This is a genomic window from Acinetobacter sp. ANC_7553, assembly GCF_056779895.1.
Genome location: NZ_JBWYIV010000005.1, coordinates 115,343 through 172,302, shown reverse-complemented (window position 1 = coordinate 172,302; position 56,960 = coordinate 115,343). Strand labels below are relative to the sequence as shown.

General features: G+C 37.0%; 56 protein-coding genes and 2 pseudogenes. 38 read left to right on the top strand and 20 right to left on the bottom strand.

All coding sequences use genetic code 11. The annotated features are described in order from the left end of the window. From AC1M9I_RS05980 to AC1M9I_RS05945, 8 genes and pseudogenes are all read left to right on the top strand, one after another. Nucleotides 1-746, top strand: a pseudogene (locus AC1M9I_RS05980) (hypothetical protein); the annotation flags it as partial. An 11-nt stretch (nucleotides 747-757) separates the two neighbouring features. Continuing rightward, entirely contained in the window at nucleotides 758-1,870 is a 1,113-nt protein-coding gene (locus AC1M9I_RS05975) for an Imm72 family immunity protein (protein WP_481594737.1), read from the top strand. Beyond that, the gene (locus AC1M9I_RS05970) at nucleotides 1,870-2,058 is read left to right on the top strand and encodes a hypothetical protein (RefSeq protein ID WP_481594736.1); all 189 of its coding nucleotides are present in this window, start codon (nucleotides 1,870-1,872) and stop codon (nucleotides 2,056-2,058) included. Before AC1M9I_RS05975 ends, AC1M9I_RS05970 begins: the two co-directional genes overlap by 1 nt. Before the next feature lie 7 nt (nucleotides 2,059-2,065). Next, a complete protein-coding gene (locus AC1M9I_RS05965) occupies nucleotides 2,066-2,998 on the top strand; it encodes an IS5 family transposase (RefSeq protein WP_481610818.1) in 933 nt (310 codons plus the stop codon). A gap of 39 nt (nucleotides 2,999-3,037) precedes the next feature. Next, complete coding sequence (locus AC1M9I_RS05960) at nucleotides 3,038-3,757, top strand: hypothetical protein (RefSeq protein WP_481610817.1); 720 nt, start codon at nucleotides 3,038-3,040, stop codon at nucleotides 3,755-3,757. A 1-nt stretch (nucleotide 3,758) separates the two neighbouring features. Beyond that, complete coding sequence (locus AC1M9I_RS05955; RefSeq protein WP_481610816.1) at nucleotides 3,759-4,172, top strand: hypothetical protein; 414 nt, start codon at nucleotides 3,759-3,761, stop codon at nucleotides 4,170-4,172. A gap of 266 nt (nucleotides 4,173-4,438) precedes the next feature. After that, complete coding sequence (locus AC1M9I_RS05950) at nucleotides 4,439-4,849, top strand: transposase family protein (RefSeq protein WP_481610815.1); 411 nt, start codon at nucleotides 4,439-4,441, stop codon at nucleotides 4,847-4,849. Further along, entirely contained in the window at nucleotides 4,797-5,267 is a 471-nt protein-coding gene (locus tag AC1M9I_RS05945) for a transposase (RefSeq protein WP_481610814.1), read from the top strand. Before AC1M9I_RS05950 ends, AC1M9I_RS05945 begins: the two co-directional genes overlap by 53 nt. A 238-nt stretch (nucleotides 5,268-5,505) precedes the next feature. Here AC1M9I_RS05945 and AC1M9I_RS05940 read toward each other — a convergent pair whose 3' ends face one another. Further along, a complete protein-coding gene (locus AC1M9I_RS05940; protein ID WP_035267346.1) occupies nucleotides 5,506-6,285 on the bottom strand; it encodes a ferredoxin--NADP reductase in 780 nt (259 codons plus the stop codon). Nucleotides 6,286-6,390: 105 nt separating this feature from the next. Between AC1M9I_RS05940 and tsaA the strand changes: the two genes are divergently transcribed. From tsaA to AC1M9I_RS05915, 5 genes are all read left to right on the top strand, one after another. Continuing rightward, nucleotides 6,391-7,110, top strand: a complete 720-nt coding sequence (gene tsaA / locus AC1M9I_RS05935) for a tRNA (N6-threonylcarbamoyladenosine(37)-N6)-methyltransferase TrmO (RefSeq protein ID WP_481594733.1) — start codon at nucleotides 6,391-6,393, stop codon at nucleotides 7,108-7,110. A gap of 128 nt (nucleotides 7,111-7,238) precedes the next feature. Continuing rightward, a complete protein-coding gene (gene tfpB / locus AC1M9I_RS05930) occupies nucleotides 7,239-8,996 on the top strand; it encodes a type IV pilus assembly ATPase TfpB (protein WP_035267342.1) in 1,758 nt (585 codons plus the stop codon). 108 nt (nucleotides 8,997-9,104) lie between these two features. Further along, on the top strand, nucleotides 9,105-9,476 hold the full coding sequence (locus tag AC1M9I_RS05925; protein ID WP_373683345.1) for a NirD/YgiW/YdeI family stress tolerance protein: 372 nt from the start codon (nucleotides 9,105-9,107) through the stop codon (nucleotides 9,474-9,476). 146 nt (nucleotides 9,477-9,622) lie between these two features. Next, nucleotides 9,623-10,288: a response regulator transcription factor gene (locus AC1M9I_RS05920; protein WP_481590258.1), complete on the top strand. Its 666-nt coding sequence runs from the start codon at nucleotides 9,623-9,625 to the stop codon at nucleotides 10,286-10,288. A 9-nt stretch (nucleotides 10,289-10,297) separates the two neighbouring features. Beyond that, nucleotides 10,298-11,632, top strand: a complete 1,335-nt coding sequence (locus AC1M9I_RS05915) for a sensor histidine kinase (protein WP_481610813.1) — start codon at nucleotides 10,298-10,300, stop codon at nucleotides 11,630-11,632. A 100-nt stretch (nucleotides 11,633-11,732) separates the two neighbouring features. On the opposite strand, the gene hemP is transcribed toward AC1M9I_RS05915, so the two are convergent. Continuing rightward, nucleotides 11,733-11,903: a hemin uptake protein HemP gene (gene hemP / locus AC1M9I_RS05910; RefSeq protein ID WP_035267337.1), complete on the bottom strand. Its 171-nt coding sequence runs from the start codon at nucleotides 11,901-11,903 to the stop codon at nucleotides 11,733-11,735. 136 nt (nucleotides 11,904-12,039) lie between these two features. Between hemP and AC1M9I_RS05905 the strand changes: the two genes are divergently transcribed. Continuing rightward, on the top strand, nucleotides 12,040-12,942 hold the full coding sequence (locus AC1M9I_RS05905; RefSeq protein WP_481610812.1) for a thiamine phosphate synthase: 903 nt from the start codon (nucleotides 12,040-12,042) through the stop codon (nucleotides 12,940-12,942). A 31-nt stretch (nucleotides 12,943-12,973) separates the two neighbouring features. Here AC1M9I_RS05905 and AC1M9I_RS05900 read toward each other — a convergent pair whose 3' ends face one another. After that, a complete protein-coding gene (locus AC1M9I_RS05900) occupies nucleotides 12,974-13,543 on the bottom strand; it encodes a tetratricopeptide repeat protein (RefSeq protein WP_481610811.1) in 570 nt (189 codons plus the stop codon). A 26-nt stretch (nucleotides 13,544-13,569) separates the two neighbouring features. Then, entirely contained in the window at nucleotides 13,570-15,966 is a 2,397-nt protein-coding gene (gene mrcB / locus AC1M9I_RS05895) for a penicillin-binding protein 1B (RefSeq protein ID WP_481610810.1), read from the bottom strand. 205 nt (nucleotides 15,967-16,171) lie between these two features. On the opposite strand from mrcB, the gene AC1M9I_RS05890 reads away from it, so the two are divergent. Together AC1M9I_RS05890 and AC1M9I_RS05885 are read left to right on the top strand one after the other, a co-directional pair. Continuing rightward, the gene (locus AC1M9I_RS05890) at nucleotides 16,172-17,113 is read left to right on the top strand and encodes an NAD(+) kinase (protein ID WP_092767167.1); all 942 of its coding nucleotides are present in this window, start codon (nucleotides 16,172-16,174) and stop codon (nucleotides 17,111-17,113) included. Between the two features lie 2 nt (nucleotides 17,114-17,115). Then, the gene (locus tag AC1M9I_RS05885) at nucleotides 17,116-17,382 is read left to right on the top strand and encodes a YeaC family protein (RefSeq protein ID WP_035267325.1); all 267 of its coding nucleotides are present in this window, start codon (nucleotides 17,116-17,118) and stop codon (nucleotides 17,380-17,382) included. 49 nt (nucleotides 17,383-17,431) lie between these two features. On the opposite strand, the gene AC1M9I_RS05880 is transcribed toward AC1M9I_RS05885, so the two are convergent. Next, on the bottom strand, nucleotides 17,432-18,433 hold the full coding sequence (locus AC1M9I_RS05880; RefSeq protein ID WP_481610809.1) for a glycosyl transferase family protein: 1,002 nt from the start codon (nucleotides 18,431-18,433) through the stop codon (nucleotides 17,432-17,434). 211 nt (nucleotides 18,434-18,644) lie between these two features. Here AC1M9I_RS05880 and AC1M9I_RS05875 point away from each other — a divergent pair, with 211 nt between their 5' ends. From AC1M9I_RS05875 to AC1M9I_RS05860, 4 genes are all read left to right on the top strand, one after another. Beyond that, nucleotides 18,645-19,787, top strand: coding sequence for an acyl-CoA dehydrogenase family protein (locus AC1M9I_RS05875; protein WP_035267322.1), 1,143 nt, complete (start codon nucleotides 18,645-18,647; stop codon nucleotides 19,785-19,787). Between the two features lie 281 nt (nucleotides 19,788-20,068). After that, complete coding sequence (pheA, locus tag AC1M9I_RS05870) at nucleotides 20,069-21,178, top strand: prephenate dehydratase (protein ID WP_035267321.1); 1,110 nt, start codon at nucleotides 20,069-20,071, stop codon at nucleotides 21,176-21,178. A gap of 19 nt (nucleotides 21,179-21,197) precedes the next feature. Continuing rightward, entirely contained in the window at nucleotides 21,198-23,444 is a 2,247-nt protein-coding gene (locus AC1M9I_RS05865; protein ID WP_481610808.1) for a bifunctional prephenate dehydrogenase/3-phosphoshikimate 1-carboxyvinyltransferase, read from the top strand. A gap of 111 nt (nucleotides 23,445-23,555) precedes the next feature. Further along, complete coding sequence (locus AC1M9I_RS05860) at nucleotides 23,556-23,930, top strand: hypothetical protein (protein ID WP_481610807.1); 375 nt, start codon at nucleotides 23,556-23,558, stop codon at nucleotides 23,928-23,930. A 67-nt stretch (nucleotides 23,931-23,997) separates the two neighbouring features. On the opposite strand, the gene AC1M9I_RS05855 is transcribed toward AC1M9I_RS05860, so the two are convergent. After that, nucleotides 23,998-24,627, bottom strand: coding sequence for an alpha/beta hydrolase (locus AC1M9I_RS05855; RefSeq protein WP_035267316.1), 630 nt, complete (start codon nucleotides 24,625-24,627; stop codon nucleotides 23,998-24,000). Between the two features lie 123 nt (nucleotides 24,628-24,750). Between AC1M9I_RS05855 and yaaA the strand changes: the two genes are divergently transcribed. Together yaaA and AC1M9I_RS05845 are read left to right on the top strand one after the other, a co-directional pair. Next, nucleotides 24,751-25,530, top strand: a complete 780-nt coding sequence (yaaA, locus tag AC1M9I_RS05850) for a peroxide stress protein YaaA (RefSeq protein WP_481610806.1) — start codon at nucleotides 24,751-24,753, stop codon at nucleotides 25,528-25,530. Between the two features lie 33 nt (nucleotides 25,531-25,563). Next, a complete protein-coding gene (locus AC1M9I_RS05845) occupies nucleotides 25,564-26,193 on the top strand; it encodes an HD domain-containing protein (protein ID WP_481610805.1) in 630 nt (209 codons plus the stop codon). Here the strand turns inward: AC1M9I_RS05845 and AC1M9I_RS05840 are convergent. The 4 genes from AC1M9I_RS05840 to AC1M9I_RS05825 form a co-directional block, all read right to left on the bottom strand. After that, the gene (locus tag AC1M9I_RS05840) at nucleotides 26,182-27,597 is read right to left on the bottom strand and encodes a cryptochrome/photolyase family protein (RefSeq protein ID WP_481594729.1); all 1,416 of its coding nucleotides are present in this window, start codon (nucleotides 27,595-27,597) and stop codon (nucleotides 26,182-26,184) included. The two genes, AC1M9I_RS05845 and AC1M9I_RS05840, sit on opposite strands and share 12 nt — an antisense overlap. Nucleotides 27,598-27,728: 131 nt before the next feature. Beyond that, the gene (locus AC1M9I_RS05835) at nucleotides 27,729-28,211 is read right to left on the bottom strand and encodes an FKBP-type peptidyl-prolyl cis-trans isomerase (protein WP_092767151.1); all 483 of its coding nucleotides are present in this window, start codon (nucleotides 28,209-28,211) and stop codon (nucleotides 27,729-27,731) included. 135 nt (nucleotides 28,212-28,346) lie between these two features. Continuing rightward, the gene (locus AC1M9I_RS05830) at nucleotides 28,347-29,633 is read right to left on the bottom strand and encodes an NAD(P)/FAD-dependent oxidoreductase (RefSeq protein ID WP_035267310.1); all 1,287 of its coding nucleotides are present in this window, start codon (nucleotides 29,631-29,633) and stop codon (nucleotides 28,347-28,349) included. 122 nt (nucleotides 29,634-29,755) lie between these two features. After that, nucleotides 29,756-31,066: a D-alanyl-D-alanine carboxypeptidase family protein gene (locus AC1M9I_RS05825; protein ID WP_481594728.1), complete on the bottom strand. Its 1,311-nt coding sequence runs from the start codon at nucleotides 31,064-31,066 to the stop codon at nucleotides 29,756-29,758. Between the two features lie 179 nt (nucleotides 31,067-31,245). On the opposite strand from AC1M9I_RS05825, the gene AC1M9I_RS05820 reads away from it, so the two are divergent. After that, on the top strand, nucleotides 31,246-32,949 hold the full coding sequence (locus AC1M9I_RS05820) for a M61 family metallopeptidase (RefSeq protein WP_481594727.1): 1,704 nt from the start codon (nucleotides 31,246-31,248) through the stop codon (nucleotides 32,947-32,949). A gap of 40 nt (nucleotides 32,950-32,989) precedes the next feature. Here AC1M9I_RS05820 and AC1M9I_RS05815 read toward each other — a convergent pair whose 3' ends face one another. From AC1M9I_RS05815 to AC1M9I_RS05805, 3 genes are all read right to left on the bottom strand, one after another. Further along, nucleotides 32,990-33,700 carry a hypothetical protein gene (locus AC1M9I_RS05815; RefSeq protein ID WP_481594726.1) on the bottom strand — a complete coding sequence of 237 codons (711 nt, stop codon included), beginning with the start codon at nucleotides 33,698-33,700 and terminating at the stop codon, nucleotides 32,990-32,992. A gap of 115 nt (nucleotides 33,701-33,815) precedes the next feature. Next, nucleotides 33,816-34,211, bottom strand: a complete 396-nt coding sequence (gene uraH / locus AC1M9I_RS05810; protein ID WP_481594725.1) for a hydroxyisourate hydrolase — start codon at nucleotides 34,209-34,211, stop codon at nucleotides 33,816-33,818. Nucleotides 34,212-34,339: 128 nt separating this feature from the next. Beyond that, nucleotides 34,340-35,122, bottom strand: coding sequence for an rRNA large subunit pseudouridine synthase E (locus AC1M9I_RS05805; protein ID WP_035268720.1), 783 nt, complete (start codon nucleotides 35,120-35,122; stop codon nucleotides 34,340-34,342). A 304-nt stretch (nucleotides 35,123-35,426) separates the two neighbouring features. Here AC1M9I_RS05805 and AC1M9I_RS05800 point away from each other — a divergent pair, with 304 nt between their 5' ends. The 5 genes from AC1M9I_RS05800 to AC1M9I_RS05780 all read left to right on the top strand — a co-directional run bounded on the left by AC1M9I_RS05800 (nucleotide 35,427) and on the right by AC1M9I_RS05780 (nucleotide 40,497). After that, nucleotides 35,427-35,978, top strand: coding sequence for a M23 family metallopeptidase (locus AC1M9I_RS05800; RefSeq protein ID WP_481594724.1), 552 nt, complete (start codon nucleotides 35,427-35,429; stop codon nucleotides 35,976-35,978). A gap of 235 nt (nucleotides 35,979-36,213) precedes the next feature. Next, nucleotides 36,214-36,405, top strand: a complete 192-nt coding sequence (locus AC1M9I_RS05795; protein ID WP_035268717.1) for a hypothetical protein — start codon at nucleotides 36,214-36,216, stop codon at nucleotides 36,403-36,405. A gap of 104 nt (nucleotides 36,406-36,509) precedes the next feature. Beyond that, entirely contained in the window at nucleotides 36,510-36,635 is a 126-nt protein-coding gene (locus AC1M9I_RS05790; RefSeq protein ID WP_257219857.1) for a hypothetical protein, read from the top strand. Between the two features lie 172 nt (nucleotides 36,636-36,807). Beyond that, nucleotides 36,808-37,635, top strand: a complete 828-nt coding sequence (locus AC1M9I_RS05785; protein WP_481594723.1) for a PhzF family phenazine biosynthesis protein — start codon at nucleotides 36,808-36,810, stop codon at nucleotides 37,633-37,635. A 72-nt stretch (nucleotides 37,636-37,707) separates the two neighbouring features. After that, entirely contained in the window at nucleotides 37,708-40,497 is a 2,790-nt protein-coding gene (locus tag AC1M9I_RS05780) for a M16 family metallopeptidase (RefSeq protein ID WP_481594722.1), read from the top strand. 53 nt (nucleotides 40,498-40,550) lie between these two features. On the opposite strand, the gene AC1M9I_RS05775 is transcribed toward AC1M9I_RS05780, so the two are convergent. After that, nucleotides 40,551-41,615 carry an amidohydrolase family protein gene (locus AC1M9I_RS05775; protein ID WP_481594721.1) on the bottom strand — a complete coding sequence of 355 codons (1,065 nt, stop codon included), beginning with the start codon at nucleotides 41,613-41,615 and terminating at the stop codon, nucleotides 40,551-40,553. Nucleotides 41,616-41,756: 141 nt separating this feature from the next. After that, entirely contained in the window at nucleotides 41,757-42,146 is a 390-nt protein-coding gene (locus AC1M9I_RS05770; RefSeq protein ID WP_481586410.1) for a DUF3144 domain-containing protein, read from the bottom strand. A 113-nt stretch (nucleotides 42,147-42,259) separates the two neighbouring features. Here AC1M9I_RS05770 and AC1M9I_RS05765 point away from each other — a divergent pair, with 113 nt between their 5' ends. Both AC1M9I_RS05765 and AC1M9I_RS05760 read left to right on the top strand, forming a co-directional pair. Continuing rightward, entirely contained in the window at nucleotides 42,260-42,892 is a 633-nt protein-coding gene (locus AC1M9I_RS05765; RefSeq protein ID WP_481610804.1) for a hypothetical protein, read from the top strand. A 144-nt stretch (nucleotides 42,893-43,036) separates the two neighbouring features. Continuing rightward, entirely contained in the window at nucleotides 43,037-44,746 is a 1,710-nt protein-coding gene (locus AC1M9I_RS05760; protein WP_481594720.1) for an ATP-binding cassette domain-containing protein, read from the top strand. Nucleotides 44,747-44,914: 168 nt separating this feature from the next. Here AC1M9I_RS05760 and AC1M9I_RS05755 read toward each other — a convergent pair whose 3' ends face one another. The 3 genes from AC1M9I_RS05755 to AC1M9I_RS05745 form a co-directional block, all read right to left on the bottom strand. Beyond that, nucleotides 44,915-45,604 (bottom strand): aspartate/glutamate racemase family protein, encoded by a 690-nt coding sequence (locus tag AC1M9I_RS05755; RefSeq protein ID WP_481610803.1) that lies wholly within the window; start codon nucleotides 45,602-45,604, stop codon nucleotides 44,915-44,917. Between the two features lie 383 nt (nucleotides 45,605-45,987). Continuing rightward, nucleotides 45,988-46,212, bottom strand: a complete 225-nt coding sequence (locus tag AC1M9I_RS05750; RefSeq protein ID WP_481610802.1) for a hypothetical protein — start codon at nucleotides 46,210-46,212, stop codon at nucleotides 45,988-45,990. 366 nt (nucleotides 46,213-46,578) lie between these two features. Continuing rightward, nucleotides 46,579-47,817 (bottom strand): MFS transporter, encoded by a 1,239-nt coding sequence (locus AC1M9I_RS05745; RefSeq protein ID WP_481610801.1) that lies wholly within the window; start codon nucleotides 47,815-47,817, stop codon nucleotides 46,579-46,581. A 117-nt stretch (nucleotides 47,818-47,934) separates the two neighbouring features. On the opposite strand from AC1M9I_RS05745, the gene AC1M9I_RS05740 reads away from it, so the two are divergent. Then, nucleotides 47,935-48,582, top strand: coding sequence for a TetR/AcrR family transcriptional regulator (locus AC1M9I_RS05740; RefSeq protein WP_481594717.1), 648 nt, complete (start codon nucleotides 47,935-47,937; stop codon nucleotides 48,580-48,582). A gap of 39 nt (nucleotides 48,583-48,621) precedes the next feature. Here the strand turns inward: AC1M9I_RS05740 and AC1M9I_RS05735 are convergent, their stop codons facing one another. Beyond that, nucleotides 48,622-50,088 (bottom strand): CYTH domain-containing protein, encoded by a 1,467-nt coding sequence (locus AC1M9I_RS05735; protein WP_481594716.1) that lies wholly within the window; start codon nucleotides 50,086-50,088, stop codon nucleotides 48,622-48,624. Between the two features lie 214 nt (nucleotides 50,089-50,302). On the opposite strand from AC1M9I_RS05735, the gene AC1M9I_RS05730 reads away from it, so the two are divergent. Both AC1M9I_RS05730 and AC1M9I_RS05725 read left to right on the top strand, forming a co-directional pair. After that, nucleotides 50,303-50,683, top strand: coding sequence for an Mpo1-like protein (locus AC1M9I_RS05730; protein ID WP_180028595.1), 381 nt, complete (start codon nucleotides 50,303-50,305; stop codon nucleotides 50,681-50,683). A gap of 320 nt (nucleotides 50,684-51,003) precedes the next feature. Further along, nucleotides 51,004-51,653: pseudogene (locus AC1M9I_RS05725) on the top strand (HAD family hydrolase). 100 nt (nucleotides 51,654-51,753) lie between these two features. On the opposite strand, the gene AC1M9I_RS05720 reads toward AC1M9I_RS05725, so the two are convergent. Further along, nucleotides 51,754-51,951: a hypothetical protein gene (locus AC1M9I_RS05720; protein ID WP_481588997.1), complete on the bottom strand. Its 198-nt coding sequence runs from the start codon at nucleotides 51,949-51,951 to the stop codon at nucleotides 51,754-51,756. Between the two features lie 843 nt (nucleotides 51,952-52,794). On the opposite strand from AC1M9I_RS05720, the gene thiE reads away from it, so the two are divergent. The 5 genes from thiE to AC1M9I_RS05695 all read left to right on the top strand — a co-directional run bounded on the left by thiE (nucleotide 52,795) and on the right by AC1M9I_RS05695 (nucleotide 56,774). Continuing rightward, complete coding sequence (gene thiE, locus AC1M9I_RS05715; RefSeq protein ID WP_481586403.1) at nucleotides 52,795-53,415, top strand: thiamine phosphate synthase; 621 nt, start codon at nucleotides 52,795-52,797, stop codon at nucleotides 53,413-53,415. Between the two features lie 31 nt (nucleotides 53,416-53,446). Continuing rightward, nucleotides 53,447-54,745: a glutamate-1-semialdehyde 2,1-aminomutase gene (gene hemL / locus AC1M9I_RS05710; protein ID WP_481586402.1), complete on the top strand. Its 1,299-nt coding sequence runs from the start codon at nucleotides 53,447-53,449 to the stop codon at nucleotides 54,743-54,745. A gap of 89 nt (nucleotides 54,746-54,834) precedes the next feature. Further along, nucleotides 54,835-55,251 carry a GlcG/HbpS family heme-binding protein gene (locus AC1M9I_RS05705; RefSeq protein ID WP_035267160.1) on the top strand — a complete coding sequence of 139 codons (417 nt, stop codon included), beginning with the start codon at nucleotides 54,835-54,837 and terminating at the stop codon, nucleotides 55,249-55,251. A gap of 7 nt (nucleotides 55,252-55,258) precedes the next feature. After that, nucleotides 55,259-55,969, top strand: coding sequence for an acyl carrier protein (locus AC1M9I_RS05700; protein WP_481610800.1), 711 nt, complete (start codon nucleotides 55,259-55,261; stop codon nucleotides 55,967-55,969). Between the two features lie 160 nt (nucleotides 55,970-56,129). Continuing rightward, on the top strand, nucleotides 56,130-56,774 hold the full coding sequence (locus tag AC1M9I_RS05695) for an RluA family pseudouridine synthase (protein WP_481610799.1): 645 nt from the start codon (nucleotides 56,130-56,132) through the stop codon (nucleotides 56,772-56,774). The last annotated feature ends 186 nt before the right edge of the window (nucleotides 56,775-56,960 follow it).

The window sequence follows — 56,960 nt, the reverse complement described above, 5'->3', positions numbered from 1 at the left end:
TAGCTTCTACTGCTAGAAAAACGATTCCAAGTAAAGGACATAAACCAGCATCTTTAAGTCATTATATTCATAAAGAGGGATGGCCGGATTTAGCTAAGAAGAAAAATGATTCTGCGACAAATGATGTTTTAAAATATTATGTAATAGCCTCATTTAGTCAGAAAGCTAATATTGAAGCAAAGTTATATAAACCTGGTGCTAGAGTTGGCTGGAAACGAATCATTGATCAAAAAAAACCATATAAATCTGGTGCGTATTGGGCGGATAAAATGCCAATTAATGGCACAGCATGGCGTTTTGATTATGCTGTAAAAAGTGACTGGTCTAAAAATGGTATATTTGTGGCCCTAGACCGTATACCTACCATAGCTGAGTTAGAAAAATTAAATATTGTTGTACCTAAAAATTGGCAAGGCTTAAAAGTATGGGAAGGTCAGGTTGCAGAGCAACTTGATTTAGAAAAAATGCAAGGCAGTGGATTGTTGTTAGCTGGTGGTGAAAAACAGTTATATATAGATTTTGGCCACCCAGACAATCAGCCGATCAGGCAATATATTGAAAACATGGTTAAAATTCAAAAAACCAATTGGAATGATGCCATTCTTCCAAAAAAATTAGAAGATACGGTTGCGTATTTGGCGGCAAGAGAAAAAGCACAGAAAACTGTTCAACAGGGTCAGGTAGCTCGTGGTGTGTCTGCGACAGGTCGAGCAAATACTAAGCATGAGCAAAGTAAGGCGAATTAAGGGAATTTATGATGTATATCATTGATCAGAAAGCGAGAGACCAAACTTTTTATCTCATGAAAAAATATACCAGTTATCGGTATTTATATGTTGCATATGAACTGGAGAAAGAATTTGTAGACGCATTTGAGCAACAATTAAGGCATCCTCCTCTAAACTTATTAAATGAACCTGAAGGCTTTAAGGAGAGTCATGAAGAAGAATTATTATATTATTTGAGTGATCTAAGTGATACAGAAAAAGGTTTAACAGAACTGAGAAAAAGCAAATTCAAAAAAGAAGCATATGATCTTTATTTTGAAGGGAATATTCAGGGGAGGATTTTTGGTCGCTATGGTGATGAACATGGCTTGCTATATGATGTTTTTTATCAAAACCTAGGCATAGGTCAAGAGCCAAATGGAAATATTTTTATTGAACATGACCACACACGATATATTTTAAAATTATTGATAGCAAGAGCTATGGAGGGTATCACAGTTAATACTTTGTATAACGTTTCATATGATGTACCAAATAATAATCGAATTTATTATAAGAAATGGAGCTATGAATCTTTATTTAGTAAACTAAACTGGCCACCATGTAAGCAAATCGTTGAACCGATCATCCCTTGCCCAAATTATAATGAAAGCTCAAAAGGTCAAATTCATTCAGGTGAAGAAATCCAAATTTCAGGCATTTATGAACCATGGTTCGAAAAACCTGTCTATCAAAAATTAACCAATGATTCTGACTATAATATTTATGTTGGATGTCCAAACTACTTTTTAGAAGGGACAGAAGCAACCCAATATAAATTGGAAGGCACTGACGATTGGTATGATGTTAAATGGCGTTTAATTTGGGAAGACAATCGCTATATAGATGGAACCATACCCGAAGAAGAAAAGAATTATATTTTTGATATAGAAAATATAGGAAAACAAGCCAATCAACCCGAAATTGAATCAACTGAAAAACTAAATATGGCGGCTGGGCGGGTTTGTCCTAAAGCTGGATATTGGTATACAACAGCGAAATCAAATTCACGGCAATATTTTAAACAGGGTGAGATCTTTCCAAATTATGAAAGTGATTGGGGGGAAACAATTTGGTATTTGGAAGTGACGAATAAGAAATAATGTCTAAGTTTAAGATTCATCCTCAAGAAATCTATTTATTAGAACGCTACAGCTCAGCAGAGTATTTTAAAGAACTAGTCGATGCTTTTGAGCAGATGCTCACCGCTGCTGAGCGTGCACTTGAACTTTTTATGTCAGACCGGCTTTGTTGCAGAAAGCTATTCTTAAGGGCTTCTTCAGCCATATAATTTTCAAATGAAGAAGCCTACACACAAAATCTACCGCACAACCAATTGGCCCGCATATAACCGAGCACTCATTAATCGCGGAAATATTGCCATTTGGTTTGATCCTACTACGCAATGGTATGCTCTATCAAAAGGCAAACAAGGACGAAATAAAACCTACTCCGACGCAGCCATCCAATGCTGCTTAATGATTAAATCCTTATTTCGTCTGTCTTTACGTATGGTCACTGGCTTTGTGCAAAGTCTGATTAAACTTTGCGGATTAAATTGGACAGCGCCAGATTACAGTACGCTTTGTAGAAGACAAAAGTATATTGATATTGCAATCAGCTACCAAAAAAGTAACTATGGGCTGCATCTACTCATGGACTCTACAGGCTTGAAGTTTCTAGGTGAGGGTGAATGGAAACGCAAGAAACATGGACCTGAATATCGTCGCCAATGGCGTAAGCTACATATTGCTATAGATGCCAAAACCCTACAAATACGCGCTATTCAGCTCACAACCAATAATGTCAGTGATTCACAGGTGCTTGGTGATTTACTTAATCAGATTCCACAAGATGAGCAGATTGACTCTGTTTATACCGATGGAGCTTATGACACCAAGCAATGCCGTCAGGTCATTGCAGATCGGCAAGCACATGCGGTGATTCCACCTAGAAAAAATGCGAAACCATGGAAAGATACAAAGAGTTGCTCGCTAGAGCGAAATGAATTACTTCGAACAGTTAAACGTTTAGGCAGGACATTATGGAAAAAATGGTCAGGCTATCATCGCCGCAGTTTGGTGGAAACCAAGATGCATTGCATCAAATTATTAGGCGATAAATTAATGGCAAGAAGCTTTCCTAGTCAGGTGAATGAAATTCATGCACGTGTAGCAGTCCTCAACAGATTTACGGAATTAGGTCGACCACTTACCCAAGTTACGCCTTAAATTTGGCTCAATTAGGGGCGCTTTGCATTTCAAATCTTTGTGCAACAAAGCCGTATGATTGGCTCAATCTATACAACTGCAAAAAACGTTGTGGATGGCTCAATACTTTTCGTTGAAGAAGCTAAAAATAAAACTTTAGGTTCATACTCTCAAATTGTGAAGAATTATGTAGCTGAACATGAAAAAAAATCACGTCTATCAAATGATAAACATTTTGCAAAATTTCAAGCTGACAACGCACCACTTTTTAAAGACTTTGAAAATAGGATTTCAAAAAATATATTTCAATGGGACACAGGAATTAAGACCAATAACTTACGACGCCAATTAAAAAATACAGCTTTTGTTAAAGGGGCTAACTATCAAGGGGGCATACCTGGATATTTGAAAAATATGAATGAGGTAGGTCGCATCAGTAAAAATCTGAGGTGGGGCGGTAATTTGATGATTGGTATGAGTATTGGTGAAGGTGGCTATAATATTTACAAATCCGCAGAAACAGGAGATGCTAAGCAAATTAGAAAAGCTGTATTGGTTGAGCCTTTGAAAGTAGGAGGAAGTATATATGGAGGAACAAAAGGAGCTGCTATCGGTGGTGCTGCTGCTTTAGTAATTGGCGTAGGGACTGGTGGTATTGGACTAGTTGTTATAGGGGCTTGTGCTGTTTTAGGTGGATTAGGAGGAGGTATTATTGGCGGTAAAATCGGTGAAACTATAGGAAATGGTGCTGATCGTAGTATAAATTGGATGATAGATTAAAATGTTTGAAAAAACTTTGGAGATAATATTTGCTCTTACAGGTGCTCTTTGGCTTTCAATCTCATTGATAACAAGTTTCAAAAGCTATGCATACGTTAAAAAAAATCTAGGTTCTATCTCAGAATTATTGTTTGGCAATCCTAAGTATTTTAAAAAATTAGATTTAACTAATTTTTTTTTGATAGAGACAACAACAGCAATTATTGCAGCTGCTAGGTTTAGAGAATTAAAAATATTAAAACGAGACATTGTTTTCTCAAAAGGGCTATTTCCTTTAGCTCCTAATCTTAATGATAAAAATCTTAACTTATTATTAAAAAAACATGGGCAATGGTATAATTCTGTCGTAAAGAATATAATTATTTCAGCATTTTGTTTACTTCTATTAGGAACTATATTATTAATTTTAAAGTAAATAGGTAATAGCTTGAATGTTCTAATTTTTTCTGTAAAGCGAACAAGGTTTAGAAAGTATAATTAAATTTTCTATTTAAAAATGGTTTTGTTGCATAAATATGTAAGCATCTGATTTAAATAAATTTAATTTTGGATCAAAAGATAATCAAAACCTTTAAAATCATATAGTTATGAAGTCTTTGTGCAACAAATCCGATCTCTTTCATAAATCAAAAAAAGATCTATCCCTTGCTGACTATTTGTACCGAATAATTTTAAATATTCATGCATAATTTGCGAACGAAATACATCGACTCAAAGAAGCTCTCTGAAACACAGTTTAAGCGATATACAGGCATCTCATGGTCAACCTTTGATTTAATGGCTAAACAGCTAAAAATGCTTGTACCTGCTAAAGGTAGACCATCTAAGTTAAGTGTAGAAGATCAAATCCTTCTGTGCTTAAGTTATTGGCGTGAATATCGAACATTGTTTCATGTCGCAACGAGTTATGGTGTGTCAGAGCCTACTGCTTCAAGAATCGTCCGCCACGTAGAGGATTGCCTGATCAAGTCCAATCTATTTAACTTACCCAAGAGTTTGCCTGAAGGTGAAGGTATCGACTGGAATGTGGTGATCGTAGATGCCACAGAAATTCCAATACAAAGACCTAAAAAAACAGAAGAAAAGCTATAGTGGTAAGAAGAAAGCTCATATTTTCAAAGTACAAGCCATCATCCACTCTAAGACTCAGCAAATTCTGAGTTTATGTACGAGTCGTGGTGCAGTACATGATTTCGAGCTCTTCAAACGCAACCTGAATCAAATTCCTAAAGGGTCTTTTATCCTTGCAGATAAAGGCTATCAAAGGATTTATACGGTGTATCCAAATAGTCTATTGCCATTAAAAGCAAAAAAGCACTGTAAACTAGAACCTGAGCTAAAAGTTTACAATCAAGAAATCAATAAAAGAAGAATTGGGATTGAGCATGTATTTGGGACTTTGAAGACCTTTAGAATCCTTGCTGAGCGATACCGTAATCGAGGCAAAAGATTGGGATTAAGATTCAGTTTAATCGCAGGGATTTATAATTTAGAACTGAGTAAAAAATGATTTATGAAAGAACCCTATTGTTTACTAGTATTAAAGTTAATACATTAGAAACTAAGTGTTAGTGATTACTGTGAATGTTGAATATTTGAAATGACGATATTGCTTCTAGTTCAACATTGCTGAATAAAGTTGCTACAGAGTTAAATCAAGATAAAATCGATTTAAATAATAGGGTAAATATAACACTCAATAAAAAAAAACCGAGCAAAAAAGCTCGGTTTTTTTATTGTACGTAATTTTATTTTTCAACAAAAGCACGTTCAATCACATAATCACCAAGAACACCCATACGTGGAGATTCTTTTAAGCCATGTTGATCAAGAAGTGCAGCTACATCGTCAAGGAATGCAGGAGAACCACATAACATTGCACGGTCAGTTTCAGGATTAAAACGAGGTAAGCCGATTTTCTCGAAAAGAGCACCAGTTTCAATCGCAGTTGTAACACGACCTTGAGTATGGAAGTCTTCGCGTGTAACTGTTGGGTAATAAATTAACTTTTCTTTCGCACCAAGTTCCCCAAAGAACTCATGGTTTGGAATTTCATTTTGAATAAGGTCTTGATACGCCAACTCTGAGATATAACGTGTACCGTGTACAACGATGATTTTCTCGAAACGCTCATAAGTTTCTGGATCACGGATAGTCGAAAGGAAAGGAGCTAAACCAGTACCTGATGATAAAAGATACAAGTTTTTACCAGGATTTAAATCATCAAGAACAAGTGTACCAGTCGGTTTTTTAGAAACTAAAATTTCATCACCAACTTTTACTTTTTGTAGGATTGATGTCAAAGGACCATCTGGAACTTTAATAGAGAAAAACTCAAGTTCTTCTTCATAGTTCGCGCTAGCAATCGAATATGCACGCATTAAAGGCTTGCCATTGACTTCTAAACCAATCATCACAAATTGACCATTTTTAAAACGCAATGCTGTATCGCGAGTCGTTTTAAAACTGAATAATGTGTCATTCCAGTGGTGTACGTGAGTAATCTTTTCGACGTTAAAAGCAGCCATTAAAGGTCTCAATAAATTATCAAATTAGAACAGCTTGCTATTCTAAACTAAAACCATTCTCGATAAACTGAATATATTTAATTGAGCTTATCAAAAAAAGTGATTATGAATGAGCTGACTTTACCTGTGATTGGTATAATGAGATCTCCCTACAAAGAAAAGTTTGGTATTCCACGTCAGCCAAATTTAGTAAATGTTGAAAGTTATATTGAACTGTTGGCGCCATATAATGATGAACTGGCTTTTGAAGGTATACATGATTTCAGTCACTTATGGCTGATTTGGCAGTTTCACGATAATAAAAATCAGGATAATCAAAAATTTAAGCCTCAAGTTAGACCACCACGTTTAGGTGGAAATAAAAAAGTGGGAGTCTTTGCGACAAGAAGCATGTACCGTCCAGCACCTATCGGCATGTCAGTCGTACAATTCAAAAAACTTTTTAAAGAAGGTGATTCTTTGAGATTGTATGTGTCTGGCAGTGATTTACTAGATGGAACACCCGTTATCGATATCAAACCATATATTCAATATTCTGATGCCTTGGTTGAGGCGACGAGCGGTTATGCACAGGATAAGCCAATTCAAAAAAAAGTTGTTTGGTCAAAAACTGCTGAAATTCAGCGAAATCAACAGTTGGATCAACAATGTGTCGCTGAAAGTTTAATCAAGGAATTGGAACAAGTTTTGTCATTTGATCCAAGACCATCTTATCAAAATGATCCTGAGCGAATTTATGGGCTAAGTTTCGGCCTCTTAAATGTCAAATTTAAAGTGGATATTGAGGTTGAGATCGTTGCACTTGAACTTTGTGCAAACGAATAAATTGTTGGACTGATGTATTTAAAGCTGAATTTGATCTAATGAATTTAATTGTAAATTCTGAATAGGCTAAAGGCTAATGTTGAATAAAGAATTTGCTATAGTTGGGCTCAAGGAATGGGGCAATTTGAATGAATTTTAATTTTGAAATTGATACAACATGGTGTTTAGAACAACTACTAAAAGATGGTCGTATTTTAGAGCGAGATAAGTTGCTCATACAAACCCGACACCGCCAAAAAGATCAATTTAAATGGCATCCATTGCAGTGGATTGCTCATTTTGAATTGGTAGATCAAGTTCAACCTCAACATAAGTTAACATTGCAACGCTTATGTGAGTGGTTAGCATTAAAAACACAACTCCAATATTATGTGATTGACCCGCTTAAAGCAGATGTTGCAGCACTGACTCAGGTCATGTCACAAGAATATGCATTCAAAAATAAAATTCTAGCGGTGGAGGTGCATCCTGATCAGATCTTAATTGGTACAGATCAACCATTCTTGGATGATTGGGTTAAGAATTTAGAAAAGAGCTTAAGTCCTAAAAAAATTGTTAAGGTTTTACTGAATCCAGAGCAGTTACAACGTTACTTGATTGAATATTATCAAGTGAGCCGAGCAGTAAACTCTTCTCAATATTCAGGAGCTTACGACCGACAGAGCCGAGGTGTTGAATCCCTTTTACAATTGGGTGATAGTCAAAATCCTGATGCCAACGATCAGCACATCGTAAAATTAGTCGACTGGTTGCTTCAATTTGCCTTTGAACAGGGTGCGAGTGATATTCATCTTGAGCCTCGTGCGGAGAAAGGACGTGTTAGATTCCGTATCGATGGTGTGCTGCATACGATTTATAACATGCCCAGCAATACACTCACGGCAGTAATTTCTCGTATTAAAATTCTGGGTCGTATGAACGTTGCAGAAAAACGACGTCCTCAGGATGGGCGATTAAAAACGCGTACTCCTAAGGGTCAAGAAACTGAACTACGTTTATCAACTCTGCCTACTGCAGCAGGCGAAAAAATGGTAATGCGAATTTTTGATCCTGAAGTATTAGTGAGGAGTTTCCAACAACTGGGTTTTGAAGGAAAACTGCTAGAGCAATGGAATGCCATTACCAAAAATAGTCACGGCATCATTTTAGTGACAGGTCCAACTGGTTCAGGTAAAACCACAACCCTGTATTCATCAATGAAACAACTTGCGACTGAGCAATTAAATGTTTGTACGATTGAAGATCCTATTGAGATGATAGAGCCGAGCTTCAATCAGATGCAGGTAAACCCTGCAATTGATCTTCATTTCGCCGATGGTGTACGTGCCCTTATGCGCCAAGATCCAGACATTATCATGGTTGGGGAAATCCGAGACCAAGATACAGCAAATATGGCGATTCAAGCTGCATTAACAGGTCATCTCGTACTTTCAACACTTCATACAAACGATGCACCTTCAAGCTTGACTCGTTTACATGATCTAGGGGTGCAGCCATTTTTAACAGCGGCAACAATCTTAGGGGTTTTGGCGCAAAGGCTAGTCAGAAAATTATGTTCTCATTGTAAAGAAAAACGGGAAATTAATGCTCAAGAATGGGAGCATCTGACCTATGGGTATTTAGTAAAGATGCCTGCTCAAGTGTATCATGCCAAAGGCTGTGAACATTGTCGTCACACAGGGTATAAGGGGCGGGTGGGTATATATGAATTTATGCCTGTGTCTCTAGAAACAAAACAAAAAATCAGTGCTAATCTTAATTTAGATGAATTACGTGCTCACGCAAAAAAAGAAGGTGTAGAGCCGTTGCGTATTGCGGGTGCTCGAAAAGTCCTTGAAGGGGTAACGACATTAGAAGAGGTGCTAAGAGTCGTACCACTAAGTTAATTGTCAAAGATTAATAAATATTCATATTTCTTAAGATTCGCTTCAGCATTGTTTGTTTTAATAGCTTTATCGAAACAAACATCACTTGAAAAGGTATAGAAAATGAAAATGTTTAATCAAGCTTTAATTGCGACAGCTTTAGTCGGTGCAACTACATTTGCAATGGCTAATACGGCAGTGAACCAAAGTGCTGTTAATCATGCAGCCATTGCACCACAAGCAATTACGACTGTTAAAAGTGCTTTAACTGCCAAAGATGATACGCCAGTGAAATTAAAAGGCTATATTGTTAAGGCAACTGGTGATGAAAAATATCAATTCCGCGATAGCACAGGTGTGATCACTGTGGATATTGATGATGAACTTTGGCAAGGTAAACCAATCTCTGCAAAAACACCTGTTGTATTAATTGGTGAAGTGGATATTGATTATAAGCCTGCTAAGCGTGTAGAAATTGATGTAGATCAAGTTCAATTTTAATGAGCTATTTACTGAATTGAGTATTTGATTTATGGCTTTTAAGTACTCAAACCAAAAAAACCACATTCTCCAGAAATGTGGTTTTTTTATGCATCTTTTTTTGAAAAACTTTATAGTGAATGAATTGTGGCTTAGTGAAGAGAGACATGCGTATATTATTAGCAGAAGATGATGTGTCACAAGCTGAAAGTATCAAAGCTTGGTTAGAAATGGATGGATATAGTGTTGATTGGGTCGAGCGTGGAGATCATGCGATATTAGCAATTGAGCAGCATCAATATGATTGTTTATTACTTGATCGTGGATTACCGAAAGCAACTGGTGATGACATTCTGACACATTTAAGAAAACACCAACACAATACACCAGTTATTTTTATTACAGCCCAAGACAGTATCCAAGATCGTGTTGGAGGACTTGATTTGGGGGCTAATGATTATCTAGTTAAACCATTCAGTTTAGATGAGCTCTCGGCGAGAGTGAGAGCACAACTACGTACTCAGCACAAAGGCACGTCTCAAATCCTAATGTTTGGATCCGTGAGTTTGGACCCCCAAGCCAAAGTTGTTAAATTAAATTCAGAAATTGTCAATCTCACAGCGAAAGAGTACCAAATTTTATATAAGTTAATGCAACATCCTGAACGTGTTGTGACACGTGAGCAACTAGAAGAGTCCTTATATGCTTGGGGTGATGAAATTGAAAGTAATGCAGTTGAAGTTTTTATTTATCAGATTCGGAAAAAAATAGGCTCAACCATGATTAAAACGATTCGTGGATTAGGTTATCGAATGAATCTAGATCAGACTTAAGGTAGAACAGTGTTGGATCAGCACCCTATTTCTTTACAGAATCGTCTTGTTAAGTCTTCAATGCTCAGTTCGATGTTGGCGGGCGTTGTCGCATTAATTCTTTTATTGGTGATCTCGCTTTACCAGAACATGCAGACCCATGACAATATGATGGATGAAATCGCCGATTTGATTTTGGTCAGTGATATTTCAAGTCATGTGGGAAATGAGTTAGATGATTTAAGTGAACAATTTGATATCAAATATGAATTAAAGCTCGATGAACTTATTTTGATTGAATCGCAAGACCTTGCTTTCAGTCAAATTGGTTCCAAGGTCTTTTTTCAGAATGATCACTTTGGTTTTGTTTGGCTAGAAGGACGATTATTTCGTTATTACAGTGAGCAAAGCGATCAGCAAATTCTAACTATGCTTCAACCCATGTCAGCGCGTGTTGATCAGTTATTCAAAAGTTTGCTGGGCTACGGTGGTGTTCTCATTATTTTATGGGGCATTCAATGGTTTATTCTACACTTTATTATACGACGTCAGTTTCGATCTATTCACCAACTTTCAAAATTAATATCGCAAAAGACCGTTAAGGATTTATCACCGATTACACCTTCAAAACCAGAACTAAAAGAACTGCAACCTATTGTGAGTCAAATAAACCAAATGATGGAGCGTTTAGATCGGGCAATTACTGCGGAACAACGTTTTACAGCAGATGCATCCCATGAATTAAGGTCGCCACTTTCAGCGATTCAAATGCGGTTACAACTTTTAAAACGAAAATACCAGTCTGATCATGAGGATTTGTCACAAGACTTAGAGCAGATTCTAAAAGATGTGAGTAGAGGCTCAAATATTTTAGAAAATTTACTTTTGTTGGCTAGACTTGACCCATCTTCAACGCAAGATGTACCGATACAGTCCATAGATTTAGACCGTTTGACGAAAGAGGTTTTACATTCAGTACAACCTTTGAGCCAAGAAAAAAACATTCAGTTTAAAACTGAGTTAGGAAATCATGCGATTAATGCAAATCCTGAGTTAATGTTTAGCTGCATCCGAAATTTAGTCGATAATGCAATCCGCTATACGCCACAGAATGGAATCGTTGATATTTTAATCAAACAAAATAATAATGAAATTCTATTTGTGATTGAAAATGAAGGTCACGGCATTGAGCAAACAGTGATTGATCGGCTGGGAGAAAGATTTTATCGTCAGTTAGGCACACGTACAACGGGCTCAGGATTAGGATTATCAATTTGCCGTAAAATTGTCGAATTACATCAAGCCGAGATTGTATTTAAGAAATCGAAGTTAGGTGGGTTAAAAGTTGAAATAAAATTTCATTAAAACCAGTGTCTATAAAGTTGAAGAAATAAAATTAAAGAAGCAGTATGCGCTGATTCATACTGCTTAGTTCCACGATTATTATTATCAAATTTTAGAATTTTTATTTTGTCAAAATGAGTCGATTATTTCGTGTGAGACGAAGGCGATATTCTTCTCCTGCATGCATAATGCGAATTTCTCTGCCTAGAGCAAATAGATTATTTGAGTGAAGCATTGGTAATGCTTGGTGGTTTTCGTTATTACGTGTGAATAAGCTAAATGGTGCGTTCATTCCTTGGACTCCGTGGTATGTGGTGAACTATTTAAATGATAATCATTATCGAATAGAGCTGTCAACGATAATTTTTCTCATTTATAAAAAAACATAAAATGCTTACAATTAAGTACTCATTTTTTGAAAGATAATCATGTCAAAAAAAACGATTAATGTTTCTATAGCGTTGTTATTCCATAAAAATCAAGTTCTTGTAGGGTGGAGAGAAGCCTCTTTACATCAGGGGGGGAAAGCTGAGTTTCCTGGAGGGAAAGTCGAGTTAGGAGAAACTCCTGAACAAGCTTGCCAGCGTGAAGTTCAAGAAGAGGTGGGAATTTTTCTAGATCATGTCTATTTATTTGATCTTATTACGCATGAATATGAAGATCTAATCGTAAAATTGAACATTTATCAGGCTTATGTTGATCAGTCTCTACTAGATCATATTCAAAGTCCTTGGACATGGCATGATCGTTCAGCACTAACCATTTTGAATTTTCCTAAAGCTAATGATGCCATTGTTAAACGACTACTCTGGCCGAATAAAATTGCAATAAAAAATATAGATCGTCTCGATACAACCATTGATCTTAATCGAGTTAGCTATTTGAGAACTGAAAATGCTTTAGATTTTGCGCTGCAACTCAACCAGTATAATCAACTGGATCAGCTCATTATCAATCGTGATGTGTGGATAGGATTATCAGAATCAAATCAAAAAAAAGTATTTGCCGTACAATTTAAACATGATCAGTTGATGCAATTAAATTCTGATTCATTTATGGAGGAATGGAAGGGCATTAAACGCATCGCATCCTGTCATGACCATTCTAGTGTCAGTCGAGCTGTAGCGTTAGGTTTTGATGCAATATTTTTAAGTCCAGTACTGAGTACAACATCGCATCCTCAGCAAGACCCCTTAGGTTGGTCGCAGTTTGAATTGTTAACGAAAGATATTCATATACCGGTTTATGCGCTAGGCGGTATGAAGCCTGAGTTATTAGATCAGGCCATACAACATGGAGCTTATGGAATTGCTGGTATTCGTGATTTTTAAAGGCATTAAAAAAGCAAAACTCATGCTTAAATCAAAATTTCTTGATTTGGTTTTGTGCTTCTTGAATAAGTTTATGATTTTTTTGGAGTTGACCTGATTTCAAAATAATTTGCCAAAGTTGTCGTTTCATCGTTGCTGTTTGAGCATAACTGAGACCTCGTTTTGCCAACGATTCAGCATTTTTTGCCTCATTTTTTTGATTGGCAATCATCGCGAGATACATATAGGTCTCTGCAGATTGAGGGGCAAGTCTTTGTGCTTGGAGTGCGGCTTTTTCAGCTTCACTCCATTTTGCTTGACGAAATGCATGATGGGTTTGTTGCATTAAGTTTTTAAATGCGGGAAGTTGGCGGCCATCATCGAATTTTTGAGTTGAGCTTTTCTGTTCAGGAATAACAATTTGTAATTGTTCCCGTTTAATTTCAGGTCGATCGTAAGGCGTAATTTTAATACCATCGGCATCTTTTTGGGATGGTGTTGTTTTAGTCTCAGCTTGTTTAGGTTTCTGAGACGGTTGTGAGTTTTGAGGGGAGGTTAAAGTTTGGCAACCGCCTAAGAGTAATATGCTGGCGAATAGTACGCTAAAATTCAGTTTTGTCATTAACCTTAACTCCTCCTAAACTTATTTTAAGGATTATAACTTCCACTCGAAAGTACTCGAGTGGCATTCGTATTTAAATCCCGTTCCATTTCTGTTTCGCTCTCACGAATATATTGGTCGATGCTGTCTTCTGCTGGAATTTCTTCTGCATTCGTTTCAGGAACGTAAGTCGGCTCTACTTGGTAGTGTGGTAAGCCACATGCTGTTGCGCGACGAGGAACAGTATATTTAAGTATCGGTACATAGAGCGCACCTTGACAACCTTGTGCTGAAAGCTCGCCGCTATTTGAGTCAATCCAATGCCACTGTACTTCATCAGGTTGACGTAAATTGACAGGTTTTTGCTTCAGTTGCTTCATTACGTTGGTCCACACGGGTAAAGCGCCAGATGAGCCCGTTAAGCCTGTCACTTTATTATCATCTAATCCGAGCCATACAACTGCCAAATGATTACCTGAATACCCCGCGAACCACGAGTCCCTTGTATCATTGGTCGTACCTGATTTACCCGCTAGATTTAGATTCGGAGCTAGGCCACTGTAAGCAGCACGTCCTGTACCTGCCGACATCACACGTTGTAATCCGTAATTTAAAATATAAGCAGCCGATGGGTCGATCGTTTGTTGAACATTTAAACTGTAGCGATTAATGAGCTGCCCATTGGTATCAACAACTGTTCGGATAGATTTTGTAGGATACTTAAACCCTCCAGTTGCAAAGTTGCCATAAATATTCATGATTTCCATAGGTGACATTTCAACAGCCCCTAAGAAAATCGATGGATAATTTGGAATAGGTGAAGTCACGCCAAACTTCATTAAATGATTGGTAAATGAAGAAAGTCCAAATTCTTGTCCCAAGCGAACTGTAGATAGGTTATATGAATTGGCTAAAGCTTGAACCATTGGGACGTAACCATACGAAGTTCCGCTATAATTTTTGGGTGTCCAAGTCTGATTGCGATCGACTGGCACACTAATTGGCGAGTCTTCGATTGCCATCGCCCAGTTATAACGACCAGATTCCAAAGCAGTTAGGAAAATAACAGGTTTTAATAATGAGCCTACCTGACGTTTTGCATCAACTGCGCGGTTAAAACCTGTGAAGTCAGATACTGAACCTACGGCCGCAATCAATTCACCATTTTCAGGGTGAGAAACTAATACCGCGCCTTGAAGATCTTTCAAGCGTGCAGGATTGGCCTTAGACAGTCTTGATACTGAATCTGTAAATGATTTTTGTACTTTGATTTGTGCGATTGGATCTAATGTTGTGAAAATTCGAAGACCTTGTTTCGTTAAATCGCTTTCTTGGTATTCTGTTTTGAGTTGACGACGTACGATGTCTAGGAAATCAGGGAAGCGAGCTGGACCTAAAGTCGGTTTTTTAATCACGTTTAAAGGTTTAGCTGACTCAGTTTCATATTGATCTTCAGTCAAATATCCCATGACTAACATATTGTTTAGAACAACATTACGGCGTTTTAATGCACTTTCAGGATTTCTCCAAGGATTGTATAAGCTAGGACCTTGAACGAGTCCGACAAGGAAAGCCTGTTGCGCTATACTCAATTCTCTAAGTGGTAAACCAAAATAAAATTGAGACGCTAAACCATATCCATTGATCGAGTAATTACCATTTTGTCCTAAATTAACTTCATTCAAATATGCTTCCAGAATTTCATCTTTGTCATAATGAAACTCAAGCAACAAGGCCATAAATGCTTCATTCACTTTACGTTTGATTGTGCGTTCAGGGGTCAAATAAAAGTTTTTAACCAATTGCTGCGTGAGTGTAGAGCCACCTTGACGCTTACCACCAGTAACGTTGCTTACAACTGCGCGTGCTGTACCACGAAACGAGACGCCGTGATGGTGATAGAAGTTACGGTCTTCAGTGGCAATAAGCGCTTGAATTAAAGGTTTAGGAACACGATTGAGTTTAATGAGAACACGGTCTTCGTTATGTTGAGGGTAGATTCCCCCAACTAACATTGGTTCTAGACGGGCAATCCCCGTACTCGATGGTTTTGTTGCTTTAATCTCTGAAATTTGACTAGCGCCAAAACTGACTTGGAGGATTTGTTCTGGTTCTACACTATCACCAAAATCGAAACCACGCGTGTGGACATATATAGTATTGCCTTGAACCAAAAAATTACCTGGCTTGGTATAGTCTTCAGCGTTTTTGTAACCCAACAGACCTAGCTCTTGAATGAAGTTTTGTTGCTCAACAGGTGCATTAGCATAAACTTCCAAGGGGCGTGCATATACTTTCGCTGGAATATCCCAACGATTGCCTTCAAATTTATCGCGAATAATATTATCTAAACGGATTAGATAAATACTAAAAGCCACAAATGCAGAAATCACCAGCACTGAGAAAATCAATGCAATTAAGCCAATACCACGTTCAAACTTCATAGATCAAAAAGCAAAACCCTGTTTTATTGCGCTCATCATGCGAAGCTTTTTTATAATTTGCAATAATTAAACTGTGAATTTATGCCTTTTTTAGATAAATGTAATGATTTATCTAATTCAATATTAAGGAGAAAATGTGAAATTATTCGTGAAATTCATAACATGAAACAGGCTTGAAATATGTAAGTCACAGAATGATGATGATATGATACTCAACAATTCATCTGGAGCCGTAGCATACGTGCAACTTTCAGCAAAGTCATTTCGTAATATTGGATTAATTGGACGACCAGATAAATCATCTGTGGTTGAGACTTTAAGTCTAATTCATGACCATTTGATTAGTTTAGGTTTGCATCCAGTTTTTGATTCAGAAACCGCTAAATTGGTCCCTTATAAAAATTCGCAAACGGTCAGTCGAGCTTTATTGGGTGAAGTTACAGATTTGGTGATTGTCGTAGGTGGTGATGGTTCATTGCTTCAAGCGGCTAGATCTTTAGTGAAATACAATACTCCAGTCATCGGGGTAAACCGTGGGCGTTTAGGTTTCCTAACAGATATCAAACCGACAGAAGTGTTATTTAAATTAGATCAAGTCTTGAAAGGTGAGTTTCAGCTAGATCGCCGTTTTTTATTAGAAGTCGAAGTTCGTAGTAAAAATGAACTGATTTATGATGCAATAGCATTGAATGATGTGGTTCTGCATTCAGGTAAGTCAGTCCATATGATTGAGTTTGATCTTCATATTGATGGTCAATATGTTTATCGCCAACACAGTGATGGTTTGATTGTATCGACACCTACGGGTTCAACAGCATACGCACTTTCTGGTGGCGGTCCAATTTTGCACCCAAGTATGGATGCGATCGCGCTAGTGCCAATGCACCCGCATACGCTTTCTTCTCGTCCGATTGTGGTGGGTGGTCAAAGTGAAATTAAAATTCAAATTCGTAAGAATCGAGTGTTGCCAATGGTGAGTGCTGATGGGCAACACAGTGTTTCTTTAAATGAAGGTGATTGGTTGCATATTCGCAAACATCCTTTCAAACTTACTTTATTACATCCACCTGGATACGACTTTTATATGGCATGTCGTACCAAACTAGGATGGAATCAAGATTACGATTCATTTCATCAGCAGGACTAAACATGAATATTGAACAAATGTTATCAGTTTTGGATGCAGACATCGTTGCTCGTTTAAGAACTGCCGTTGAAATCGGTAAATGGCCAAACGGTGTAGCTTTAACTCAAGAGCAGCGTCAGATTTCAATGCAAGCAGTCATTGCTTGGGAAGCTAAAAATCTGCCAGAAACAGAAAGATCAGGGTATATTGATAAAGGTCATAAAGAGGAAGGTGATGAATGTGATTCACATGTTCCAGAGCCAGAATTTCAACCTATACGTTTTGTATAATCTTCTATGTTAAAAAAGACACCTGATAGTGTCTTTTTTTAATCCGAATTTAAACTCGATGACGTGACTGCCAGTATTCTTGAGCCAAGGTCTGTGCTTGTGTAAATGTTTCAGCCACATTCATAGTGTAGATTGCGATTGCCATAGTTTCAATAACAGCCACCTCTCCATAGCTATGGTGGGCATCACCTAACCATACGGCATTGAAAGTATCTAAGTTCAACTCTTCTTCAATTGCTGAACGATCAGCTGTGAGTTTCGGAAGTTCAAGCTCATACAGTTCACCGTCTCGTATACCGCAAATTAAGGTTTTTGCATCTGGGTTTCGTTCAAATTCACCGCCTTCACCTTTAATCACCGCACTGTTAACGTAACCTAATTTGGCAGCAGTCTGTTGATGAGAACTGCGATACGCAGGGTGAAATATCGCTTGCAAAGTGGCTTTGGCATTGAAGGGATTGATGAGTCGTGAAAGCGTATGAATGGGTGAGCGTAAGCCCATGATATTGCGTAATGCAATTAAATCACTCAAGGTAGGTGAAATGACTTCGAGTGGTATATAGGCAAAGTTATGCTGATTCAGTTCTGATGCCACTTCGTTTTCATTTTGACAAATGGTATAACCTAAATACTGTAAAACTTGTTCTGTATATAATCGATTAATGGTATGTCCAGAAGCCCCATGCATTACAATACGATGACCATGTTTTGCTAAGCTTAACGCCGATAAGATAAACCACGGATAGTGTTTGCGTTTCCCCGCGTAAGATGGCCAGTCTAGGTCGACATCAATAGCTCTAAATTTAAGTTGATCACGAGTCGCTTGCACAAAGCCAGCCAGTTCATCTACAGATTCTTCTTTCACTCGTAAAAGCATTAAAAAAGCACCCAGCTGAACGTCTAATACCTCATTTTTTAAAATCATCTCAAATGCTTGATAGGCTTCTTCATAGGTCAGTGATCGCGCACCATTTTTTCCTTTGCCAAGAATACGAACAAATTGCGCAAATGGGTGTTCAAAGTCTTTATATAAATTACGTTTTGTATTCATGATCAATGCAGTTGGATGTTCTTAATGACAGTGTAATGTGGAATGATGCTTGGACTAAAAGCTAAATATAAAACTTAATGACCAAGCATTATTTTTAGCTTTTGAGACTGACCAAATTGTATGAATTTTCAAGCGCTTTTGTCCATGACAACTGGAAAAAAACGGGATAGCATGAAAACTTATAAAAAAATGAAGTGTAAGGAACACAAGAATGTTGGCATATGATGCAGATTTAGAATTATTCCGTGATAATTTCAAACGTTTTATGAGTGAGCACGTTGCTCCTCATTATGAGCAGTGGGAACGTGAAGGAAAAATGCCACGTTCAGTGTGGAATGCACTTGGTGAAAATGGCTTCTTGTGCGTAGATGTTCCTGAAGAATATGGTGGTTATGGTGTTCCAACAGAATATTCTTTAATGTTGGTTGAAGAGTCGGCACGTGCAGGTTATAGCGCATTATCGACAGGTATTTCATGTCACTCAGAAATTGCAGCACCATATATTCTACACATCGCGAACGAAGAACAAAAAAAATACTGGTTGCCAAAAATGGTTTCTGGTGAAGTGGTGGGAGCAATTGGAATGACAGAGCCAGGTGCTGGTTCTGATTTACAAGCCATCCGTACGAATGCCATTTTGAATGGTGATCATTATGTTTTGAATGGCTCTAAAACCTTTATTTCAAATGGTCAGCATGCAGACTTGGTTGTACTTGCCGTTAAAACAGATCCTCAGGCACGTGCTAAAGGCGTCTCTCTTTTATTGGTTGATACTCATCTAGAAGGGTTTAAAAAAGGTACAAATCTCGACAAAATCGGTTTGCATTCCCAAGATACCTCGGAACTCTTTTTTGACAATGTAAAAGTTCCAGCTGATCAGCTTTTAGGTCAAGCGGGTCAGGGATTTGCATATTTGATGCAAGAATTACCACGTGAGCGGACAGCGATTGCTGCGACAGCATTAGGGGCAATTAGAGGTTCAATTGATGTGACTGTTCAATATGTCCAAGAGCGTCAGGCCTTTGGTCAAAAAATTGGACAATTCCAAAATTCTCGTTTTGTTTTAGCACAAGCGAAAATCGATGAACTGGCTACAGCCGCGTTTTATAATCAAAACCTAGCATTGTATAAAGAAGGGAAATTGGATGTTGAAACAGCAGCTGCATTAAAAAGTTTCAGTACAGATATGCAAATGAAAGTGGCGGATAATCTACTGCAACTCTTTGGTGGCTATGGCTATATGACGGAATATCCTATTTCACGCTTCTTTGTGGATGCACGTATTCAACGAATCTACGGCGGAACCAACGAAATCATGAAAGAAATCGTAGCACGTGGCATGCTAGGACGTTAATTTTCTATCCGTATTTACATCTCGCTTGATGAATACAAGCGAGATGTATTCAAATGTGTTTTCAATTTTAAAACTTATAGAACGAACTGATTTAAAAAAAAGATTAAAGCTATCCTATTCAATGTTCTTGTCTTTTTTCTAATTTATAGCGCATATTGGATTGATGATTATTTCAACTGTATATTTTTAAGTCTTATTGCCATAAAGTTTGGTTGCTTAACATTTGAAAGCTAACTATTGTTATACTGTTTACATAACTGATTCTGTAAGGCGACATTACAATGATCAACGATGATCAAAACACGACGAATTCTTTAGACTTAGCTAAAATCCGCGAAGATATCGACTCAGTAGATCAACAACTCCAACAACTGATTAACCGTCGAGCACGACTTGCTGAAGCTGTAGCAAAAGCAAAATTTGCTTCTGAAGAAAATCCAATGTTTTATCGTCCTGAGCGTGAAGCACAAGTTTTGCGTAATGTGATGGAGCGTAATGAAGGTCCTTTATCTGACGTGACGATGGCGCGTTTGTTTAGAGAAATTATGTCTGCGTGCCTTGCTTTAGAAGCACCACAAAGCATTGCTTTCCTTGGTCCAGTAGGAACTTACACCCATTCGGCAGTACTGAAGCATTTTGGACATGATGCGGTTGTGCGCCCACTTCCTACAATTGATGAAGTGTTCCGTGAAGTCGAAGCAGGCAGTGCACATTATGGTTTAGTTCCTGTTGAGAACTCATCCGAAGGCGTGGTTAACCACACGCTTGATTGTTTTAAAGCGTCACATTTAAATGTGATTGGTGAAGTTGAATTACGTATTCATCATCAATTTTTGATTTCTTCAAATACGCGTAAAGACAGCATTAAACAAATCTATGCGCATCAACAAACTTTAGCTCAATGTCGTGGCTGGCTCGATGCTCATTATCCAGGTGTTGAACGTGTGGCTTTGAGTTCGAATGCTGAAGCTGCTCGCCGTATCCGTAATGAATGGCATTCTGCGGCAATCGCATCTGAAACAGCTGCGAGCTTATATGATTTAGAAATCTTACATAGCAATATTGAAGATAATCCAGAAAATACAACACGCTTCTTAGTTATTGGGCGTGAAAAAGTACCACAAAGTGGTAATGATAAAACTTCTTTATTGATCTCTGCACATGACCGTGCAGGTGCGTTATTAGAAATTTTAGCGCCGTTCGCTAAACATAACATTAGCTTGACCAGTATCGAAACAAGACCTGCATTGCCTGAAAAATGGGCTTATGTATTCTTTATCGATTTAGAAGGGCATATCGAACAAGAGAACGTACGTGCGGCTGTCGAAGAAATTCGTCCATTAGTCAAAGAAATCCGTGTTCTTGGTTCATACCCGATTGCGGTACTTTAAAAAGAGTTGATACTTAGATATGTCTCAACCTTTATTTAAAAAAGTTGCATTTATTGGGCTAGGATTGATTGGATCAAGTTTAGCACGTGTCATTCAAACACATGGTCTTGCTGAAAATGTGGTGGCATCTACGCGATCTGTTCAAACCTTAGAAGATGCTAAAGCTTTAGGTTTGATTAGTGAAGGATATGCTAATGCCAAAGATGCAGTGGTTGATGCAGATTTAATTGTTCTTGCTTTACCCGTGAGAGCTACACAATCTGTATTAAACTCGATCAAATCTGTGATTACTCCTGATACCATAATTACAGATGTGGGCAGTACCAAAGGCAATGTTGTTGAGGCTGCAATTGCGGTTTTTGGTGAGCAGTTACCCGCAGGTTTTGTTCCAGGGCATCCAATAGCTGGTGCTGAACATACTGGTGTTCATGCAGGTAAAGTAGATTTATTTGCTAACCACAAAGTGATATTAACGCCGTTAGCAACAAGTGCTGAGTGGGCAGTGCAAAAACTAATTCAGTTATGGCAAGCTGCTCAAGCTGAAGTAATTTGTATGGATGTGGAAAAGCATGATGAAGTGCTTGCGCATACAAGTCATCTGCCTCATTTAATGGCATTCAATTTGGTTGAGCAACTTGCAAATCGTGAAGATAATCTGGACATTTTCCGCTATGCAGCTGGTGGTTTCAGAGACTTTTCTCGCATTGCGGCGAGTGATCCACAAATGTGGCATGACATATTCTTTGCCAATAAAAAAGCGATTTTGAATGCTGTTGATGGTTTTGAGAACCAATTGGCTCATATTCGACAGCTCATTGAAAACGAAGATTCAAAAGCACTCATGGGATTGCTTGGACATGCTCAAGCAGCACGCCAACATTTTAACCATATGCTTGCCAAGAAACCTTTAATGGAGAACAAAACTGTGACACAGCAATTTACTATTCTGCCGGGTGCTAAATCATTTTCTGGAAAATTTAGCGTGCCAGGTGACAAATCTGTGTCACACCGTTCAATCATGTTTGGTGCGATCGCTGAAGGTACAACACATGTTACTGGTTTCTTAGAAGGTGAAGATGCCTTAGCAACACTTCAAGCATTCCGTGATATGGGTGTAAATATTGAAGGTCCAAAAAATGGTGAAGTCACCATTCATGGTGTAGGAATGCATGGCCTTAAAGCTCCAGCAAGTGAGCTTTATATGGGTAACTCTGGGACTTCGATGCGTCTTCTGTCAGGGATGTTGTCTGCGCAAAAATTTGACTCAGTAATGACTGGTGATGCATCGTTGAGCAAACGTCCTATGGAACGTATTGCAAAGCCACTCCGTGAAATGGGTGCTCAAATTCAAACAACAGGTGAGCGTGGCACACCGCCAGTATCGATCACAGGTAATCAGCAACTTAAAGGTATTCATTACGATTTACCGATGGCTTCTGCACAAGTGAAGTCTGGCATTCTGCTCGCTGGTTTATGGGCAGAAGGTGTAACGTCGGTGACTGAGCCAGAACCGACACGTGATCACTCTGAGCGTATGTTACGTGCATTTGGGTATGATGTGAAAACTGAAGGTAACCGTATTTCTTTAAAAGGTGGTGGTAAGTTAGTTGGCACGAATATTCAAGTGCCTTCAGATATTTCATCTGCTGCGTTCTTTATGGTGGGTGCTGCCATTACTGAAAATTCAGATGTAACACTTGAGGCAGTGGGTATTAACCCTACTCGTACTGGGGTGATCGAAATTTTGAAGCAAATGGGGGCTGATATTTCAGTCGAGAATGAACGAATTGCAGGTGGTGAACCAATCGCTGATATTCGAATTCGTGGCACTCGTACTTTGAAAGGCATCCACATGCCTGAAGATCAAGTACCTTTAGCGATTGATGAATTCCCAGCATTATTTATTGCTGCAGCTTGTGCTGAAGGTCAAACAGTGTTAACTGGTGCAGCTGAACTTCGTGTAAAAGAGTCTGATCGAATCCAAGTGATGGCTGATGGATTGAAAACAATGGGTGTTGATTGTACGCCTACGGATGACGGTATTATTATTGAAGGTAAAGGTAAGTCTGGTGATTGGTCTGCTATCTTTACAGGTGGTGAAATTGAGTCACATCATGATCATCGTATTGCCATGAGTTTCTCCATTGCGGGTCTGCGTACTTCAGGCGCAATTAAAATTGTGGGAACTGAAACCGTTGCAACAAGTTTCCCAACATTTACTCAACTCACTGAACAAGCGGGTTTATCTATTCAAGTTAGTGAATAATACGACCAAAGATTTGTATATTTCTTTTCAAACAGCCAAGCAAAAGCTTGGCTGTTTTGTTTATATTGCTTATTCTAATTCTATATAATTAAAAAGCCTTTGGATGAGGAAATGAAAAAATTACAATTTTTAGTTGATCAAACGAAATACGCTAAGGCTCATTCAAGTCATTCTCATGATAATGCACAAACTTACGTTACAGCATTGTTATCTGAACAGTTGGTGCAACATGGATTTCACACTCAAAATACGAATCCGCATGAATTGGAAGTCAGTGTCTCTGATCACCCAATCGCTTTAGGGGTGAACTGTAATCAACCAGATGGCGAAGGACATTTTGTATGTGAAATAAGTGCGCATGCAGATGAGGAACAGGATTGGTTCCAAAAAATTGAGACGCAGAGTGTGATTAAACAACTTGCGCAAGCAGTAGAGCAGACATTAAGAGAAGATGAGTCGTTCCAATCGCTAGAATGGAAATCCTAACGAGGAATAAAACAAACCCAATGTAAAGAATCTACACTGGGTTTTTCTGAAACACGTAATATTTATATTAAGCCGTAAGGAAGCGAGTGATCGCGACGCGAAGTTGCTTCAAATAACCTGTGAAGAAGTGATTAGCACCAGGTAGCACTGTAATAATATGGCGTTGAGGCTTTGCCCATTCAATTAAATCGGATAATAAAGTGACTTCATCTGCCTCACCATGAATAAACAGAATATCACCTTTAATTGCTGGAGTAACATAGTGACGGATACCAGCAACTGTGGCTGTTGGTAAACCACATAGAATGACTTGTTCAGGTTGAATTTCTTGAGGTAGTGCATGATATGCCTTCGCCATAACATGTGCACCAAAACTAAAGCCTCCAACGTAGAAAGGCAATGTAAGGTGTTTTGCACGTACTTGACGAATGACTTCTAAAATATCTTCTGTTTCACCAAATCCTTCATCGTGAACCCCTTCACTTTGACCTGATCCACGGAAACTTGGACGATAAACGATATAACCACGCTCAAGGAACATTTGAGCTAGCAGAGTGGGAACTTTGTGCTGAGGAGTACCACCTTGAAGCGGGTGAGGGTGACAAACGACCGCAAATCCTTTTACTTCAGACTGAGGATAATCTACAAAAACCTCAATTTTGCCAACAGGGCCTTGAATGAACATTTGTTCAGACATAAAAATACCGATTAACGTGCAGGAGAATCGTATATTTTAACGTCAATAATTAAAAAAAACACAATTGGAAATAAAATAAGTCTACTGTTATAGTTTGATTAATTGTTTTTTGATCAGGTTTCTATGTTTGCCTTAATTTCTCCTGCTAAGACATTAGATTATGAATCTACACTTCCAACTGATAAACATACTTTACCAAGATTGCTTGACCACTCACAACAGCTTATAGACGTAAGTCGTAAATTGTCTGCTTCAGAAATCGCCAAATTAATGAGTGTAAGTGAAAAAATTGCGAATCTTAACGTGGAACGCTTTAGAGATTGGCAATCAGACTTTGATTTATCAAATTCACGCCAAGCAATATTTGCCTTTAAGGGCGATGTTTATACAGGTCTGGATGCGTATTCGCTTACGCAAGCTGATTTAGAATATGCTCAATGCCATATAAGAATGCTATCGGGTCTCTATGGATTGCTTCGACCACTGGATTTGATGATGCCTTATCGTTTAGAAATGGGCACGAAATTAGCAAATCCACGCGGTCACAATCTTTACGAATTTTGGGGAGATGAAATTACCCAATTGATCAACCAAGATTTATCAGAAGCCAAGAGTGATTTATTGGTCAATATCGCATCCGATGAATATTATAAATCGGTGAAAGAAAGCAAAATTGAAGCTGAAATTATCAAGCCCGTATTTTTAGACCAGAAAAATGGAAAATATAAAGTAATAAGTTTCTATGCAAAAAAAGCGCGTGGATTGATGGCACGTTATATTATCGAAAATAAACCTAATACTGTGGATGATCTTAAATCATTCAATACGGATGGCTATTATTTCGATGCTGAAAGTTCTTTGAAAGGTGAGCTCGTATTTAAACGTGATGAGCAGGCTGCTTGAAAATAAATAGGCGGTAGCTGGGCAGGGTGTCTGATGATTGATTCATATTTAAACCAGTTGAGAAGATACTGGGCCGCTACTGCACAACAGCTTGAACTATCCTCAGAGGATTCCATAGCTATTCTTGATAGATTAGAAGTTCATTACAGTGAGCCTCATCGGCATTATCATACAGTGCAGCATATCGTTGAATGTATGGAACACTTACAATTGGTTCTACCAAATTTAAAAGATCCTTTGTCAGTCTCTATGGCTCTTTGGTTTCATGATGTCATTTATGAGCCTAAGGCACACGATAATGAACAACAAAGTGCTGATCTGATGCTGAACATCATATCTCCTCACATGGAGATGATGAGATGTGAGAAAATTTATCAGTGGATATTAGCGACCAAAGAGCATCGTTGTGCATCTGATTCGGATCTTAACTATTTACTTGATATTGATCTTGCAATTCTCGGTTCAAACGCCAAACGTTTTGAAGAATATCAGCAGCAAATTCATCAAGAATTCAGTTGGGTACCATCTGAATTTTATACACTAAAACGAAATGAAGTTCTTAATAGCTTTTATCAAATGGAATCCATTTATAAAACAGCATATTTTCATGACACTTTAGAAAATCAAGCCAAACAAAATTTAGAACGAGCATTAGTTAGCTGATTTGAAAGCAGCTAATGCGCGCTGTCGACTCATCTTTAAATCAACAATAGGTTTTGGATAATTGAGTTTAAGATTCGGATTTTTAGCGTAAGGCTCATGAATGATTTTCGCATCAAGATGAGCTAATTCAGGTACCCATTTGCGAATATAATCACCTTGACTATCAAATTTTTGTGATTGACTAATGGGGTTGAAAATACGGAAATAAGGTACAGCATCTGTACCTGTTGAAGCACACCATTGCCAGCCACCATTATTTGCCGCTAAATCTCCATCAATCAAATGTTGCATAAACCATTGTTCGCCTTTACGCCAGTCGATGAGCAAATTCTTACTAAGGAACATGGCGACAATCATTCTGACACGATTGTGCATCCATCCTGTTTCAAGCATTTGACGGATTCCAGCGTCCACAATTGGAATACCCGTTTGTCCAAACTTCCAAGCATTTAATTCATCGGGTGCATCACGCCATGGCACATTAGATGTATTTAAATTGAATGGTTGATATTTCGATAATCTTGGAAAGTCAAACAGGATGTGTTGATAAAATTCTCGCCATAATAATTCATCTAACCAAGTTTGTTGACCATCAGAGTAGAGATGAAAATTGCCATTTGAGCGACTAAAAATTGCAGCCAAACATTGTCGAATCGAAATAAATCCTAGATTTAAATACGGTGATAATTGACTGGTTGCATCAATGTTTGGAAAGTCGCGTTGTTGTTTGTACGTCTCTAAATTCTCGTCAACAAATTTCTCGAGCATTTGTAGTGCATATGACTCTCCAACAGGCCATTGATATTTAATCTGAGCATCAGGATAAAAATCATGTATCGATGGAATTTTGGAGGTATGAAAGCGTTGTATAAGCTCATGAGGTTGTACCTTCGGTACAGCGAGTGGTTGAGGAACAGAGATATTCAAGATTTCATAGCATGCACGTTTATAAGCACCAAAAACTTGATAAGGCTGGCGCGTCTTATTACGAATTGATCCAAGTGGGAAAATTGTGCGGTCATGATAATACTCGACAGTCACCTGATGCGATTCTAATAAGGTCTGGACTTGCGCATCACGATTCAACTCATTCATGCCGATTTCGATGTTAGCGTGTATCGCAGTAATTTGATATTTTTTTGCGAAAGTTAATATTTTAGCTGGTACATCGTCCCATTGGGGCACGATTTCCACCACAAGTGGGATATTGAATTGCTTTAACTCACTTTCAAGTGATTTAAGTTGGCGAAGATAAAAGTCAATTTTAATCACTGCATCATCATGCAATTTCCATTGTTCAGGCGAAAGTATCACCACTGCACAAGTATTCCCATGCCGGTTTGCCTCCATTAACGCCGTGTTATCCCTAACTCTTAAATCCTGACGAAACCAAATGAGATTCATATGATTAATATCCAAATATCCTCAGGAAATTATAAGAATTTGAATCATTTAAATCGTTAAGCATTGTAATTTTTTGCATAAAAAAAAGGCGAAGCAGAAGCTTCACCTTTTTGTCCTAAAATCCGTAGATCTTAGTGGTGGTGACCACCTACACCGTGAACGTGACCGTGATCTAACTCTTCTTGAGTTGCTTCACGGATTTCAACGATTTCAACATCAAATGTTAAGTCTTGACCAGCAAGCGGGAAGTTAGCATCAACGATTACGTTTTCGCCTTCAACAGCTTTAACAGTCACAATTTGAACGCCATCATCAGTTTGCGCTTGGAATTGCATACCAGCTTCGATGTTGTCTACGCCTTGGAACATTTGTTTAGGTACTTCTTGAACTAAATCAGTGTTGTACTCACCATAAGCTTCAGCAGCAGGAATCGTTACTGTGAATTTGTCACCAGTCGTTTTACCTAACATTGCTTTTTCTAAGCCAGGGATAATGTTGCCAGCGCCTTGCAAATATGCAAGTGGTTCACCTTGAGATTGATCGAGAGTTTCACCCTCTGCATTAGTCAATTTATAGTTAAATAAAACCACAAGGTCATTTGCAATAACTGTCATGTTAATGATCCATTCAAATATTTTAAGGGTACATCATAAAGTGAAAACCAATTTTTGTAGACAATTTTCTAAAAAAAATGCAGTTTCGATAATTTATAACGCTTAAATATTACATTGGGGCGTCTTTTAGATTTTTCAATGCAATTTGATTTTAGGTGCTATTTTTCTGGTCACAAAATCTTTGGCTGTGAGTAATCCTGCCTGTGCATAACCATAAATCGTGGCTTGATGCAGTCGGTAAAGCGATACATACATCGATTTCGCCACAAATCCTTGAACATTGACCTGACCAAGTAATTCACCAACTGCTTTATTCTCACTTAAAGATACAAGTGAACCTTTGTCAGAAAAATTGAACATCGGTTGTGATTTTCCTGAAATTCGCGCTTTCATTGCATCAACGAGGAAAGCAGCCTGTTGACTTGCAACTTGCGCACGCGGTCCTAAAGCTGTTTCACGGGCATCTAGAATACAGTATGCGCAATCACCGAATGCAAAAACATTCGGATCTGCTTTTGTTTGGAGTGTTGCAAATACGTGTAAGCGACCCATACGATCTTTTTCGAAGCCTTCTAGGTTTTGAATCACTGCTGGAGTTTTAATGCCCGCAGCCCAAACTTTTAATTGTGCTGGAATTGAACTTCCATCATTAAAGTAAATTTGATCAGCATCCACTTTTTCGACACGCTTAGACGTTAAAATATCCACATTCATGCGCTTAAGCTGCTTAGTGCTGTGGTCTGACATTTTTTCAGAAAGAGCCGGTAGAATACGATCCGCGCCTTCAATTAGTGAAATTTTGACATTTTTAGGATCAATTTTATTAAGACCGTATTTAAAGAAGTTTTGTTTGGCTTGAACTAATTCCGCTGCAAGCTCAACACCCGTTGCACCTGCACCTATAATGCCAATATGCAGCTCACGATGGTCATTATTATTTTGAGCTTCGATATAAAGATGAAGTAGATGCTGCTGGAACTGTTCAGCCTGTTTTGGATTATCTAAATAGTGACAATGTTCTTGCACACCTGAAGTATTGAAATCATTGGAAACCGAACCAACCGCTAGAATAAGAGTGTCATAACTTAGCGTTAAATGATCAGTCGATTGGTCATAGGTCGATGCCACAGGTTTGAGCAATTGAATGGTCTTGGCTTCACGATCTAATTGTTCAAATTTACCCAATACAAACTCATAATGATGTTTTGCAGCATGACCAAAATAGTTTGTTTCTTCATCACTAGGGCTTAACGTACCTGCTGCAATTTCATGTAAAAGTGGTTTCCAAATATGTGTAAGCTTTTGGTCAACTAATGTAATTTTTGCTTTTTTAGATTTGCCCAGCGTGTCACCCAGTTGTGTTGCTAGTTCTAAGCCACCAGCACCACCACCCACAATGACAATATGATGAAGATTCGACATTTAATATTCCTATTTTTATAGCGTCATAAATAAAAAAGAGATGGGGTTAATATGCCATCTCTTTTTTAAAAGAATTGTCCTTTTTGTATTACAAGTTACAGATTTACAATAAAAAACTGCAATTAGTTTAAAGGATAGATTTTTGCTTGATTTGCACTGCTAGATCCGAAACTAAATAATTGTTTAAACCAATTCAAAATACTTTCAAACCATGATGCTTCATCAATTTGAAGTTCATCCTCAATCAATACCGTTTGAATGAGTCGATTATTTTGATAGATATGAATACGTGCCAACTGCTGAATTTGCGCAATAGGTGCGGTTAATGATTGTGTTAGTAGCTCGACGTTCATATGCGTTTGAGTTTGCTGTAAAGGCTCAAGAGCTGAAGTGAATCCAAAAGCATCTGTTTGAATCAAACGATGAGTTTGATTGTCAAAATCACGCATATCAATCATTTGATTCGCGTTATACAAAGAGGTCGTCACGATACTTGGCTTTTTAGTTTCGACTCTGAACATTTTTAAGGTAGATGCGACTACAGGGAGTTCAGCAATTAGTTGCTTATTTTTAATTGCAATTTCATTGCGTGTATAAGCATAGGATAGGTTTAAAAGCTGATGTGCGATTTCAGCGCGTTTGAAGCCACTTTGAGCACCGAGTACCACAACAATAAGTCTTCTTTGATTGAGGTCAAATTGTTGAGTTGGTCGGTTGGCTGTAAGTGCAAGGTTATAGCCTGCAGCACGAGTAAACCCTGTTTTTAAACCATCAACAGTAGCATCTTGTTTAAGTAAGATATTCGTTGCACGGTGAAAATGCTGATTGTAAGTAAAACTTTGCTGTTTCGAGTAGTCAAGGTAATCGGGTGTTTCATTGGTGAGTGCTTGTGCGAGCACGGCTAAATCATGCGCTGTTGAATAGTGCATATCCATTGTAATGCCCGCGGGATTGGCAAAGTTTGTATCTTTCATGCCAAGTGCTTTGGCTTCTTGATTCATGCGTTGAACAAATGCAGGTACAGATCCTGAAATTCGTTCAGCCAATGTGACAGCAGCATCGTTGGCAGACATGATAATTAAGCCTGCCAAAAGCTGATCAATCGTAATTTGTTGAGTCGGTTTCAGATACATCTGAGACTCATCCCATTGAACTACATTGACGATTGGTGTGGCAGTAATAACTTCATTTTTGTTAATTTTACCTGCTTGAATGTCTTTCAGAACGATGTATGCCACCATCATTTTGGTTAACGAAGCTGGTGCACGTTGGACATGGCTATTGTGTTCAGTAATGACTTGACCTGATTGTGGATCTAAGACAGTCCATGCTTCAGCTTCTAAACTTTCTGGTGCAACTTCGAACAAGGAAGCATGTGTGATATTTACAATAAAAAAACTAAAAATTATGAGTAGAGCAGAGTAGAGTTTCAACGGGTTTACCTATATAAGCCAATCCAATGGCATAGATCATCAAGCACACCGCATGCTATGCCTTTTTTTTCTGAAACTCTAGTCAGATTTGTAGACAATTAATACGAATCGCGCAACTCCAAGTAAAAAAATGCTAATCTAAATACAAGTTGGTTCTATAGTTTCTCAATTAAGACATTATGTTGCATTATCAGATCGAATTTGACGACTTTCGTCAGCATCTCATTCACGTTACTGTTCGTTTCGTTGCTCAACCAACTCAAGTATTGAGCTTGCCAACTTGGATTCCAGGAAGTTATCTCATTCGAGAGTTTTCAAAACATATTGAGTCTGTTCGTGCCTATGATGAAGATGGTCGAATACTCAAGATTCGTAAAAATGAAAAAAATAAGTGGCAGTTATTTAATACTGATTTTGAGCTGATTACGGTTGAGTACGACGTCTATGCATACGACCTCTCAGTACGTGGTGCTTATGTTGATGAAACACGCTTATATGTGAATCCTGCTTGTGCATGTTTAGGTTTAGAAGGACAAGAAGATAAAGCGGTAGAAGTTGAGTTATTTTTGCCAGATGAATTGAAACATTTCCAACTCGCTACAGGATTGGCATCTAAAAGTTTAGTGCGTGGTCGCTATACGCTTAAGGCAAAAAACTACGCTGAATTGATTGATGCACCATTTGAGCTTGCAGATCAAACTCGTTTTGCTTTTGAAGCAAATGGTATTCCACATGAGTTTGTGGTTTCTGGCAAACATGCGATGAATGTCCAACGTATGAAACAAGACATTGAGAAAATCTGTGCGACAGAAATATCCATGTTTGGTTCAGCACCATTTGAAAACTACACTTTTATGACCATCGCGACGGGTAACAGTTATGGTGGTTTAGAGCACCCGAACTCAACCAGTTTGATTTCTCCACGTGATGATCTACCTAAGTCCAATGAGCCTGTTGAACCTTCCGCTGATTATCAGCGTTTCTTAGGTTTGTGTAGCCATGAATATTTTCATTCATGGTTGGTGAAATTTATTCGCCCTGAAAATTTTGTGAATTATGATTTAGACAAAGAAGGCTATACCTCTTTGTTATGGATTTTTGAAGGCTTTACGTCCTACTATGATGATTTAATTCTACTTCGTAGTGGTGTGATTTCTCAGGAATCTTACTTGAAGTTGTTAAAGGCGCAGATCGATCGTTATTTGCAAAATCCAGGTCGTTTTGTTCAAACTGTTGCAGAGTCAAGTTTTGATGCATGGGTCAAATTCTATCGTCGAGATGAAAACTCTAACAATGCTGGCACAAGTTACTATAACAAGGGTTGCTTAGTAGCGCTGTGTCTAGATTTAGGTTTACGTTTAAGAGGTTCAAGTCTTGATGCATTGATGCGTAAGCTGTATGAAAATGCGCAAAAGGGTATACAGGTTCATGAACGTACCATCTATGAATTATGCCAAGAATTAACAGGTGATGATTGGTCTGAACAAATTAATCATTTGATTAATACCACGGATGAGTTACCGCTTGATCAATTGTTCCCTGAATTTGGCTTAGACTATGTTTTAAAGCATGATAAATCTTTACCATTTGGTTTAAAACTTGTAGATAAACCTGAAGGTGTATTAATTCAGTCTGCTCGTCGTGATGGCGCTGGTGTTAATGCTGGGCTTTCTGCTCATGATATTATCATCGCAGTTGATGGTTTAAAGGCGACCACTAAGCAACTCGATAAGTATGCAAAATTGGAAGGTACTTTTAATGTGCATGCTTTCCGTCGTGATGAATTAATGCAATTTGAAATTCAATCAGGTGGTAGTGAACTCACTGAAGTGGAACTTAAGGTTGCAGATCAATCTAAAGTTGATAAATGGCTTAAAGCTTAATTTGCTTAGACTATAAAATTAATGAAAAACCCATGCTTAGCTATGGGTTTTTCATAACTCCAGTTTTCGTCTTAGAACTTCCAAACGCTTTCCAATATTGTTTTGTCTTTTGAGTATTTTCAAAAGCAATTTGAACCTTTTTTATAGATTCTTTTCTTCTGTTTATGTCGGTTTCTGAGGCGTAATTTTGACCATAATTTACCTCACTTAAATGAGCTTCTGAAACAAGTCTATGAGCAGAATCTATAGCAGTTTCAAAAGTTCTTAAAACTTCTTTAAAATCTTTATGCTTGTTCACATTTTTTTCTTGATTAAGCCACTGTTGAAGATTTATTAATTTGTCGTAGTAATACAGATTATTGAATTTATCTTCGTATTTTTGCTCTTCTAAATCAAATGAGCTGTGTAATTCATGACCTTTAGCGCGGATGAGTGAGTTTTTTAATTGGTATAAGATGGTGTGATATTGATTTGAAATAATCTTAAGTTCTTCAAACTTGGATAAAGTTTCAATTGCTCTATGGAATTTATAGGCATCTTTCCATGATTCTAGGGACTTCAGTACGAAATATAGGCTGATCCAAGCTGTGATTATCCCAAGAAATTCAGCTAAAGATAAGATTTCAAGACAAATATAGTTATCACAATAGTGAGATAACTTGTTTTCATTCAATGCATAAAAGAAGTAGTAAAGAATTGATAAAAATAAAAGCAGCGTAATAGCCTTTAGTAAAGCTTTTTTTATGTTCATAAGAAATCCTTATTCTTTTGAATAGGATAATTAAACTTTTAAAATCAATAAAGAAATAAAAAAGCTCACATAATGTGAGCTAAATTTGTGTCATAAATGATCAACAAAAAAAACATTAGTTCCCTCGATAGGTTGAATAACCATATGAACTTAGTAACAACGGAATATGGTAATGATCTAAACTACCATCAATCAAAAAAACTACTGGCACTTCTGGGAAGAAAGTACGCTTGTTGTTTGCTTTAAACCAGTCACCAGTTTTAAAAGTTACTCTGTAAACACCTTTTTGAAGATCTGTTTCGGCTGGATATAGAGCCTTGATACGACCATTTTCATCCGTTTTAGCTTCGTTGAGCTTTACCCATTTTTCACCCTGCTGCGCTTCAAGTGTAACTGCAATATTAGAAGATGGTAGACCAGTTTCTTGATTAAGCACATGAACACTTAAAGGATTTGCCAAAGTGAATGTTGAAAATGCAAAACCTGAAATAGCAAGCGTAAATTTTTTCATAAGTATCAACTCACAGTAAGCAAATAATCGAAAAAGTGTACTTAAAATGAGAGATGATTTAAGTTAATTTATGTATAAAAAAAGGATGCAACCGCATCCTTTTTACTTTTTTATACAATAGCTTGAGCTTAGCGTGCACGTCCACGTGGAGCTTTTGTATTTGGGCGAGTAGTACCATTGGTCTTACGACGTGGTTTCTCATGCTCTTCCATTTGCCAAATACGTTTAGTACCCGATTTTTTCTTAGTACCATCTTTATTGACTTTCTTATTAATCGGCTTGCCACCTGTACCGCCCGGTTTCTTCACATAAGAGCGTGAGCGGTATGGCTCTTCTGCAGGAACATTTTGAAAGTCAGGATAAAGTAATGGTTCAATTTCTCTAGTTTCGCCAGATTCAAGACCCATCTGTACTAAGTCTATTGATCCAATTTTAGTGCGAATAAGACGTAAAGTTGGGAAACCTACTGCTGCAGTCATACGTCGAACTTGGCGGTTACGACCTTCGCAAATCGAAATTTCAACCCAAGAAGTAGGTACAGAAGCACGGAAACGAACAGGAGGATCACGATCCCATAACCACTCAGGCTGTTCAACTTTTACAGCTTTTGCGGGTAGAGTCATACCGTCTTTAAGCTCTACACCTTTACGAAGCTGTTCTAAAGCCTCTTCAGTCACATCACCATCAACTTGAACCAAATAAGTTTTAAATTTCTTATTGGCAGGGTTGGTAATGTACTGATTTAAACCACCATGGTCGGTTAAAAACACTAGACCTTCAGAGTCCATGTCTAAACGTCCAGCAAGACGTAAAGTCGGATCGTCAACGAAATCAGACATTGTCATATGCGCTTCGTCTTTACGAAACTGGGAGAGAACGCCATAAGGTTTATTGAGAATGACGATTTTCATATAAAAACTTCAATAATGTGCAAATAGTGAAAGGTCTGACTTATCAAGAATTTATGAACATCCTGAATTGATCTGAGGATTCGATCATTGAAGTCAAACAAAATAAATCGGGGAATTGGTGACTATTATGCGTGATTCAAAAAAGAAAGTATCGTATTGATCAAAAAAAATATGTAATTCTGACGATTTAATCGGTATAAGCAGGCTTTTATTGGTTTCTGACAAGTGCTCTTAATTTAAACAATACAATGCAAACGTCGTTCAGACGCTAAAATTTAACTCAATTTAAGATGTTAGGTTGTATATGAAAAAAAGGATTATCGGATCACTCATTGCAATCAGTTGGATGCTTACTGCTTGTCAGCCCCCAAATTCAGGCGCAACAGCAGGAATACAATATCCATATTTATACTGGAAACTTCAACAGCAAGCGTTGACAGAGCCGTTGGCGATACCCGTTGAAGGAGTCAAAGTAACTCAAATAGCAGATACTTGGGGGGCAGCACGTTCAAATGGTCGTACACATCAAGGAATTGATATTTTTGCCAAACGAGGTACGCCTGTATTGAGTACAACACAAGGTATTGTAAGTCGTATCGGCACAAATAGTTTGGGAGGTAAAGTCATCTGGGTGGTAGGACCTCAGTTAAGTCGCCATTACTATGCACATTTAGATGAATATGCAGCACACATCCAAGAAGGTGACTGGGTTGAAGTCGGTGAAGTATTAGGATATGTGGGAAATACTGGCAATGCGATCAATACACCTCCGCATTTACATTATGGGATTTATTTAACGAGTGGTGCTACAAATCCATATCCATATTTAAAACCATATTTAAAACCAGAGGAATAAGTCTCGTTAATACAAGTAAACAAATGAGAGAGCCTTGTAAGCCTCGTAACATATATCAATTTTAATCCTCTGAAATTTAAATAGCTTACACAATGGAAGTTACGATGCAGTATTTTGATACAGCTCTATGCTCGCAGTTTCGTGCAAAAGGGTTATGGTTATTTGTACTGGTCTAATTCAAGTAAAAAAGAATTTAAGATCCGTATCAAAAAACTGATAATCATGGAGATATGAAATGAGTAATCAATACAATCAAGATCAAAATGAGCAACAGCAACAAAATCACCAACAACGTCAACAAGGTCAACAGCCACATCAACAACAACCGAATCAGCAGCAACAGCAACAAGATCAACAGCAGCAGAATCAGCAACAGTCCCGTCAACAATCACAACAGCAATCTGATTTAGATCAACAAAATCGTTAATCCATTAATCATGAATTGAATGGGAATTTAGGGATGAATGCCCATTCTTGTCAGTAAATTCAAGCATTAACAATTTAAAGTGAATGACACGAGGAAGATAAGATATGGCGAATAAGTCCAAGTTAAAAATTAAAGATTTAAAAGATCAAATTAAATCGAGACTTAAGAAAATTTCTAAGCATGAATCTAAGTTAAAAGATTTAAAGAAAGCGCTCAAAAAGCGTAAATAGCAAAAGACCCTCATGTGAGGGTTTTTTTATGGAAGATCATTAGAAGTATACAGTTTATGAACGAATCTTTGTGAAGCAATAATTTATAGTCAAGATTGAAATTAATCTATGATTTGAAATAATAAAAGATTATTATTCTCAATTAGAAGTTTGGAAATATTAGGGTGTATTTATGAAAATGTATCAAGTTGATGCCTTTACTACAGCGTTGTTTAAGGGGAATCCTGCAGCTGTAGTGGTTAGTGAAGAATGGCTTGATACATCACTCATGCAAAATATTGCATTTGAAAATAATTTGGCTGAAACGGCTTTTGTTAAAATTATTGATGATGAAAATTATGAAATCCGTTGGTTTACACCTAAAGTTGAAGTCGATTTTTGTGGTCATGCCACTTTAGCGAGCAGTTATGTACTTTTTAATGAGTATACTCAAGCGAAAAACATTAAATTTCATGTTAAAGATTTAGGAATTTTTACCATCACGCGACAAGACGATGGAAAAATCACAATGAATTTCCCAGTTCGAATCCCTCATTTAACTGAAGAGTTTCCTGAATTATTAAAAGAAGTGGTCGATCGCCCAATCAAGGAAATTTATCTAAATCAACAAGCTTATATTTTAGTCTTGGAAAGTGAACAAGATGTGCTTGATGCCAAACCTAATTTTGCCAATATTAATGCAATTGCTGAAGCATATGAGGTTAGTACTTGTATTACAGCATCCGATCATCCCGATATTGCTATAACTGCAGCATCAGAACAATATGATTATGTGGCACGTTATTTTGCACCACATAAAGGCATCAATGAAGATCCTGTAACAGGTTCTATGCATACAGGATTAGCACCCTTGTGGGCTGAGAAATTGAATAAAACAGAACTTATTGCTTTTCAAAGCTCAGAACGAGGTGGCGTGTTGTATTGCCAACTTAAAGAGAATCAAAGAATTGAAATTTCTGGCTATGCCAAACTTTATATGAAAGCTGAAATTTACCTTTAAAGCATAAACCCTATTGATCATACCCTTGTCAGGCGTGTGATCAATTTTTTTATATCAATAATTGGAAGAACAATGCTAACTCGTTTTAAAAAACTTTCACTTACTTTAATGATCGTTGCGGTCAGTTCTAGCGGTTTAGCACAACCTATTTTGGTCAAGACTGAACAAAATATTGAAGAATACAAACTAGAAAATGGTTTACGGGTAATTTTGGCACCGATACCTAAAGAAAATAAAATTTTTATGAATATGGTGTATTTAACTGGAGCTTTGAATGACCCACAAGGTAAAGGTGGTTTAGCACATTTACTTGAGCATCTCGCGTTCAAAGGCACAGAAAATGTAAAAGGAGATGAGTTTCAACGTCGTCTAGATCAGCATACGCTCATGAGTAATGCGATGACTGACTACTATTCTACCCAGTATATGAGTGTCATCCGTCCAGAAAAAAAAGCCATTGATGAAATGCTGTATCTTGAGGCAGAGCGAATGGATAAGCTCGTACTTCAGGAAAAATTTGTTCCGTCAGAAATCGCAATCGTAAAACGAGAGCGTGAGGTTCGAATGGATCAACCTTTTTCAGTATTGATGGATCAAATTTGGAAATCTGCTTACGGAAATCAGTATCTAGGTCGTCTACCGATTGGTGATTTAACTGAGCTTCAGTCAATCAACATGAAGGAACTGAATCAATTTTACCGACAATGGTATGCACCGAATAATGCAGTTCTAGTGATTGCAGGTAAATTTGATAAAGCGGATATTCTGAGAGCAGTGGATAAAAATTTTAATCAAATTCCTGCGCGTCAAATTCCTGAGTCAACCAAAGTTCCAATGCTTGATTCGACCAAGATTAAAGATCGTCAATTTATCGTGCAAAAGGGAAGTGATTTAGGTAAATACAATATTTATCTCAATGGTGTCCAGCATAAAACACAGACTGCACTCGCTTTAGCACCTTATTTATTTACAATGCAACCTAGTGGTCATTTGTACAAAGATATTGTAGAAACAGGTACAGCTACACAGGTTCAATCGACGACATGGTTAACACCCGATTTTAATCTTGTTTTTATGGGGGCAGTGTATGCTCCTAATCACGACGAGAAAAAAGTTGCCCTGTCTCTAGAAAAAGGAATTGAGAAAAAGCATCAATTTAATGAAACAGAATTAAATCGTGTCAAAAACATGATTAAAAATGGTCAAGAGAGCATGATGACCAATGCCTCTTCTGTGGGTGGTTTCATTAGTGATTATGTGGTTTCATCCAATGGGGATTGGACAAAATATTTTAAAGATCAAGCAGAGATACAAAGTTTAAATGTCGATCAGGTTAATCAGGCAATAAATCAATTCTTGGTTGCTGAGCATCGTATTTCGGGAGACATACAACCTACGCCTGAGGATCAAAAAAAGGCACTCGAGCTAGACGCTCATGAGCAAGAATCAAAAACTTTAGATCAAGTGACAACTCAAGAAGAGCCTTTAAAAGACCCAGCTGTGTATAAAGCTGAAGTGGCTGAGCACCTAAAAAATTCCAAACAGTATGTTGAAAAGTTAGAGAAAAAAATCAAGCGTGGTACTTTGAAAAATGGGATGCAGTATGCACTATTCCCAACGTCAACACGCGATGACAAAACTTACGCATCGATATCTTTAAATTTTGGGACAGCACTATCACTCAAGCATCAAGGTGAAGCATTAGGCTTTATGTCTTATTTGCTATTGAGAGCATCTGAGCAGTATAGTCTGCAAGATATTGCAGACAAATCAATCGAGGCGGGTGGTCGAGCATCTGCTTCAGCTGTTGATAATGGTATTGTGATTAACGTATCTGCGAAGAAAGAAAAATTTACAGAATTCTTCAAGTTTATTGTCGACGTTATGAATAATCCGAAATTTGAGCAAAGTCAGTTTGACCTCATCAAATCGCAAACATTATCGTCATTAAATCGACCATATACAGAGCCTGAAACTGTTGCAGGACTGACTATCGCTAGAATCGTAGAGCGATATGAACCAGGTGATTTGCGATATCATTTTGAACCTGAGCTAGCAAAGCAGCAAATTGAAACCATCACCAATGATCAAATTAAAGCTTTGTACCAAAAGTATTTTACAACTCAAAATGGTCAAATATCGGTGACTGGTGATTTTGATGACAAAGCCATTCTGAAATATTTGAATTCATCTTTAGGTCAGTCTAAGACAAAAGAACCATACCAACGTTTGCAGGGCAGTCATATAGATTATCCTGCTCAAAAAGTTCATGCGCTGGCTGAACAGCGTCAATTTGGTAATTATCAAGCGGTTATTGCCATTCCAGTGGGTAATAATCATCCTGATGCAGAAGCATTATATGTGTTGAGCCATATTCTAGGCGAGTCACAATTATCATCACGCCTTGCCATGGAGTTACGTGAAAAAAATGCGTTGGTTTACAGCTTTGGAAGTAGTTTGAGTTTGGATAATTTTATCAATGTTGGTGCTCTAGGTGTAAGTGCTAATTATGCAGCAGGAAAATCAGCTCAAGTTTCTCAAGGTGTGCATAAAGTATTTACTGACTTATTAAAGAATGGTGTGACGGAGCAAGAGCTTGAAGCGGCTAAAGCCAATATTATGAAACAGCGTGTCACGAATTTAGAGGATGAGCGCCGTATTCATCGTGGATTGAACAGTCAGCTTGAGCAAAATAAAACACAGCTTTCAAGGCTAGAGCGAGATCAGGCATTTGCAAAACTGACGAAGAAAGATATAGATGCAGTGATCAAAAAATATATTAAGCCTGAGTTTTTGGTTGAAGTTATGGCAGATCAGTATGGTAAACCACAACCTGAAATGATTTCAAAGCCTAAAACTTAGAACCACAATGTACGATTTAAAAAGGCTCATTCGATCGTGAATGAGCCTTTTTTTTAAAGCTTATAAAATTGCTGCGCATTTTTACAAAATATCTGTTCAACAACTTCTGAATTATAGGTAGCGACAATGTCGCTAAAGGCATCAATGATATTTGTGAGTGATGTGCTCACTTTATCCATCGGGAAGTTGGATGCAAACATGACACGATAAGGCCCAAAACATTGTAAAGCATGAATAATCATAGTAGAGACCAATTCAATGATTTGTTGTTTAGATGCTAGTGTTCGTCGTGTATGAAATTGATGACCCAAAACTGGCATGAAGAGTCCAGACATTTTTGTATATACATTCGGACATTGAGCTAATTCTGCAAGATCTTCTTTCCAGTGGAAATAGATATTGTCTCGCGCAGTTTGGGTGATTCCTGTGTGTTTACCTACTGGGCCGAATAAACCTGCTGGTGTGCCCAAATGATCTAAGACAATCGAAGTCTCAGGAAAACGTTTTGCCAAAGCAATAACATCTTTAAGCTGGCTAGAATAAACCCAAGCATCAAAGCTTAAATTGTACTGGGCTAAGGCTTCAAAACCTTTTAAAAATTTTCGATCAGTGTAGAGGTGGGGATCATCGTTCCATGCATGAATTCCAGGATCTTCATGATGTGCAGCCATTTTTCGAATACCACGAAAATGCGGAGATGCCTTTTTATGCATTTTAAGAATTTTTTTGAAATTACTTTCACGAGGATCAGCTGTTGCAACGATTCCAGCCAATTTGATGTTTTCTTGAGAAAAAGGAAGCTGCTGAATAAATTGCGTTTCTTCTACAACGCCAGTCCCTTTTTGATGATGCCAGCTGGCTTCGACATGTACAACACGGCTCACAGTATAGTGTCCAATGTCTTTGTGGTAATCCGCTGGTAAATAGGGTGCTGTGATGTAATCTGTAAGTCCTACTGTATCAATTAAATCTTTAGGTTTTACGAGACGAACGACTTTATCCAATATTTTTGGATGTTTTCCAAAAAGCTTAACAGCTAAAGCGGCAGCGTGCGGCGTGTGATAAGGATCCCATTGATGGATATGTGCATCGACGATGGGAAAGTTGAGTTGATTCATCGCTATCCTTAGTTGAGTCATCAATAAGAATAACATACGAGAAATTGATCATTTTTTGAATTGCATTTTCGTTTGAATATTAGAGTTTAATCATTAAAAAAGCCCCCTAAAGGAGGCTCAATGCACACAATGCAAATCTATTTAATGATCGTGGTCATGTTTATTTGCATGAAACTCTTCATTACGACGGAAGCGAAGGTAGTTCTCAAACTGTTCGCAGTATTCGTCATAATTATCTTCAAGCATCATATGAAACTGTTGCATGATATAAGACATCACTTGTTCTTTAGCATCACGCATTTCATTGCCATCTTTAAAGTTATTGGCAGCAACCCATGTGTTAAAACGAGCAGTACCAAATAGCATCGCAGCACTGACTTGACCACGAGCATCGGCTGGTTTAACAGTAGAACCTTTTTCAACACGGCAAAATTCATTGGCTTGCTTAATAAATTCATCAGCACGTTCGAAGAAAATCGCATTCAATGCTTCTTCTTCAGTGACATCAGTCGCTTGAATCTTTTGAACCATGAATTGTTCCTAATAAATAACTTAATTCAAGCACTATTATAGGCAAAGGCTTGCATAAACTAAACCTTTCACTTAATCTAAAAATAGCCTAAGTAATTTTTATGAGCCTTTCTATGCAAGATGCTATCGCAGTTCAAAGTTTAAAAAGTGATATTGCGTTACTGAGACAGAATATTTGGCCACCTGTTGATCTTGCAAATGTCGAAGGTCTTCCCATTTATTATGGAAGCAAAGAGCAAGTAGCTGCTTATTACCAGCAGTGGACAGGTCTAATCGAAAGGGCACAAGATTTATTTCAACCTTTTATGGAAGATGAGGTTTTAGATGCCATTCATTTACCGAGTCATCTAAATTTACCGCTGTTTTATTTTCATGTAGACCGAATTCGCATTAACAAAACACGTGCAAAGGAATCAAAGACTTTTCGTGGTATTGCTAGTGTGTTAGAGAAGTGTGGACAGTTTGAACCTGAACAAGTTTTAGCAATGAGTCGCTGGTTGGATCATGATGACACTGCTGCATTAGTTGCGCATCGCGAATTTATAGATTTAAGAACTTATGTATTTCAGCATGGGCAAAGTGAATATACGAGAACACGATTTTATGTAAATGGTATTGTCTTAAGTGTTGAGCCTCATTTCGAGTTGGTTGATGCTCGCGATAAACCACGTAAGCAACGAAATGACTCATATAGCGATCCATTGGCGGATAACAACACGTGGCGTATTTATGGTAAATTTCGTTAGTTGAGCTGATTGAACTTAGTTTTTAGACATTAGAATCAATGATTAGCTACTTTATAAGTACAAAGCTTCTACGATCAATATCCAAACCTATTGATTAGTATTGTTTAAAATAGTCATCACAAAAAATAACTAATTTAAAGAATGATGACTGAAAAGATTAAACAATTTAAAAAGGCGTGGATGTTATTCCGTCAACATGATGAAAATGGATTAAGTGTATTCTTCGTTTTAGCAATACTTCAAATTTTAATTATTGGTACGAGTGTTGGTTTACCGTATTTGTTTAAGCTGCTGATTGACCAGACCAGTGAACCTGATCATTACTACTCGATTCAAGACTTTTTTCAAATTCATCTGCTCTATTTATTCGCCGTAGCTTATGCACTCGCTTGGTTTATCAATGAAGGGATGAAGAATGTAAATAATTTTGCCATGTCTATGATGATCAGAAATGTTGATGCATCCATGCTTAAAGCTGGTGTATTTAATTTTCTAGATTTGAAATTAAAAGATCAACGTCAACAAGATATCGGTGTATTTAATGCAAATTTAATTCGTGGCAGCGAAGCACTTGGTACAATTATTTTTACTATATTTTTTGTTATTGTACCTACGGTATTTAAAATCTTAGGTATGGTGTATGTGCTCGGAAATACGATCAATCTTGAATTTGGTGTGTATTTTTTCGTATTCTCAGCTTGTACAGTTGCTTTATCGCTCATCATTACCTTTAAGACACAAGATATCTTTACGATTATGTATGGTGCTCGAAATCAACTGAATCAATTTGTGATTGAAAAACTACAACAAAGTTATGATATCAAACTCAGTCATTCGAAATATTACGAATTTGAAGAGTTTAGCCGCAGAATCGATGACTATAAAATAAAGACTCAGGATACCTATAAAAAACTTCAGTATCTCATGATATATCAACTGTTATTTGTGTCATTTTTTCTTTTGGTATTCATGGTTTTATCAGTCTATATGTTTGAATATCAAAGCTTTAGTTCAGGTGATTTTGTTTTAGTCAGTACCTATATTATAGGTTTAACCATTCCTTTAATGATGATGTCTCAAAATATCATTCATTTGAAAGGTCATATTGTGGCTATTAATCAGTACCTAGAATATTTTGAATTGGAACATGAGTCATTCAATACGAATGATCTAACAGCTGAGGAACAGAAAGAAAGTGAGGTGGCGTATTCATTTCAAAATGTGACATTTGATCTAGGTCAGCAGACGATTGAAAATTTTAATTTAGACATTGTGTGTGGAAAAATATATTTAATTCAAGGTCGAACAGGTATTGGAAAATCAAGTTTTCTTAATTATTTGGTGGGAATAGAAAAGATCAAATCTGGACGACTATTCTTTAGAAATTTAGAGATCACTTCAGTATTTTCAGAAAAGATATTTGATCAGATTGCTGTGGTCAGCCAAACTCCGATCGTATATTCAAGCTCATTAAGACAAAATTTGATTCAAAATACTGAGATCAAATATTCTGATGAGGAGCTTAAACATTGGCTAAAAGAGTTCGATTTACTCCATTTGCTGGAAAAAAATCAAATTGAGTTAGACGATGATATACAAGAAATTTATAAAAACTTCTCTGGTGGTGAAAAACAACGATTAAACATCATTCGTGCATTATTAAAACAACCAGAGCTTCTGATCTTAGATGAACCTACAGCAGCCTTAGATGAGAAAACAAGTTCGAAAATTTTAAAAATTATTCAAGAGCGAGTTGAAACGGTCATTATGATTTCTCATGAACGTATGGCGACAGAAATCGCAGATGAAATTATTGATTTCAACATCATTCTAAATTCTATTGATGAGGATTAAATGATGATTGTTGTGGCATGAATATCAATCAAAAAAAGCGATTTTTAAAATATGTATTTATTTGATTAAATTTAGTCTTGAGCAACGATTCATGTACTTGATGATAGATTTTGATGTCAGTTAAATATTTTTTAGCATGAGCTGAATGATTTTTATGCTATGAAATATTTATGATAATACAAAATCTACAGCTGCTTGCGCATGAATAGAAGTTGTATCAAATAGAGGGACTGAGAATTTTAGATCTCCTATAAGCATACAAATCTCAGTGCATCCTAAAATGATTCCTTCAGCGCCAGAAGATATTAATTCTTCGACAATATGAATATATTTCTTTTGCGAATCTTCGCTAATTATGCCTAAACATAATTCGTTGTAAATAATATCATGAACAATTTTTCTACTCGCTTTATTAGGTGTTATTACTTTAAGTCCTTTTTCCTCCAATCTGCTTTTATAAAAATCTTGTTCCATCGTAAATGCAGTACCAAGCAGCCCAATTTTTGTAATTTTCTGGCTCATGATTTCCATGGCTGTCGCATCTGCTATATGAATAAATGGTATGTTGGTTGATTCCTCAATATAAGTTGCTACTTTGTGCATTGTATTTGTACAAAGTACTATGCCATCTACACCTGCTTTTTCTAATTGTATGGCTTGATCTCTTAAATAGATTCCTGCATCTTCCCATAATCCTTTGCGTTGTAATTCCTCAATTTCAGCGAAATCAACGCTAATAAGAATAACCTTAGCAGAGTGTAACTTGCCAAGTTTCGTTTGAACCATCTTATTGATTTGTTGATAGTACAAATCAGTCGACTCCCAACTCATTCCACCTAATAAACCAATTGTCTTCAAGTTCGCACCTTTAAAAATTAAATATTTAATTTATCAATATAATGAAAATTATCGAGTATGAAATTGCTACTTTTTAAAATAATGACTTAATCAAAGTGAGAAAAGTTCAGCTTTTGATGTGTATTTTTAGGGATGAATGTATATAAGTTTAGCAGCAGAATTTACCAATCTTATGGTTGAGTAAGCTTCTCATCGGAAGAATTCACATTAACCCCGAACTTAGATGCCATAAATAGAGGAAAATTATTGTATTGCTGAACAATCCATGTATAGAGCATTCTAGTTCAAAATCTTGTAGGATATCAATCAAAAGGCTCATTCATGAGCCTTTTGATGAGTGATTTGAAAGATTAAAAAGTCTATTGTTCATAAGATTTTTAAAATTAAATCAACGTGTCTACAACACCTTTTAATACACCTAATCCTAGTGAATCAATTGTTCCATTAAGTGTTTCATTTACGCCAGTGCCAATTTTCACTAAAGGATCTTTTAATCCTAAAAGAGAGCCGACAGTACCAAGCAAATTAGTCACTAAACCTGCACCAGATACTGCTTCAATTTCATCTAATGTAAGTTCTTTTAAAGTTGTTGGATTTGAATTATTCATTGTATTCACCATTCATGTTTGATTTTATTTTCAAGTAAAGCGAATAACTAGCGTTAAACGATAGACTCATCATAATGAATGCATTTTGTATGCCAACTAATAAATAATGATAAATATATAATTTAGGTATAATTAATAATATGGAGGAGTGATTAACGGATTTTTCATGAAAAAATTCATCATTTTTGTGCAAATGTCACCGAATTGGTGCATTGATCGATTTGAATGATGGTTGAGAATTTAGCGCGTTAATTTCTTAAATTGATTTCACTCAACGAAATGAGTTTATATTTCATAGAATTATTTAAGAATTGAGCGTAAAAAATTACACTCAACTCAACTCAACTCAACTCAACTCAACTCAACTCAACTAATTGATGTACATTGCTGAGCTTTAGGATTATTCAATCCTCGACTATGAGTGAATACAGCAATTACAGCTAAAGAGATAAAAATCAATACACTGTAAATTAAGGTACTGGTATTGAAGTGATCTACCATAAAACCACCAAATAATGCGCCTGCTGCAATCATGATTTGGAACATACTGACAAAAAGAGGCATCCCTTTTTCAACCGCATGTGGCGCATGTAAAAACATCCAAATATTGGCTGTCGTAGGAAAGGCACCAAAAGCAAAACCCCATAATGCTGTAAGAATATATGCACCAGTTAAGAATTTGGCATAAACAGGGAATGTAAGGAATACGATTGCTAAACACAATGCAACAGCAAAAAGCGTATAGCGGACATTGATATTGCTGCTATAACCAGAGAATGCATTGCCTAAGAAGCCTGCTGCTCCATAAATAAGAAGTAATGAACTGATGGTTGAACCATCAAATCCTGCTTCATTTTTATAGAATGGCGCCAAGTAACTGTATGTTGAAAAATGCGCTAATCCGATAAATAAAACAATGATTAACCCTTTACGAGCTTTTGGATCTCGAAACAATGCGGGTAGATCGCTATATTGAATAGCTGAAGTCGGCGGTAATTTCGGTAGGAATTTAATCTCAAATAACAGAATAATGGCACCAATCACTGAGGTGATCATAAAAGCATTACGCCAACCGTAAATTTCACTTAGCCATGTTCCAACCGGAACACCCAGCACAGTTGCCAGAGTTACGCCAGCCATGACGATAGCTGTTGCTTTGGCGATGGGTAGGTGAGGAGGTGCAACACGACCACTTAAGGCGATTGCAGTTGCCCAGAATCCGCCTATCGCGATACCCAAGAAAAAGCGACTCAATAGAATCCAATTGAAACTTTCTGAATAGCTCGTAATGAAATTTGCAATGACCATGACCGCTGTGAGTGCGATTAATAAATAGCGTCGATCAAGTTGCTTCACCCAGACCGAGATAAGCGGTGCTGCGAAAGCTCCCATTACGCCTGGAAGGGTAATGAACAGGCCAGCAGTACCGACAGAAATATTGAGATCTAGTGCGATTGCATTGAGCACACCAATAGGGAGAAACTCACTGGTCACTAATATAAAAGCGGTGATAGAAAGTGTAATAACAGCAAACCAATTACCTTGATTTTCTGTAGGAGATGGAGAATGAACAGCGGTTTCAGTCAGATGAGATTCAGATTTCATTGACCAACGCTCCTTGAAAATAATTTCATAATGATTGTTATAAAAATAAAATATTTGAATTTAAGATCTGGGTCAATTAATTTATTAATGATCATTATAAAATTAATTGGGTTGAATATGCAGGAAAGTTCAAAGCCAATAAATCAAATGGATAGTGCCAAATCAATATCTAAGGGGCGCGGACGTCCTAAGTGTTTTAATGAAGAACAAGCACTTGAAAAAGCCATGACACTATTTTGGAAATACGGTTATGAAGCCACTTCAATGAGTGATTTAACATTCGCCATGGGAATCACTGCACCTAGTCTTTATAGTACGTATGGTGATAAATCTGAGCTCTTTAATCGTTGCATTGACTATTATCTCAGGCACGAATCATGCTCGATGGAAATGATTTTTAAACATGCACATTCCATAAAATTAGCAATGGAACTTTATTTGATTGAAAATCTAAAACGACTGGTGCAGAAAGACAAACCGAAAGGATGTATGTTGGTCGTGTCGACAATGAACTGTTCGATTCAAAATCAACAAATACAACAATCAATTTCGCAAAAAAGACAGTTATCTAAATCGAATTTACTAGAAAAATTATTAGCTGCTCAAGCCTCAGGTGAAATTAGTACACAAACTAATATTCAGGCAATGACAGATTATTATATGACGATTTTACAAGGACTAAGCTTACAAGCACGTGATGGGGCGACTTTTGAACAATTGGAAAGCGTTGTACACATGGCGATGCAAACTTGGGATCATTTTTGAGTCAGAACTTCTCATTGACGAAAAGTTCTGACTTAAATTTTATGATTTGATAAATTTTCGACTGACTAAGAATTGTTCAGTCGCTTCCAAAAGTTTTTCAGCGTAAATTTCTTGCTTTGCCGTCAACCAACCTAAGGCGAACCAGTCACTGGCTTCTAATTCTGTTTGCTGTAAGTATGATGATGAGGAAGATAATACTTGATATTGTTCAGCTGCATAATGTGCATCATTAAGCGCCTTGCCGTATTTTTGTAAATTTTTCACATCAAAAATTTGTGTTAAGACTGGGAAACTGAATTTTAATTCACTTAAATGTATTGCCAATTGGTCAAGACTTTCAAAGTTAGAAGGATCAGCTTCATTCAGACATTCCTGTAAAACTTTATACTGCTGTTGAAGCGTATTTTGAGCATAGGTTTTGAGGTCTTGGGTTTGCACCTTCTTGGAATTGCCTAAACTAAAACTCAAAAGTTCAAGATAGTGTTGAACGTTTTGGGTAGATTTGACTAAGTTATTTAATTTTTCTCGGGCGTAGAGCACATCTTTACTTAGCATTTCAGCAGTTTTAGGGTTTTGCAGAATAGCGCCTAAGGTGTGTTGCATATGCTCATAATGTTTTAGGTTTTCAAAATGACTTTTAAATGCAGATAACTGATGTGCCCATTTATCTGTGCTCTTTGATGTCCAGTCTTTAAAAATAGATAGACTTAAAAACAAATAGTTCAAAGCAATATGTGCTTGTTCGATGTGTTCCTGTTCAGCCACTTCCGCAGAAATCGCAGCAATATTCGGCAGCAAATGTTGCATATGATGACCGATCATCATTCGAATCATTTTTTCTGCGCTTTCTTTTTTTGCAACGATCCATTCTTTTTCAGTTCGCGCTGGGCTTACAACTAAATTTGAAACCAATAAATTTCCAAACTCAGCTTTACTTCGAACATCTAGCCAAAGTTGATATTTTTTGACCCACTCAAAACTAAACGCTAGTAATGTTTCAACTTTTCCTTGTTTGAGTTCAAACTCTACTTCATGAATCTCATGTTCTCGATCACCTGATCGTACAACGCCAATATCTAGACACACTTCAATTTCAGCATCTTCAAAGCTAATCACTCGAACTGTACGTTGAATGTCTGTTTCAAACTGCAAGACTAATTGGTCAAAATCACCTTTCAATGCGTCATTTAAGACCTCATAAGCTTCGGAATTATCTGAATAAATAGATAAATCTAAATTCGGTGCAGCCTCAAGATTACCTAAATCATGATTATGTTCGAAACGGTGTAAATGGCTTTTACTTTTCGTCGCTTTTAAGGTTTGAACCCAATTGGTATTTTCAAGACGTTGTCGAATGGCTATCCCATGCTGAGAGAGTAGGCGATCAGGAGTGTCATAGTACTTTGCTTGCATTTGAATGAGTTCAGACTTTTTTGGATCGATTGCTTTTAAAATCGCATTCCGTCGAGCTTCTGGGATCTGAAACTTTAATTCAATTTCAAGCATGTGATTTTCCTAATTGATCAATCATTTTCATAGAAGTAAGACATTTGATTGCCTTTTAATTTAAGGGGATTGTAACTGATTCAGTTAGAACCACAATCTTGACAATTCACTTATATTTACTTGAATGAATGATTAATCACAATATTTGTAAGATAAGCTTTTCAAGTGCAATTTTTTGAATTAAGGTGGTCAAAAAAAGGACAGGAATACAACAATGAATGCTTATGTAGAGCCGTCTTCATCGCAAGAAGAAGCTAAATTTCAATTACCCATCAAGAATTACTCAGAATTTTATCGTTTTTATTTGACTGAACACCGCAGCATTATGAGTCGTCGTTTACATGCAGCAGGTAGCTCAATCGGTATTTATTTTTTTACTCAAGCGATTCGTCAGCGTAAAGCTAAATATCTAGTCTACGGATTAGTTTCAGGCTACGCATGCGCGTGGGTGGGGCATTTTGTTTTTGAAAAAAATAAGCCAGCAAGCTTTAAACAACCGTTGTATAGCTTTATTTCAGACTGGAGAATGTTATCGGATATTTTGCGCGGAAACTTGAGTTTAAAAGATCGTAAATTTGATAAAATTGATAGCTAAGTTTATATTTTTTTAAAAAAGCTCAGAAAATTCTGGGCTTTTTTGTCATGAAATGTTTTAAGAAAGCTACACAAAAATATGATTATATGATAGCTGGAAAGGCTTAAGATCCAATGAATAAATCCAAATTATAAATATTGGGATTAAATAAAAAATTAACGTATTCAGTTAGATGAGTTAACGGTATTATTCTGTTAAACCGCATATAATACATATTATGTTAATTTAAATAATACTGAAAAAGAAAAGAAGATGAACTATATGTAAAACTTTTACTATGAGAATGAGTATTTTTTAATGCGAAACATACTTTTTTTGATTTGGATCAAACTATTTTGAATAGGAGTGAGTCACTTATTCGTTTTATAAATTGGCAAGTAAATTTTTTCCAATTAGTACCACAAGAACTAAAAGATGCATTTATAAAAAAATTTATTGAATTGGATGATAATGGAAATGTTTGGAAAGATATCGTTTATAGTCAATTAATCAAAGTTTTTAATATAAAAAATTTTACTGTTGGTGAATTACTTTATTCTTACATTACTGATTTCAATAAATTTTCAATTGGTTTTGATGACGTCCAAAAAGTCATTTCAGATCTTTATCAAAAGGGATATAAGATTGGGTTAGTCTCCAATGGAAAAAGCCCATTTCAGGAACATAATTTTTATGCTTTAGGTCTTACCGAATATTTCTCGACTATCATAGTTTCAGAAGCGATTGACTTAAGAAAGCCCGATAAAAAAATATTTGCTTATGCTTGTTACCAGTTAAATTGTTCACCTTCTGATTGTATTTTTATTGGTGACAATCCTAAAGTTGATATAGAAGGTGCAAAAAATGTTGGTATGAAAACTATTTTTTTCACCCAAATCAAATACTAAAAAAACCTATTACAGATGAGAGTATTCATCATTATGATGAATTAGAGCGAGCCATCAATAGAATAAATAAAGAGGACGTATGATGAATGATATAATTAACTCATATGATAACTTTTTTTATAGAATTGAATGGATTAAGTGATGAATCAGATAATTAAATGCGACTATTTAACATAATAGAGCTCATCCTAAGTTTTTTAAATCAGGTCGAATTTTATAAATATTATTTTGGAGTTCAAAAATATGACTTAGAGCTTTTCCTATCAGTAATATATTTTCTCTATTTTCTAGTGATGGATCTGATTGAATCTTACTAGGAATACTGTCTAATAATATAGCGGCTTGATGCAAATCATCATTTATTTTTTTTAATTGATCCATTTTTCTCTTCTATAAATATTGGTTAGGATATAAATAATATTACGTTGAGATCCTGAATTATTCAATTATATGGTGTATTGTTCTTCAAATAAGAACTTTTTAGAACATATAGATCTCTTGCATAAATCTTAGATTAGCATTTGAAGTGCAACACCATCTTTTTTAACTACACCTTACACATGTAAGCGGTTTGTATAATTCAAATATTCTTCTGCTATCTATTTTCTTTACTGGATAGTCGGACGTAATGTCTTTGCCATCTAGTACTACCGAAATTTCATCAGAATCAAAATAAATATTTACTAAATTTTCTTTAAAACAAATAAATTCAATTTGACTTTCTTTACTCGTGTCAGAAAATTTTCACTGAAAGTGGTTTAATTAGATAAATCGTTATTTACTTTTCAATAATTACATTTACTAAGTCCTTACTATTATTTTTATACATAAATTTCTGATTTTTAATAATATTTTATTTTCCTCCTAATCTTAAAAGGGAATCTCTTAGTCATTTGCTGTACATAACATGCCAAAAGGTGTTTTCATACTGATTCGTTTATAACTAATGCCAGGTATAGGCTCCTTCGCAGGCAACATATCTCTTTTTTCGCAAATTTCCTTTATGTACTTAAGTGTGTCTTTCGAAGAACTAGATGGAATATATTCAAACGTATTGGAGCCAATTTTTCTTGGATTAAATTTCACAAATTCATTTCAATCAATATCTTTAATACGCTTAGTCAACAATAGAGCCTGTTAATTTCTACATTTTATCAATGTGTTCTTCCAAGGCTTTGTCCTATAATGTTTTAAATTTTTAGTATTTGCCTAGAGTTATTCTTTATGCGCGGTTTGTATTTAATCACCAACGATGATCCTATTGAACTTCTATTAGCAAAGCTTGAAGGAGCGATGGCAACTTATGAAGTTGCAGTACTTCAGTATCGTCGTAAAAACGTTGCGAAAGAAGATCAAGCTTATGAAATTGAATACATGAAGAATATGTGTAATCAATATAAGGTTCCTTTTGTCATCAATGATGATTTAGAGGCCGCAGTCAAATATGGCGTGGGTGTGCATCTTGGTCAAGATGATGGTTCAATCCAAGAGGCTGTGGAAAGATTGCCAAAAAACGTCTTAATTGGACGTAGTTGTAATAATTCTATTGAACTAGCTGAGCAAGCGATCGCAGACGGCGCAAATTATGTAGCATTCGGCGCAATTTATGCAACACAAAGCAAACCTGAAGCAGGTAATATTGGTTTAGAAACATTAAAAGCTGCAAAAGCAAAATTAAATGTACCTATTTGCGCGATTGGAGGTTTGACGGTTGAAAATGGCGCTGAAGTGATTGCTGCTGGAGCAGATCTTTGTGCTGTCATTAGCGATGTATTGGGTCGGTCTATGTCAACTGTTGGTCAACGTGTTTACGACTGGTCAGAGCTATTTGCTAAACAAGCTTAAATTTTTTACTTTTTCGAGTTGAGTGATTTTCATGAGTTTATCTCCTAAGCAAGAACAACTATTTAAACAAGCCAGCAAACATATTCCTGGTGGTGTGAATTCGCCAGTACGTGCTTTTAATGGTGTAGGCGGTACGCCGGTATTTATTGAAAAAGCTCAAGGTGCCTACCTGTATGATGTAGATGGCAAACGCTATGTAGATTATGTGGGTTCATGGGGACCAATGATTTTAGGACATGCACACCCTGCGATTATTAAAGCTGTTCAAGACGCCGCTGTTGATGGTCTAAGTTTTGGTGCACCTACAGTGCATGAAACGACATTGGCAGATATTATCTGTGAAATTATGCCGTCGATTGAATTGGTACGTATGACCAACTCAGGGACAGAAGCAACAATGACTGCAATTCGTCTTGCACGTGGGTATACAGGTCGTGACAAAATTGTTAAGTTTGAGGGCTGTTACCATGGTCACTCAGATTCACTTTTAGTGAAAGCAGGTTCTGGTCTACTTACAAGTGGTGAAGGCGAGGCGACATCAGCGGGTGTTCCTGCTGATTTTGCAAAACATACTTTGACGCTTCCATACAATGATATTGCGACTTTAAAAGAATGCTTTGCTAAATTTGGTTCCGAAATTGCGGGTGTTATTGTTGAACCTGTTGCAGGTAACATGAACTTGGTTAAACCAATTGATGGATTCTTGCAAGCCATTCGAGATGTGTGTGATGAGCATGGTTCAGTCTTCATTATTGATGAAGTGATGACCGGATTCCGTGTTGGATTAGGTGGAGCTCAAGCACACTACGGTGTTACACCTGATTTAACTACGCTAGGTAAAATTATTGGTGCAGGTCTTCCTGTAGGCGCATTTGGTGGTAAGCGCGAAGTGATGGAATGTATTGCTCCTCTAGGTAAAGTTTACCAAGCAGGAACTTTATCAGGTAACCCGCTGGCAATGAGAGCTGGGATTGAGATGTTTAAACATCTTCGTCAACCAGGTTTCTATGAAAATCTAACCGCACAGCTCGAAAAGTTATTGACTGGTTTACAGACTGCCGCTGATGAAGCAGGTATACCATTTAAGACTCAACAGGTTGGAGGTATGTTTGGATTGTATTTCACTGATCAAGAAGATATCACAAGCTTTGATTCAATGTTGAAATGCGATGTTGAAATGTTCCGTAAATTCTTCCATGGCATGTTGGATGAAGGTGTAAATTTAGCGCCTTCTGCTTTTGAAGCCGGTTTTATCTCAAGTGCGCATTCCGATGAGGATATTGCGTTCACTATTCAAGCAGCTAAGAATGTATTTGCGCGTTTAAAATAGAATTTTTTTGAAAATCTATTAACATAAGCCTACAGTGTAAATACTGTAGGCTTTTTTGCACGTATAAAATTCACGGACTTAAAATAGAAATGAAATTAAAACATTATTTAACTTTAGAAGACGCGGAGTTTTTACTGACGCGTGCGCAACAATATGCGATTGATAAAAAGTTGAATGTCAGTATTTCTGTTGTAGATGAAACTGGAAGTTTACTTGCAATGAAACGCATGGATGGTGCCTCTCCAATGACTGCGAATTTGTCAGCTGAAAAAGCAAAATGTTCAGCTTTGAGCCGCCACCCATCTCAAATTTTTGAAGAGCTGATCAAAGATGGGCAATTGGGTTTTCTGACTGTTCACTCATTGTCGGGAATGTTAGAAGGTGCGGAACCCATTATTTATCAAGGGCAATTGGTGGGAGCCGTGGGAGTTTCAGGTGCTAAATCTTTTGAAGATGCTGAAATTGCGCTGCATGCCATAGAAGTTTTCTTGGCTTTAGCTGATTAGAGTGGCAATGTCATATTTTTATACACCACCCAAAAAAATTGAACTCAGCGCGAGTTTGGCAAAGTGGTCCATTGAAGCTGAACAATGCGTCTTGGTGGTTTTTGGATTTCAACGTTTAGCTGAATATAGCAATGACCAACATCAAGAATTATTAATTCATTTAAATCGCTTAATTAAAAAAGCTCAGGCTTTAGATATTGAAGTGATTGAAATTGAAGAGCAGCAATCATTTTCTAAAGTAGCGCAGTTGGGTGAATTACTCGCAGAAAAGAAACAACTCATTGTGTCTGGCATGATCAATTCACCTATAAAGCAACTTTTACAGCATATCATTTCGATTACTCCTCAAATTTGTGTGGTGAACGATGCTGTTCATGTAGAAACGAAGAGCCAACATTTACAGTGGATTGAGAACTGTGTAGAACAAGGTATTCATCATATGAACACCTCTGCCATGATTCGAATGCTGGAATTGAGTGCGCCGTCCTCATTTATTCTTTCTGAAAAGGGTATATTACTGTCTATTGCTGAATACCTTGAATTCGATATTTTAGAAATTGATCCATTTCAAGATTTAAGGCGCTATGGCTTAGATTCGGTCGCAATGGTGAGTTTGATTGGCTTGTGGAGAGCCAATGGCGCACATATAGATTTTGAATCATTTGGGCAAAATTGTACACTTTCTAAATTGCTTCCTATCCTGAGAAAAGACAGCTAGATATCACAAACAAAACTTAATTCATTTGAATCGTCAGATTGATTTAATTTGTATCAGATATCGGAAAAATCATCACTGTTTGTCGATTTCAAGATTGTAATTTATCGCTAAGCTTTCTATTATTGCCGCCTTGTTTTCACGATCTGCTAGGAATAGAAATTTGAGTCATTTTCTTCAGGAACATCTCATTCATCGTGATCAAGATTTTATGGTGATTCACAAACCAGCTGGATTACTTTCTGTTCCGGGCAAAACGCCTGACCTTCAAGATTGCGTTATTAATCGTCTTCTTCAAGAAGAACCACGTACGCTTCTGATTCATCGTTTAGATCGTGATACATCCGGCTTATTGGTGTTTGGACTCAGTAAAACAGGTCAAAAATCGATCTCTCGCCAATTTCAAGAACGTGAAACGGATAAAACTTATCAAGCACTAGTCGCGGGATATGTAACAGGTCAAGGAACTGTAGATATTCCTGTGATTTACGACCCATCGCGTCCGCCATTGCATATCGTAGATGCGCATCACAATAAAGCAGCGTTAACGCATTGGGAAGCAATTGAACAATTTCAAATTCAAGATCAGTGGGTGACACGCGTAAAATTAACGCCAATCACAGGTCGAGCACATCAACTTCGCGTTCACATGCAGCATTTAGGGCATCCCATCGTAGGGGATACTTTGTATGCAACACCAGCGCAACAAGCTTTGAAAGAACGACTCTGTTTGCATGCAGAGCAGTTAAGTTTCAATCATCCTGTTACCGGTGAACGACTGAATTTTCATTGTCCAGTGCCGTTCTAAAAACACATTTTTAAATCAGTATACGAATATTTTATGATCTGATCATGATGAAATCTTGGTTATGATCAATTAAATAGATCGGTGCTAAATATTGCTCACTTTTTGGTGGGCTTTATGTCAAAATATATTGCTTATAGACGTTAAATTTTGCTCAAATCATCTCCTGTTTGAGCATAAGTTTTCAGT

What these genes read in the sequence shown, in the direction of transcription:
- AC1M9I_RS05975 (WP_481594737.1), top strand. Translation starts at nt 758, where the DNA reads ATGTATATCATTGATCAGAAAGCGAGAGACCAAACTTTTTATCTCATG.
- AC1M9I_RS05970 (WP_481594736.1), top strand. Translation starts at nt 1,870, where the DNA reads ATGTCTAAGTTTAAGATTCATCCTCAAGAAATCTATTTATTAGAACGC.
- AC1M9I_RS05965 (WP_481610818.1), top strand. Translation starts at nt 2,066, where the DNA reads ATGAAGAAGCCTACACACAAAATCTACCGCACAACCAATTGGCCCGCA.
- AC1M9I_RS05955 (WP_481610816.1), top strand. Translation starts at nt 3,759, where the DNA reads ATGTTTGAAAAAACTTTGGAGATAATATTTGCTCTTACAGGTGCTCTT.
- AC1M9I_RS05950 (WP_481610815.1), top strand. Translation starts at nt 4,439, where the DNA reads ATGCATAATTTGCGAACGAAATACATCGACTCAAAGAAGCTCTCTGAA.
- AC1M9I_RS05945 (WP_481610814.1), top strand. Translation starts at nt 4,797, where the DNA reads ATGCCACAGAAATTCCAATACAAAGACCTAAAAAAACAGAAGAAAAGC.
- AC1M9I_RS05940 (WP_035267346.1), bottom strand. Translation starts at nt 6,285, where the DNA reads ATGGCTGCTTTTAACGTCGAAAAGATTACTCACGTACACCACTGGAAT.
- tsaA (WP_481594733.1), top strand. Translation starts at nt 6,391, where the DNA reads ATGAATGAGCTGACTTTACCTGTGATTGGTATAATGAGATCTCCCTAC.
- tfpB (WP_035267342.1), top strand. Translation starts at nt 7,239, where the DNA reads ATGAATTTTAATTTTGAAATTGATACAACATGGTGTTTAGAACAACTA.
- AC1M9I_RS05925 (WP_373683345.1), top strand. Translation starts at nt 9,105, where the DNA reads ATGTTTAATCAAGCTTTAATTGCGACAGCTTTAGTCGGTGCAACTACA.
- AC1M9I_RS05920 (WP_481590258.1), top strand. Translation starts at nt 9,623, where the DNA reads ATGCGTATATTATTAGCAGAAGATGATGTGTCACAAGCTGAAAGTATC.
- hemP (WP_035267337.1), bottom strand. Translation starts at nt 11,903, where the DNA reads ATGAACGCACCATTTAGCTTATTCACACGTAATAACGAAAACCACCAA.
- AC1M9I_RS05905 (WP_481610812.1), top strand. Translation starts at nt 12,040, where the DNA reads ATGTCAAAAAAAACGATTAATGTTTCTATAGCGTTGTTATTCCATAAA.
- AC1M9I_RS05900 (WP_481610811.1), bottom strand. Translation starts at nt 13,543, where the DNA reads ATGACAAAACTGAATTTTAGCGTACTATTCGCCAGCATATTACTCTTA.
- mrcB (WP_481610810.1), bottom strand. Translation starts at nt 15,966, where the DNA reads ATGAAGTTTGAACGTGGTATTGGCTTAATTGCATTGATTTTCTCAGTG.
- AC1M9I_RS05890 (WP_092767167.1), top strand. Translation starts at nt 16,172, where the DNA reads ATGATACTCAACAATTCATCTGGAGCCGTAGCATACGTGCAACTTTCA.
- AC1M9I_RS05885 (WP_035267325.1), top strand. Translation starts at nt 17,116, where the DNA reads ATGAATATTGAACAAATGTTATCAGTTTTGGATGCAGACATCGTTGCT.
- AC1M9I_RS05880 (WP_481610809.1), bottom strand. Translation starts at nt 18,433, where the DNA reads ATGAATACAAAACGTAATTTATATAAAGACTTTGAACACCCATTTGCG.
- AC1M9I_RS05875 (WP_035267322.1), top strand. Translation starts at nt 18,645, where the DNA reads ATGTTGGCATATGATGCAGATTTAGAATTATTCCGTGATAATTTCAAA.
- pheA (WP_035267321.1), top strand. Translation starts at nt 20,069, where the DNA reads ATGATCAACGATGATCAAAACACGACGAATTCTTTAGACTTAGCTAAA.
- AC1M9I_RS05865 (WP_481610808.1), top strand. Translation starts at nt 21,198, where the DNA reads ATGTCTCAACCTTTATTTAAAAAAGTTGCATTTATTGGGCTAGGATTG.
- AC1M9I_RS05860 (WP_481610807.1), top strand. Translation starts at nt 23,556, where the DNA reads ATGAAAAAATTACAATTTTTAGTTGATCAAACGAAATACGCTAAGGCT.
- AC1M9I_RS05855 (WP_035267316.1), bottom strand. Translation starts at nt 24,627, where the DNA reads ATGTCTGAACAAATGTTCATTCAAGGCCCTGTTGGCAAAATTGAGGTT.
- yaaA (WP_481610806.1), top strand. Translation starts at nt 24,751, where the DNA reads ATGTTTGCCTTAATTTCTCCTGCTAAGACATTAGATTATGAATCTACA.
- AC1M9I_RS05845 (WP_481610805.1), top strand. Translation starts at nt 25,564, where the DNA reads ATGATTGATTCATATTTAAACCAGTTGAGAAGATACTGGGCCGCTACT.
- AC1M9I_RS05840 (WP_481594729.1), bottom strand. Translation starts at nt 27,597, where the DNA reads ATGAATCTCATTTGGTTTCGTCAGGATTTAAGAGTTAGGGATAACACG.
- AC1M9I_RS05835 (WP_092767151.1), bottom strand. Translation starts at nt 28,211, where the DNA reads ATGACAGTTATTGCAAATGACCTTGTGGTTTTATTTAACTATAAATTG.
- AC1M9I_RS05830 (WP_035267310.1), bottom strand. Translation starts at nt 29,633, where the DNA reads ATGTCGAATCTTCATCATATTGTCATTGTGGGTGGTGGTGCTGGTGGC.
- AC1M9I_RS05820 (WP_481594727.1), top strand. Translation starts at nt 31,246, where the DNA reads ATGTTGCATTATCAGATCGAATTTGACGACTTTCGTCAGCATCTCATT.
- AC1M9I_RS05815 (WP_481594726.1), bottom strand. Translation starts at nt 33,700, where the DNA reads ATGAACATAAAAAAAGCTTTACTAAAGGCTATTACGCTGCTTTTATTT.
- uraH (WP_481594725.1), bottom strand. Translation starts at nt 34,211, where the DNA reads ATGAAAAAATTTACGCTTGCTATTTCAGGTTTTGCATTTTCAACATTC.
- AC1M9I_RS05805 (WP_035268720.1), bottom strand. Translation starts at nt 35,122, where the DNA reads ATGAAAATCGTCATTCTCAATAAACCTTATGGCGTTCTCTCCCAGTTT.
- AC1M9I_RS05800 (WP_481594724.1), top strand. Translation starts at nt 35,427, where the DNA reads ATGAAAAAAAGGATTATCGGATCACTCATTGCAATCAGTTGGATGCTT.
- AC1M9I_RS05795 (WP_035268717.1), top strand. Translation starts at nt 36,214, where the DNA reads ATGAGTAATCAATACAATCAAGATCAAAATGAGCAACAGCAACAAAAT.
- AC1M9I_RS05790 (WP_257219857.1), top strand. Translation starts at nt 36,510, where the DNA reads ATGGCGAATAAGTCCAAGTTAAAAATTAAAGATTTAAAAGATCAAATT.
- AC1M9I_RS05785 (WP_481594723.1), top strand. Translation starts at nt 36,808, where the DNA reads ATGAAAATGTATCAAGTTGATGCCTTTACTACAGCGTTGTTTAAGGGG.
- AC1M9I_RS05780 (WP_481594722.1), top strand. Translation starts at nt 37,708, where the DNA reads ATGCTAACTCGTTTTAAAAAACTTTCACTTACTTTAATGATCGTTGCG.
- AC1M9I_RS05775 (WP_481594721.1), bottom strand. Translation starts at nt 41,615, where the DNA reads ATGAATCAACTCAACTTTCCCATCGTCGATGCACATATCCATCAATGG.
- AC1M9I_RS05770 (WP_481586410.1), bottom strand. Translation starts at nt 42,146, where the DNA reads ATGGTTCAAAAGATTCAAGCGACTGATGTCACTGAAGAAGAAGCATTG.
- AC1M9I_RS05765 (WP_481610804.1), top strand. Translation starts at nt 42,260, where the DNA reads ATGCAAGATGCTATCGCAGTTCAAAGTTTAAAAAGTGATATTGCGTTA.
- AC1M9I_RS05760 (WP_481594720.1), top strand. Translation starts at nt 43,037, where the DNA reads ATGACTGAAAAGATTAAACAATTTAAAAAGGCGTGGATGTTATTCCGT.
- AC1M9I_RS05750 (WP_481610802.1), bottom strand. Translation starts at nt 46,212, where the DNA reads ATGAATAATTCAAATCCAACAACTTTAAAAGAACTTACATTAGATGAA.
- AC1M9I_RS05745 (WP_481610801.1), bottom strand. Translation starts at nt 47,817, where the DNA reads ATGAAATCTGAATCTCATCTGACTGAAACCGCTGTTCATTCTCCATCT.
- AC1M9I_RS05740 (WP_481594717.1), top strand. Translation starts at nt 47,935, where the DNA reads ATGCAGGAAAGTTCAAAGCCAATAAATCAAATGGATAGTGCCAAATCA.
- AC1M9I_RS05735 (WP_481594716.1), bottom strand. Translation starts at nt 50,088, where the DNA reads ATGCTTGAAATTGAATTAAAGTTTCAGATCCCAGAAGCTCGACGGAAT.
- AC1M9I_RS05730 (WP_180028595.1), top strand. Translation starts at nt 50,303, where the DNA reads ATGAATGCTTATGTAGAGCCGTCTTCATCGCAAGAAGAAGCTAAATTT.
- AC1M9I_RS05720 (WP_481588997.1), bottom strand. Translation starts at nt 51,951, where the DNA reads ATGGATCAATTAAAAAAAATAAATGATGATTTGCATCAAGCCGCTATA.
- thiE (WP_481586403.1), top strand. Translation starts at nt 52,795, where the DNA reads ATGCGCGGTTTGTATTTAATCACCAACGATGATCCTATTGAACTTCTA.
- hemL (WP_481586402.1), top strand. Translation starts at nt 53,447, where the DNA reads ATGAGTTTATCTCCTAAGCAAGAACAACTATTTAAACAAGCCAGCAAA.
- AC1M9I_RS05705 (WP_035267160.1), top strand. Translation starts at nt 54,835, where the DNA reads ATGAAATTAAAACATTATTTAACTTTAGAAGACGCGGAGTTTTTACTG.
- AC1M9I_RS05700 (WP_481610800.1), top strand. Translation starts at nt 55,259, where the DNA reads ATGTCATATTTTTATACACCACCCAAAAAAATTGAACTCAGCGCGAGT.